Raw genomic sequence first — 57,671 nt, 5'->3', positions numbered from 1 at the left:
GAATAGCGGATTTCCTGGTTCGTCAGGTTGTCGCCGCGCAGGTACGCGAGCCAGTGCGTCGCGCCGACGCGGAACTTGTAGGTCAGCATCACGCCGAGCGACGTGTAGCCGTCCGTCGAGACGTCGTTGTCGGGCACGCGATGCTGCGACCACGCGTGCGTGACCTGCGCGCGTGCGCCGAACGGGCCATAGCCGTAGTCGGCCGCGAGCGTCGCGCGCAGCGGCGCGATGCGCGGCAGCGGCTGGCCCGTGTCGACGTTGCGCGCGTGCGTGTAGTCGGCCGTCAGTTCCAGGTCGACCGTATGGCCGCGCCGCGAGAACGCGCGCCATTTGCCGTCCAGCTCGATGCCGTAGAACTCGGCGCGCACGCCGCGATAGATCGCCTCGTTCAGCGCGCCGTCGGTGCCGGGCGCGACGGGCTCGTCGTCGCCGTTCACGACGCGGCCGGTGTTGTACTCGGTCAGGTAGTTCGAGAAGCGGTTGTAGAACACGCCGACGCTGCCGCGGTTCGGGCCGCTCGCATAGCGCAGCGACAGGTCGGTCGACACGGCCTTTTCCTTCGACGCGTTCGGGTTGCCGATCAGGAACTGGCCGGTCGCATCGTGCGGGCCGTTCGAATACAGCTCGTAGAAGGTCGGCGCGCGTTCGGTGTACGCGACGTTCGCCGCGACCGACCACACCGGCGTCAGCGAGAACAGCGCGCCGGCCGACAGGCTGCCCGCGTTGAAGTCGCGCGGCTGCGCGCCCGCGAATTTCTCGACGCCGGCCGGATCCGGGTCGACCTTCACATGCTCGAAGCGGCCGCCGACGCTCAGCTTCAGCGCGGGCACGACCTGCCATTCCTCGAGGCCGAACAGCGCGACGCTGTTCGTGCGCGTCGACGGCACGAGCAATTCGTCGCCGAGCGCGGAGAACGTGTTCTGGCCGAACTGCACGCCGATCGCGCCTTCGAACGGGCCGATCTTGCGATGCCGCGCCTCGATGCGCGCCTCGTAGCCGCGGTTGCGGAACGTGGTTGCCGTCTCGCCGTTGTCGACTTCCTTGTGGCGGTAGTCGGTGTACGCGAAGTCGAATTTCAGCTTCGTGAACGGCCCGCTCAGGTTGCGCACCTCGGACGCGAGCGCAAGGCGTTCCTGGCGCATCCGCAGCCGCACGTCGCTCTCCGCGACGGAGCCGTAGTTCGATTCGTAGCCGCTGTACGACAGGCCCGCGAAGCCGTCCGCCCACGTGTACGACGCGCCGACCGCGCCGCCGTGCACGCGGCCGTCGCTGTTCGGCACGCTGCCTTCCGGCTGCGGCGTGTCGGGGCCGTCGATCGCGCGTTGCGCGCTGCTGCGCGCGTAGCCGGGAATGCGCAGCTTGCTCGTTTCGCGGTCGAACGCGTCGACGTGGAACGCGAAGCGGCCGTTGCCGCCTTCGACCTGCGCGGCGCCCGCGCGCACGGAATTCGCGCCGCCGTAGCGCGCGTCGAGCGCACCCGTCACGCCTTCGATCGCTTCGCGCGGAATCCGGTTGTCGATCGTGTTGACGACGCCGCCCACCGCGTTGCCGCCGTACAGCAGCGCGGCCGGGCCGCGCACGATTTCGACGCGTTCGATCGACAGCGGATCCTGCGGCACCGCATGGTCGTACGACAGCGACGACGCGTCGTAGGACGCGACGCCGTTCTGCAGCAGCCGGATCCGGTCGCCGTCCATCCCGCGGATGATCGGACGGCCGACCATCGGCCCGTAGGTGGTGGTCGACACGCCGGGCAGGCCGTTGAGCGTTGCGCCGAGCGAATCGGCCTGGCGGCGCGTCAGCGCGTCGCCGGAAAGCTGGACGGTCGGTGCGATCAGTTCGGTATCGCCGAGCGGGTTCGCGGTCACGAAGATCGGTGCGAGCGGGGTGGCCGCAGGCGTGCCCGACGCGGCGGGCGCATCGGACTGCGCGTGCGCGACGGCGGCGAACAGCATCAGCGAAAGGGGCGAAAGCGGGCGAAGCGGTAGACGAGGGAGGTCGCGCATGGTCGGTGAATCGGTTGGAATCGGATCGGATAACGAGCGATGCGGGTCACGGCTGGATACGATATATTGTTGCGTCAACGACGCGTTTGACCCGTTGGAACATGGCTCGGCGAGGCTCGGCCACCCACGGTGGAACGGCGTCGGGCGGACGAGCACGCGAAATGATATGTTATATCATTTCAAATTCCAAGCCGGCTGGCGGGGTTTCGTCGGGTTTCTGTCGGATCGGTGAAATGGGAGGCGGGAGCGGAAACCGGCGACGGGACGCGTCGGCCGGCATTCGTCGGGCGCGTCGACCGCATGAAACGGTTCAGCCGGCTTCGGGCAACCTGCGCGACGAGACTGTGATAGATTTCCGTCGCGGCCAATTTGCCGCGAACGTTCTCAGGGCGGGGTGAAATTCCCCACCGGCGGTAATCGCGCGATTGCGCGTAGCCCGCGAGCGCTTGCCGGGGATGGTTGTCACGGCAAGGTCAGCAGACCCGGTGTGATTCCGGGGCCGACGGTTAAAGTCCGGATGAGAGAGAGCGGGGTTCGTTGCGTACGCAAGGTACGCGGCTTGTCCCTGTGCGCCCATTCAACTCACACAGGATCAGCCGATGACCCAGATTTCCCACGTTTCCCCAACTGTCGCTCCCCGTATCGCTTTTGTGCAGTCGTGCTGGCACAAGGAGATCGTCGACCAGTGCCGAATCGCGTTTGTCGATGCACTGGGCAACGCGAACATGAGCGAATCGGATTGCGATTTCTTCGAAGTGGCCGGCGCCTTCGAGATTCCGCTGCATGCCAAATTGCTCGCGAAAACCGGCAAATACGCGGCCATCGCCTGTGCCGGGCTGGTTGTCGATGGCGGCATCTATCGCCATGACTTCGTCGCGCAAACGGTGATTTCGGGCCTCATGCAGGTACAGCTCGAAACCGAGGTGGTGGTGTTGTCGGCGGTGCTGACGCCGCATCATTTCCATGGATCGGACGAGCACGTCAAGTTCTTCCACGAACACTTCCTCGTGAAAGGTGCGGAGCTCGCGCACGCATGCGTCGATACGATCGGCAAGGTTGCGGCGCTCAAGGCGGAATCCGCGGCCACTGCGATGAAGCAGGCCGCCTGACGCTTGAGCCGCGCGATTTGGCGCGCGACACACGCTGTTCAGGGCGGGCCGCCGCGCGACGGACGACGTCGCGTGGCGGCGTTGCGGTCAGGTTCGCGTCACGGCGCGAAGAACACGTCCGTGCGGTTCGTCAGGTTGCCCGCGCTGGTCTGGACGAAGAATGGATGGAACGACGACGACGGGCCGACGTCGAGGCCCTGATAGTCGCCGATGAAGAAGCCTTCCGCGTTCGGCGCGAGCTTCATGTCGAACGGGCCGCCAACGCGCCGCTCGGCGACGAACGTGGTGCCGCCGTCGAGCGAGATCTTGCGCCAGAAGCCCGTCGGCAGCGTCGTCGTGTTCCCGGCCAGCAGGTCGCGGAAATCGTAGTGGGTGACCATCACGGCGCTTGCGTTGTCGACACGCACCGACGGATTGAAGGCCGGCCGGCCGGTCGGCGTGTTGACCTGCAGCGGCGCGCTCCAGGATGCGCCGCCGTCCTTCGACGTCGATAGCGCGATCTCGTCGTACTTGCCGCCGTTGAAGCGGCTGTCCTGCCACGCGACGTAAAGCTGGCCCGACGCGGGATCGATCGCGGGCTCGGGAATGATGTCGCCGGTGCGCACGGGTTCGCCGGTGTTCGGGTCCGTCACGCCGACCGTCTGCAATCCTGCGATCACCTGCGGCTTCGTCCACGTCGCGCCGTCGTCGGTCGACTTGATGAACGCGACCTTGCCGGCGGCCTTGCTGAACGGCGGCTGGATCAGGTTGAAGAAATCGTAGAGCGTGCCGCTCTTCGGATCGACGACGATCTGGTTGCCGATCGTCTGCTGGCGCGACGGCACGTGGACGATGACCTTCGCCTTGCTCCACGTCTTGCCGCCGTCGGTCGTCTTCGAGAACAGCGTCGGCCCGCGGAATGCCTGCGTGTGCAGGTTCGCGTACGGGTTGCCGTTCGGCAGTTCGAGGCGGTCCCATACCGCGTATGCGGTGCCGGCCTTCACCGGATTCGCCGTCACCGATTCCTTGTCGTTGAAGAACTGCGTCGTCGGTTCGTTGTTCGCGATCAGCAATGCGGGACTGCTCCACGTCTGCCCGCCGTCGGTCGATATCGATGCCGCAACCGCGTTGCTGTTGTTCGACTGGTTGAACGTGATCGCGACCGAGTACGCGGTGCCGTCCGGCCCGATCGATACCCACGGGTCCGACGCGCGTTCGTACGACAGCCCGCCCGGCGCGCACGCGCTGAACGGCTGCGTCGTCCGCGCCCAGGTGGCGCCGCCGTCGAACGTGTAGCCCGCGACATGGCCATGCGCGCCGCCGTTCGACCAGCGGTCCTGCTGCCACACGCCGATCATGTTTTGCGGGTTGGCCGGATTGACCGCGAGCCACGGTTCGACCTCCGCATTCACGTAGACGGTGCCGGGCCCGCCGATGGTGCAGGCGGCGTATGGACTGGGGCCGGACACGAGCACGGGATCCGCGTGCACGGGGGCACAGGCCAGTGCCATCGCGGCGGGCAGGCAGGTGAAAAGCGGGTGGGACACGATAGTGCGTCGCATGAACTGCTCCTCGTTGGCGTGCGGCCGCGATGGTGCGGTGGAACGAGGCAGCGCGACCCGATGCGCGCCGATACAGGCCGTGCGGGTCGTCGTGCCGTGGCATGGCGACGCGCAGGATGCATGCCGCCGGGACGTGTCGTTCAGGATGCCGCTTCAGCCATCGCGATCCGCGTGCGCTGGATACCGCCAGCACTTCGGTCAAGACTCCTATTCGTTTTTATTGCTTGTGACGGATGTGTCGTTGATGCCGCCCAGCCAGGAGGCCGGTTCGGGCAGGCGAAGAATGCGTAGAAGTGGATTGCAATGTAGTTGATCCGGGTGCGGCGCGGCAGGCAATTTTTTGTAACAGCGCGTAGCCGGAAAGCGTTGCCGAACACGCGCAAAATCGCGGGAAAAATTTGCCGCGGCGAGCAGCGGAAATCGAAACGGAAAGATGAATCGCTATCGTTTCCGTGCGACGTGCGTTGCCGTGCGTCGCTCAGCGTTCCGCCGGAAACCGCTCCTGCAACGCGTGCAGCCAGCGTGCGACGACATCGAGTTCGTCGTCGGAAAACCCGTCGCACAGCTTCTCGTTCAATTCGCGCAGCAGTACGCGCGCATGCTTGAGCGCCGCCCGGCCCGCGTCGGTCAGGAACAGGCGCGTCGCGCGGCCGTCGTCCGAATCGGCGTGGCGCGCGATCAGTCCGGCTTTCGCCATCCGGTCGGCGAGGCCGGTCATCGCGGATGGTGCGAGCTGCAGCGCCGCGCCGACTTCGCCGATCAGCGCGCCGTCCTGCTTGTCGAGAAAGAACAGCACGCCGGCTTGCGCGGCGCTCGCGCGCGAGTCGGTTTCCGCCTTGCGGTCGATCCAGCGCTGCACGCGCCGCTGGCCGAGGTTCAACAGGAAAAACAGTCGTCGTTGTTCGCTCAAGCTGAGTTCCCGACAGCAATGGAAAGGGACGGACGGCCCGCGTGGCGCGGCGTGTCGAGCGCCTGCGCGAGCCAGTCGGCGACGCCCGGCCACAGCACCGAGCCGGGCCGGCTGCGGAAGAAGCCCATGTGCCCGACCGGGCCGCTGCCCGCCGCGTGCGGATCGACCTGGCGGCGCTCGACCGCCGCGCCGGTCAGGTAGCTTACCAGCAGGTCGATCGCGGCGGGCGTCGCCCACGGATCGTCGTCGAAGCCCAGCGCGAGGATCGGCAGCCGCTGTTTCGCGTAGCGTTCGGCGGCGCCGAGTGCCGGATCGTCGAAGAAGTAATGCGGCAGCGTCGTCCAGCGGCTCCATTCACGGAACACGCCGGCCGGCAGGTCCTCGCCGAGCCCGAGCCGCTTGCCGGGCACGTAGCCGAGCAGCGCGGACATCAGCGGGCCGAGCACGCGCAGGATCAGGCGCACCTTCACGCGTTCGGCCGCGCTCGCGATCAGCCGTGTGGTGCCCGCGTGCGCCGCGACGAGCACGGCCGCGCGCAGGTGCACCGTGCCGGCGGACAGCCCGATCGCATGCCCGCCGACGCTGTGGCCGACCGCCAGCAGCGGCAACCCGTCGTACGCCTGCCGCGCCCATGCGGTCGCGGCGCCGACGTCGAGCTCCATCCAGTCGCGCATGCTGGCCTGCAGCCCGCTCAGGCGCGCGGGCCGCGACGCGTCGATGCCGCGATAGTTGTAGGTCAGCGCCGCGAAGCCGCGCCCGGTCAGGAAACGTGCGAAACCCGCGTACAGCCGCTCCGGCACCGCCGTCGCCGGATGGATCAGCACCAGCGCGCGCGGTTCGGCGTCGGGCGTCCAGAACGTGCCGCGCAGCGGATAGCCGTCGATGGCGGAGAACTCGATGGGTTGAGCGGTCATGGCCGTCCTCGTTCCGGGAGTTATTTCGTATGCGAAATATAGTCTGAAATGTATTTCGCGTGCGAAATATCTGTCGAAGGATCATTCGAGGGCGGCGTTTCGGGCAGGCATGCGCGGTGCTTCAATTCATAAAAGTTTTGCATCTTTTCATAGAAGAATATTGCGTTTGTCTCATGAAGCGCGTCGACGTATCTTCATCGGTTCCATCCGTTCCGCCGGCCATCGCGCACGGCGGACAACGAGGCGCCGCCATCGCGCGGCAGCCTGCCAACCATCCGGGAGATCACGTTGCTGAGCCGAATCGTCACGGCGCTCTTGCTGGCGCTTGCCGCGCAGCCGGGCATCGCAAAAGACACCGTCACGCTGCGCGTCGGTGAACAGAATTACTTCAACATCCAGGCGTCGATGGAGGCGTCCGGCGTGCTGAAGGACCTGCCTTACACGATCGAATGGAAGCACTTCCAGGCCGCCGCGCCTGTCGCCGAGAGCCTGAACGGCAACGCGATCGACGTCGGCTTCCTCGGCGATTCCGCGCTGCTCACGCTGGCCGCGCGCGGCGCGCCGGTGAAGGTCGTCGCGGTGTCGCGGCAGAGCCTCGACGGCGTCGCGATCCTCGTGCCGAAGCATTCGCCGGTGCACAGCGTGGCCGACCTGCAGGGCAAGACCGTCGCCGTGTGGCGTGGCGCATGGAGCCAGCAGCTCGTGCTGCGCGCGCTCGAACACGCGGGCCTGCGCGCGGATTCGGTGAAGTACGCGTACCTGATGCCGATCGACGCGACCAACGCGCTCGCGAACGGCTCGGTCGACGCCGTGTCGCTGTGGGAGCCGTTCGTCAGCACGCTGGCGCTGCGGCAGGGCGCGCGGCCCATCACCACCGCGCAGGGGCTGATGCCCGCGCTGAGCTTCGTCGCCGCGAACGAGCAGGCCGCGTCGGGCAAGCGCGCGGAGATCAGCGATTTCCTGCGGCGCGTCGTTGCCGCGCGCCAATGGGTCGACAGCCATCCGCGCGAGTATGCGGACCTGTGGTCGAAGCGCGCGAAGCTCGAACCCGATGTCGCGTACCGCTGGCTCAACAATGCGAAGCAGCGCGTGGGCCCGGTCGACGACACGGCCGCGAAGGACGCGCAGAACACGGCCGACTTCCTGCACAAGGCCGGTGTGATTCCGGCCGCATACGACACATCGAAGCTGCTTGACCGTTCGTATGCGGGTGCCTTCGCGGCGCCCTCGCAAAAGACGGCCGCCGCGCAGTAATCGCACCGTCACATCCCCGATTCCCGATCGAGAACCAGAAGGACTTCCCGACATGCCAGTCGACATCATCGGCATGATCACCGCGACGCCCGGCGCGGAGGTCGACGTACCGGGCGGCGCGGCCGTCCAGCCCGACTACGTGCGCCGCTTCGCGCAGGCGCACGAGGCCGCCGGCTTCGACCAGATCCTGGTCGGCCATTTCAGCAACGCGGCGGACGGCTTCATCGTCGCATCGTTCGCGGCCGCCGCGACCGAACGCATCCGCATCCTGCTCGCGCACCGGCCGGGCGTGATCGTGCCGTCGGCCGCGGCCAGGCAGATCGCGACGCTCGACGTGTTCAGCGGTGGCCGGCTCGCGCTGAACGTCGTGTCCGGCGGCGACGATGCGGACTTGCAGCGCGACGGCGATTTCGTGTCGCACGATGCACGCTATCGCCGCACCGGCGAGTATCTCGACGTGCTGAAACGGATCTGGCTGGCCGATGCGCCGGTCGACCACGACGGCGAGTTCTATCGGCTGCGCGGCGCGTCGCCACTCGTGAGGGGCGCGCAGCGGCCGCACGTGCCGGTCTATTTCGGCGGGTCGTCGCCGGCCGCGCTCGCGGTCGCGGGGCAGCACGCGGATGTCTACATGACGTGGGGCGAGCCGCTCGCATCGGTGCGCGAGCAGATCGCGCGCGTGCATGCCGCCGCCGCGCCGTTCGGTCGTGTGCCGCGCATCAGCGTGTCGTTTCGGCCGATCGTTGCCGATACCGAGGCCGCCGCGTGGGAGAAGGCCGAGGCGATCCGCGAGCGCGTGCGCGCCACGCGGCTCGCGAGCGGCCAGCCGATCGCGGGGCATGCGCCGCAGAACGCGGGCTCGCAGCGGCTGATGGCGGCCGCCACGCAGGGCGATGTGCTCGACGAGCGCTTGTGGATGGGTGTCGCGAACCTGACCGGCGCGCGCTGGAATTCGACGGCGCTGGTCGGCACGCCCGAACAGGTCGCGCGGGCGCTCGGCGCGTATTACCGGCTCGGCGTGTCGACGTTCCTGATTCGCGGGTTCGATCCGCTCGACGATGCGCTGGCCTACGGGCGCGACCTGATTCCGGCGATTCATGCGCAGGTCGCGGAGCTTGACCGGCATCAGGCGGCGGCAACGGCGTAGGCGCGGCTCTGCGTCGAACGGTACGGCTTCGACTCGCCCCGGCATTTCCGTTGTGGAATGCCGGGGCGATGTCACTCGGGCATCGATGCATCGACGCATCGACACCTTCAGAACGACGGCAACCCCGGTGGATTGGTCTCCGCCCGCGCGATCGCTTCGCTCTGCAATCCCCATCGTGACAGCGCCTGCCCGTAGCGGCCGTTGCCGATCAGTGCATTCGTCGCGAGCGTCAGCGCGGGGGCGAGCCCGCTGCCGCGACGCGTCGCGATCGCGACGTCGGCATTGTTCGGCCAGCCCGCATTGACGACGCCCACACGGCGGATCTTGCCGCTGCGCGCGGCCTCGTACGCGAGCGACGCGTTCGGGTTCAGCTCCGCATCGGCGCGGCCCGACAGCAGTGCGACGCGCGCGGTCGCATCGTCGTCGAAATAGAGCAGCTCGGCCGGCTTCAGCCCCTGCGCGACGTTGCGCCGGCTCCATTCGAGCAGGATGCGCTCCTGGCTCGTGCCGGCACCGGTGATGATTCGCAAGCCCGCGATGTCCTTCGGCTCGGCGATCTTGGCGATCGGGCTGCCGGTGCGTACATAGAAGCCGTGCAGCCCGAGCCGGTAGGTCGTGAAATCGTATTTCTCCTTGCGCTTCTCGGTCACGCCGACGTTCGAGATCACCGCGTCGTACTTGCCGGATGTCAGCCCGAGCGGCCAGTCGGCCCATGCGATCGGCACCAGCGCGAGCGTGCGGCCGAGCGCGTCGGCGACGAGCTGCGCATAGTCGGGATCGGCGCCGACCACGGTGCGCGCGTCGGTCGCGTAGGTCGACACGGGCGGCGCGTGCGGCGAAATCGCGACCGTGAACGCGCCGTCGCGTACCCAGCGGTAGCCGGCTGCCGCACGGATCGCCGCGTCGTCGCGCTCCGCGCGAAGGCGGCCGGCCTGGCGCGGGTCGAGGTCGGCGGTTGCGGCCGCCGCGTGTGCGATGCGCCATGGCAGGCTGCCGGATGCCGCGATCAGCGCGGCGGTCATGAATTGACGTCGATCGATCATCGTGTGGCGCCCCGGTTATCGGCAGGGATTCGCATCACAGCACCCGCGACAGGAACGCGCGCGTGCGCGGATGCGACGGCGCGTCGAGCACGGCGGCCGGCGGCCCGGCTTCGACGATGCGCCCGCGCTCCATGAACAGCACGTTGTCCGCGACTTCGCGCGCGAAGCCGATCTCGTGCGTGACGATCACGAGTGTCGTGCCCGAGCGCGCGAGTTCCTTGATCACGTCGAGCACCTCGTTGACGAGTTCCGGGTCGAGCGCGGACGTCGGTTCGTCGAACAGCAGCACCTTCGGACGCAATGCAAGCGCCCGCGCGATCGCGACGCGCTGCTGCTGGCCGCCGGACAACTGGCGCGGGTACGCATCGGCTTTATCCGCAAGACCGACGCGCGCGAGCAGCATGCGTGCGGTGCGCTCGGCGGCGTCGCGCGTGACGCCTGCGACGGAGACCGGCGCCTCGATCAGGTTTTCGAGCACCGTCAGGTGCGGGAACAGGTTGAAGTTCTGGAACACCATCCCGACGGCCGTGCGCCGCTTCAGCACGTCGCGCTCCTTCAGTTCGTAGAGCACGTCGCCGTCGCGCCGGTAGCCGATCAGTTCGCCGTCGATGTCGATGAAGCCGTCGTCGACGCGTTCCAGATGGTTGATCGTGCGCAGCAGCGTCGATTTGCCCGAGCCCGACGGCCCGACGATCACGGTCACGCTGCCGCGCGGCGCGACGAACGACACGTTGTCGAGCACGCGCTGCATGCCGAACTGCTTCGATACGCCGTGCACGGCCACTTCGCCGCCGGCGCGCGGCACGGCGGCGGCAACGGTTTCGGTATCGCTTTCGGCCCGCACGTTCGACGCCGCATTGCGCGACGTGGCGCGCCGCCACAGCACGCCGATGCGTGCGAGCGCGAACGTGAGCACCGACGGCGGCGGATTGCGCAGCGCACCGCGCGCATAGTGCCGCTCGACCTGCACCTGGATCGCCGACAGCACGGTCAGGATGATCAGGTACCAGACGGTCGCGACCATCAGCAGCGGAATCACTTCGAGATTGCGGCGGTAGATCACCTGCACCGTGTAGAACAGCTCCGGCATCGCGAGCACGTACACCATCGACGTGCCTTTCGCGAGCGTGATCAGGTCGTTGAACGCGGTCGGCAGGATCGCGCGCATCGCCTGCGGCAGCACGATCCGCGCGGTCTGTCGGCCACGCGGCAGCCCGAGCGCCGCAGCCGCTTCGAGCTGCCCCTGGTCGACCGCGAGAATGCCGCCGCGGATCACCTCCGCGGCAAACGCCGCGTGATTCAGCGTGAGGCCGAGCACGGCCGCGAGGAACGGGCTGATCAGGTCGGTCGTCGGCGCTTCGAACCACACGATGTCGGTGAACGGCACGCCGAGCCGCACATGTTCGTACAGGTAGCCGAGGTTGTTCAGGATCAGCAGCAGCACGATCAGCGGAATCGAGCGGAACAGCCACACGAAGGTCCACGCGCTCGCGGAAAGCAGGCGCGAACGCGACAGCCGGGCCAAGGCGACGAACGCGCCGAGCACGAAACCGAACACCGCGCCGAGCAGCGTCAGCACCAGCGTGCGCGCGAGCCCCGACAGCACCGGCGGCGACAGGAACCATTCGGCGAACACCGGCCAGCCCCATTGCGGGTTGCCGAGGATCGAATGCAGCGCGATCGCGATCAGCACGACGGCGAGCACGGTGCCGGCCGTGCGCGCCCGGTGGCGCGCGGGCACGATCCGGAACCGCGTGCCGGGCGCGCGCGCGCCGGGGGAAGAGAGCGGCGGCAGCGCGCCGCCGAGGTGGGTCGTGTCGCTCATGTCGTTGGAAGTCCTCGAATCGGTCGGGAACGCCGCGCACGGGCGGCGCGGTGCGTCGGCCCGTGGCCGGGCCGCGGTGGGTCAGGCGTGCGCTTCGGCTGCCGTTTCCTGCGCAGCGCCGGGCGCCGCATGGCGGCTTGCCTTGCGCGGCAGGCCGAGGTGGTCGCGCAGCGTCGCGCCGGGCAGGTCGCGGCTGTAGCGGCCGCGTGCCTCGAGCACCGGAATCACGAGTTCGACGAAATCGTCGACGCCTTGCGCCTGCACCGGAAAACCGAGGATGAAGCCGTCGCCGGCGCCCGCGTCGTGCCAGCGGATCAGCTCGTCGGCGACATGCTCGGCCGTGCCGATGAAGTTCGGGCGCGGCGTCGCGACCGCGAGCGCCGTCTCGCGCAGCGACAGTCCTTTCTGTTTCGCGTCGGCCTTGATGCGGTCGGTGGTCGAGCGGAAGCTGTTGCGGCCGAGCTCGCCGAGTTCCGGGAACGGCGCGTCGAGCGCGTACTGCGTGAAATCGTGGTGATCGAAATAGCGGCCGAGATACGCGAGCGCCTCGTCGATCGTCAGCAGGTCGCGGATCGCCTGGTATTTGTCTTCGGCCTCGGCGGCCGTGCGGCCGACGATCGGCCCGACGCCGGGGAAGATCTTCACGTCGTCGGCATGACGCCCGTGCTCGACTGCGCTTTGCTTCACGCGCCGCGTGAACGCGGCCGTCTCGTCGAGCGACGGCGAATGCGTGAACACCGCGTCCGCGTATTTACCGGCGAGCCCGATGCCGGTGTCGGACGAGCCGGCCTGGAAGATCACCGGCTGCCCCTGCGGCGAGCGCTGGATGTTCAGCGGGCCCGCGACCTGGAAGAAGCGGCCGTGGTGATCGAGCGTATGGAGCTTGTCGCGATCGAAGAAGCGGCCGGTCGCGCGGTCGCGCACGAACGCGTCGTCGTCCCAGCTATCCCACAGGCCCTGCACGACGTCGAGGTATTCGTCGGCGATCTCGTAGCGCAGCTCGTGATCCGGATGCGCCTTGCCGAAGTTCTTCGCGGTGCCTTCGAGCGGTGTCGTCACGACGTTCCAGCCCGCGCGCCCGCCACTGATCGCGTCGAGCGACGCGAGCTGGCGCGCGACCGTGAACGGCTCGCTGTACGACGTCGAGATCGTGCCCGCGAGCCCGATCTTCTTCGTCGCGACCGCGAGCGCCGACAGCACGGTCAGCGGCTCGAAGCGGTTCAGGAAGTGCGGAATCGACTTCTCATTGATGTAGAGGCCGTCCGCGACGAACGCGAACGCGATGCCGGCCGCTTCCGCCTTGCGCGCGATGCCGATCGCGAAGTCGAGGTTGATGCTCGCGTCCGGCGGGTTGCTCGGGTGCCGCCATGCGTTCATGTGGCTGCCTGCGCCTTGCAGCATCAGGCCGAAGGGGATCGATCGTCGGGTCGTCATGGGAGCGTCACGCGTTCTGGTCAGGGGAGAGGGAGCGGTCGGCCGCGAGGGCCGCCTGCAACGGCGTGGCCGACAGCGCGCCGCCGAGCCATTCGGCCGACGCGAGCCGCGCCGCGTAGTCGGTCACCGGCGAATCGATCACGAATGCATCGACGTCGAGCCGCCGGCTCAGCGCATCGAGCGCGCGGTGCACGCGCTCGGGCGTATCGGCCAGCACCGTCGGGCGCAGTTCGTCGATCCGGTAGTCGGATGCGCCGCTTTGCCGCGCGAATTCGGCGGCCGCCTGCGCGCTCGCGAGGTTGAAGCTCTGGCCGCCCGCGAATTGGAGCTTGAAGATCTTCAGCGCTCCGATCAGTTGCTCGGCCTCGTCGCGCGTCGGCGCGGCCACCGCGTACAGCGCGACGAGCGGCCGCGTGCCGCCCGCGCTACGGTACGCGTCGAGCGAGCGTTCGAGATTCACGTCGTCGCCGTTGAAATGCCCCGCGTAGCAGAAGCGCCAGCCGTTGCGCGCGGCGAGCGCGCCGCTGTCCGGCGAGCCGCCGAGCAGGATGCGTTCGGGCGGCTGCGGCGGCACCGGCATCGCGACCGCGCCGGCGAGCGGATGATCTTCGGCGACGCCCCAGCCGAGAAACGCGTCGAGCTCCGCGAGCTGGCCTGCGAAGTCGGGCTTGCGTGCCTTGTCGTGGAACCACTGCAGCGCGCGCGTGGTCAGCGGCAGCCCGCCGGGCGCCTTGCCGATACCCAGATCGACGCGGCCCGGCGCGAGTGCCGCCAGCAGCTTGAACGATTCGGCGACCTTGAACGGGCTGTAGTGCTGCAGCATCACGCCGCCCGAGCCGACGCGGATGCGCGACGTGTGCGCGAGCAGGTGCGCGACGACGATCTCCGGCGCCGAGCTCGCGAAGCCCGGTGTGCCGTGATGCTCGGCGACCCAGAAGCGCTCGTAGCCGAGCTGTTCGGCGCGTTGCGCGAGGGTCGTGGTGAAGCGCAGTGCGTCGGCGGCGTTCGCGCCGTCGGCGATCGGACTCTTGTCCAGCAACGAAAGCGAATAAGACATGGTGAGCGGCGTTCCTGCGTATGGCGTGGATGGACGGGGCGCGCGCGTGGCGCTCAGCTCTTCGGCAGCCCCGGAGGATTCGTGCGCGACTGGTCGATCGCTTCGGACGCGAGGTTCCAGCGATCGAGCACCTGCTGGTAGCGGCCGTTCTTGATCAGCCCGTTCAGCGCGACGGTCAGCGGATCGGCGAGCCCGCTGCCGCGACGCGTCGCGATCGCGATGTCGGCCGTGCGCGGCCAGCCGCCGCTGATCGCGCCGACGAGCCGCGTCTTGCCTTGCTGCGCGCTTTGATACGCGAGCACCGAGTTCACGCTGAACACGGCATCGGCGCGGCCCGACTGCACGGCGACGATGCGCATCGCCTGATCGTCGTAGTACTGGATCTGCACGGGCTTCAGCCCGTGCGCGACGTTCTCGCGATCCCACGCGAGCAGGATCTTTTCCTGGTTGGTGCCGGCGTCGGTCACGACGCGCAGCCCCGCTACGTCCTTCGGCTCGCGGATCGCCTGGATCTTGCTGTCGTTGCGTACGTAGAAGCCGACCAGATCGTGGCGGTACGACGAGAAATCGAACTTCTGCTTGCGCTCCTCGGTGACGGTCACGTTCGAGATCACTGCGTCGACTTTCCCCGATTCGAGCGCGAGCGGCCAGTCGGCCCACGCGAGTGCGACGATCTTCAGCTTGCGGCCGAGGCTGTCGGACACGAGCTGGCCGACGTCGGCGTCGAAGCCGACCACCGTGCGCGCGTCGGTCGCATACGAGCTGATCGGCGGCAGGCTCGGCGCGATGCCGATCGTCAGCGTGCCGGGCTCGGCGAACTTGAACGACGCGGGCACCGCGCGTTCGACGGCCGCGTCGGCAGTGCTGCGCGGGCGGCCGCGCTGCTCGGGGCTCAGGTCGAACGTCGCGGCGGCCGCGGCGAATGCGCTCAGGCCGATCAGCGCGGCGGCCAGCGTGCGGACGGCACGGGAAGAAAGCGGTACGGCTCGTTGCATGAAGACGTCCTGTCGTGGAAAGTGGAATCGGGCGAAAGCGGGGCAGCCGCGCGCTCAGCGCGGCAAGACGGGTTCGGGCACGGGCGCCCACAGGTCGGCGAGCGTCGACGTGCGCGACGGATCGGCGAGATCCTTGCCGAACGGCAGGTGGAAGTACGCTTCGGGGGCGATCGACGAATCGAACAGCCGCGTATAGCCGGTGCGGTCGTACAGCGCCCACGCTTCGGGCTGGCGAAAGCCGGTGGTCAGGTAGAGGCGCCGATAGCCCTGCTGTGCGGCGCGCAGTTCGAGCGCGTCGACGATGAGCCGCGCGAGCCCCTGGCGGCGCAGGTCCGTGCGGGTCCAGATGCGTTTGAGTTCGGCGGTCTGCGCGTCGTAGCGCTTGAACGCGCCGCCGCCGATCGTTTCGCCGTCGCGCAGCAGCAGCACGAAGGCGCCTTCGGGCGGCGCGAACAGTTCGGCCGGGTAGCGCGCGAGTTCGTCGCGCGCGGACGCGCGGCTATCGGGGCGGTACGCGTCGTAACGGGTCGAATACTCGTCGATCAGCGCGTCGATCAGCGGCTGCGCGCGAGCGTCGAGCGGCGTCGTGTCGATGAGGCGGTCGGTCGTGGCCATGGGCATCGCGAAGGGCGCGCGATGCGGACGTTCCTGTCGGGGCGCGGGCACGCGGCCCGTCCGGTCTGTTCCGTTATCGCGGCGCGGTTGTCGTGATGACGGCGGCCGGTGCGCATCCTGCGATGCACGGGGCGGGCCGCCGCCGTTTCGAACACGTTAGCGGCGCGGCCGGCAAAGGCGAACGAAGCAATTTCGATAAGGATTTCGCGGCAGGCGTCAGAAGGCTTGCAGCGGGCGTGGGGTGGGGATGGCGGGGAGCGTGCGCACGCGTCGGAGCCGGTGCTTGGCGCATGCGCGATGCCGACATGCGAGCGCTTATGCCGCTCGGACTTCGGCGAGTAGATCGGGGTGACGATCCAGGATCTTCAGCAATTTCACGAGGGCAAGCGGCGGATTCGTCTTGCCTGTCTCGTAACGGGAGAACGCGTTGACGCCGCCGCCGAAGAGCTCGGCCGCCTCGCGCTGATCCAGCCTCAGCTTCTTGCGCACCTTCGCGATGTACTTCGGGTCGACGATGGTTGCGTTCACCTGCTTGTTGAACTCGGCGATCGCTTCGCCGAGACGGGTCGCCTCGTCGAGATCCAGTACCGATTCCCCGCAGGCCGGGCAGAAATCGCCGGTGATATCGCGGACGACAGTCGACCGGCCCTTGTAGGTATAAGGGATGTCTCGCGTGTCGCGGACCAGCTTGGCCGCACCGCATGCAGGACACTTCATTTTCATCGCTCCTTGAAAGACACGATCAGCACCTCGTCGATCACCGTCAGTTTCAGGTACACGTCGCCACGCACCGTCAACGGCCGGTAGACGTCCTGCCAGATCGTGTGGTCGGCGTACGTCGTCATGCTCTTGTGGAAGTCGAGGTCGGTCAGCGACATCACGACATCGAGCGCCTCCCTTTCCGTGAAACCCAGTTGCCGGGCGCCGAATACCGCGCTCGTGGTCAACCGGACCTTGCCGGATTCGACCAGCGCCTTGACGAGGGGCAGCTTGCAATGAGGCCTTCTCTTTTCCATTGATGATCATAACCAAGTGGGTTAATTTGTCAAGTTGGTTAATGACGCACGTATGCCGTCCGCCATGAATGGCAGACTGCACGGAAAAGAGATGAATCTGGAACTAGCCTATTGGCCAACGCTCGGCGGAGCCGACAACTCCGCCAGCTGGAACAGGCAATCGCCGCGCCGCACTTGCGCGGGCACGCGCTTGCACACCACTTCGCCGTCGCCCTTGAACCGGTGCAGCATCGGTTCGCGCAACGGCGTATCGGGGAAATGCACCCACGCGGCCGGCTGTCCGGCCTTCACCTGGTCGCCGAGTTCGACGAGCGGCTCGTACAGCCCGCGCTCGTACGCATAAACGAAATGGCGGTCGCCGTCGACGCGCATGAAGCGGGTGACGGTCGGCGGCGCGTCGGGCACGAGCGCGCCGCGCAGCAGGCCGATATAGCCGAGGTAGTGCAGCAGCCCGTGGCGGCCGAGCCGGATCAGCGACGGATCGGCCATGCCCGCGCCACCGAGTTCGGTCACGATCGAGATCGCGCCTTGCCGGCGCGCGGCCGACGCCGAATGCACCGGGTTCGGCGCGTGCAGCAGCGCATTCGGCAAGCCGAACGCGACCAGCAGCCCGTTGAGCTTCGCGGCTTCGTCGGCGTCGAGCGGATCGATCGCGAGCATGTTGCCGCCCTGGTACAGCAGCGAACTGCCACCGGAATGCAGGTCGACCAGGTACTGCGCACGCGACAGCAGCGCATGCTCGATGTAGTGGGCAATCATCTGCGTCGGCGTGCCGGTCGGCTCGCCGGGAAAGCTGCGGTTCAGGTTGCCCTCGTCGAGCGGCGACACGCGCAGGCCCGCGTCTGCTGCGGGGAAATTCGCCATCGGCAGCAGGATCAGTTGCCCGCTGACCATCTCGGGCTCGATCTCGCGCATCAACTGCGACACGATGATCTGGCCTTCGTATTCGTCGCCGTGGTTGCCGGCCATCACGAGCGCGACCGGGCCGTCGCCGTTGCGGATCGACGCGATCGGGATCGGCAGCCACCCGTACGCCGAGCGGTGTACGGAATGCGGCAGCCGCAGGTAACCCGCGTGCTTGCCTTGCGCGTCGAGATCGATTTCGCAGTGGATGGGGTTTCGCTGTGAGGAAGGGGCGGTCATGGCGGCATCGTTCGATGAACGGAATCTGCCATCTTATCGGGAAACGACCGCCGCGCGGCGCGCGGGGAGCGTGCAACGCCGAACGTCGTCAACCGGCACGCGCGCGGATGCGCATGGAGCGAGCCGGCTTGCCGATACGCCGATACGCCGACTCGCCAACTCGCCAACTCGCCAACTCGCCAACTCGCCAACTCGCCAACTCGCCGACTCGCCAACTCGCGAGACCACACGCGATGTTGCATCGATGAACGCATGCCGGCGCGCGGGCTGGCCGCACTCGTGCATCCGGTTTCGCGCCGATCCCTTGTCGCGACAGGGCCGGCGCGCGCGGCCGGCTCAGCGGCCCGATGTTTCAGCTTCGATACGACCTTCTTCCCACAGTGCCCAGAAACGGCTGCCGGCGCGATACGGATTCGCACGCCGCGCGCCGTGATCGGTGACGCCCTGGCGAAACGCGCCGTACAACGTCAACGGCGGATTGTCGACGCATGCGGCTTCACGCGAGGCCGGCATGCGGCGCTCGGAAACGAGCCGCCGGATCAGCGATGCGCCGTCGATCACGGCCTGTTCGTCGATGGTTGCGCTGCGGCTGAGGACTTCGACGGTATTCATGTTGGGTCTCCCGGACAACCTGTTTCCCTGTCAGGGAGCAATAAGAGTGCCAGCCTCGAAAAGCCTTGCGCTGCATCGATCGTGCAGGCTTCTGCGGTCAATGTGACGGGTGGCGAACGCCGATGTTACGGAACACGTCACGTGACACGCGAGCGCACGGCGGGACGTGCGACCACGCAAAGATCGTTTCGGAACTGAATCGTCGGGAGGATGCGGCCGGTAGTGGAAACGAGGATGAGCGGGCCGCGCGCGTCGCCGGGTCAGTTCGCGGTGGCCGGTGCCACGCGGTGGCTGCCGCTCGAATAGAAGCGGTAGATGCCCTTGCCGTCCGACTTAGCGTCGTACAGCGCGCTGTCGGCCTGACGGATCAGTTCGTCGGGGGAGCCGTGCCCGTCGTCGAGCGCGATGCCGATGCTGATTCCGAGGCTGACGCTCTCGCCGATCGACAGCGTGTACGGTGCCGAGATCTGCCGGATGATCCGCGCGGCGAGGATCGAACACGCGTGCATCGTCGTGTCGTCGATCACGACGACGAATTCGTCGCCGCCGATGCGCGCCGCAAGCTCGCCGGGCGGCAGCGTCTTGCCGAGCCGCGCGGCGACCTGCGTGAGCACCTCGTCGCCGGACTGGTGGCCGAAGTGGTCGTTGATCGCCTTGAAGCCGTCGAGGTCGAGATACATGACGGCGAGCGAGGGGCCCGGCAGGCGCGGCCGGTGCGCGAGCATCCGCTTGAGCTGGGCATGCAGTTCGTGGCGGTTCGGCAAACCCGTCAGCGCGTCGTGCCGCGCGAGATGCCGGATGTGCTGCTCGGTCTGTCGGCGCGTGGTGACGTCCTCGACGATGATCACTGCATTGCCGTCCGGCACGCGGTGGCGCGTCAGTTCGAGCTGGCGGCCGTCGGCGAGCACGATGTCGAACGGCTCGGGCTCGTCACGGGTCAGCCAGACATCGCACTGCGCGGCGAGACCGGCGTCGCCGGAATCGGACCTGGCGTTCGCGCCGAGCGCCGCGACGACGTCGGCGAGCGCCGTATCGAGCATGATCTCGCGCGGCGAGCCGAACAGCTGCGCGGTGCGGCGGTTCGCGACGGTCACGCGGGTCTCGCTGTCGATCATGCACAGGCCGTGCGGCATGTAGGTGAGGGCGGCGTCGAAGCGCGCGACGAGTTCGGCGTTGCGCTGGCGCGCGGCGATCAGTGCGACGAGCACGCGGTAATGGCGCTGGACGACCGTGCGCATGGCCGCGAGATAGATCGCGAGCGGCGGCAGCAGCAGCCACGCGCCCGGCCGGTCGGCCAGCAATGCGCCGAGGCCGATCGGCAGCACGCCGAGCGTGACCTGCGTCATCGCGAGCCGCGGCAGCGCCGAATTGCGCGATGCGATCCCGCCGAACACGCCGCCCGCGACCATCACCGACAGCGTGCCGAGCTCGACGTCGACGGCATCCACGCAGCCCATCACGCCGAGGCCGAGCACGAAGCACGCGGCGAGCGACACGGGCGCATAGCGCCTCGCCCAGTATTCGGCGCGATCGTCGCCGGCGTCGCGGCGCACCGTGTAGGCCCGCGCGATCGCGAGCCGGGTGACGAGCAGGCCGACGTCGACGATCAGCCACACGAGGCACCAGAGTTGTTGCAGCCGGATCAGTGCGACGGCCGCGACGAAGCCGCTCGCGAGCCCGGACATCGCCATCGGGCGGATATCCTCGAACAGCGTGACCAGCATCGACGGGCGCAACGCCGCCGTGACACGGTGGTTGCCGGAGGAGGGAGTGGCGAGAACGGAGTCCAGGAGAGATGCCCTGACTGCCATGGATTTTGACCTCGACACGATATCGCGATGACTGGCAGCGCCCGCACGGTACGTAGCGGAAGCGCCGGCAAGCCGGATACGCGCGACATTACCATGAATCACGGGCGGCGCGGGGTGCCCGGGCGCATGACAGCGGGAGTCCATCGACACGGGATATCGCGCCGGCCGCTAGTCGTAAACCACGCCTGCGAAATTGTTGCGCATTCGACGGCGCGGAGGCAGCATCGTTGCGAACGGAACAATGTGCGGCGGCCGACCGGAGACCGGCCGCGATGCGTGGGCACTTGCCCGTCGGCAGATGTCGATGCCGGCCGAAGCCGGTGCGACGGGAGGCAAACGCGCGCAAATCGCCGACGCATTGCGCGCCGCGACCGTCCACCGCAGCCCGTATGAATCGCGTTATAAGAAATTCAATAAGTATTTCATGCGAGAAATACTATAGGCGATATATCAAAAACAATGCCAGAATGCGCGCCGCTCCGAACGCCGCGACACCCGATCGCCGTCCGAGCCGCATCAGGAGGTTCCCCCAATGAAAAACCACGGCCTGTCACGGCGGGGTTTTCTGAAAGCCAGTGTGCTGGCGGGCGTCGCAGTGTATGTCGCGCCCCTGGGCAGCCGCGCATTCGCGGCGCTCTTCGAAGAAAAACTCCTCACCCCCGTCAAATGGGATAGCGTCACCGGCATCCCCCAATTCCGCATCGACGGCATCGCGAAGGTCACGGGCTCGAAAGTGTTCGCCCGCGACGTCCGCGCGGCCGACATGCCGCACTGGCCGCAGCAGCAGTCGCATGCGCTGATCCTGCGCGTCACGCAGGCCGACCGCACCTACGAAGGCTTCGACCTGTCGCTGCTCGGCGACGACCTGAAACCGGACCGCGTGGTCACGGCCGACGATCTCGCGCGCGACGGCGTCGCGTTCCCGGCGTTCTACGGCGACGACATGCTGTTGCCGGCCGGCAAGACGCCCGCATATCTCGGCCATGCGGTCGCGATCCTGATCTATCACGACTTCGCGCGCTTCCGCTTCGCGAAGAACACGCTCAAGTTCCGCGACGACGTGATCCGCTACGGCGCGGTCACGGGCCCGCTCGAGCGCGATCCGTGGGGCACGTTCCGCTATGTGCGCGTGGGCGGCAAGACGGCCTATGACGACGACGTCTATTCGAGCCTGAAGGATGCGCCGATCTTCCCGAGCATGATGCGCAAGCACCTGCCGGTATGGCCGGACGGCAAGGAGCACGGCAAGCTCGACGAGCAGGGCATGTTCCTCGCCGGGCAGATCGCCAGCGAGCTCGATCATCCGTCCGCCGACTGGCTCGTGTTCGATCGCGAGTACAACACGCAGTCGGTCGATACGGCCGCGCTCGAACCCGACAACGCGAACTGCTGGTACGACGCCGCGACGCAGTCGCTGCACCTCGTCGTGCCGACGCAGTCGCCGCTCGAAGTGGCGGAGAACGCCGCCGCGATGGTCGCGAAATGCCGCTTCCCGGTGAAGAAGCTGTTCGTGCATCCGTGCTACACGGTCGGCTACGGTTCGAAGGATCACTTCAACGTGCCGTTCTACGGGCTCGTCTGCGCGCTGTACGCGGACGGCCGCCCGGTGCGTTTCGCGAACGACCGCTACGAGCAGTTCCAGACCTCGCTGAAGCGTCACGCGTTCAAGATGCACTACCGGATCGCGGTCGACCGCAACACGGGCCTGCTGCAGTCGTTCAAGGGCGACTTCGAGGCGAACGGCGGCGGGCGCATGAACTTCTCGCCGTCGGTCGCGATGGTCGGCGCGACGGCCGCGCAATCGATCTACTACTTCCCGAAGAGCGACCTCGCGGCCGTGGCGATCGCGTCGCGCGCGATCGATGCCGGTTCCGCGCGCGGCTACGGCACGCTGCAGAGCATGGCCGCGACCGAGATGGCGGTCGACGAGATCGCCGCGCAACTGAACATCGACCCGATCGATTTCCGGCTGCGCAATGCGCTGCGCTCGGGGATGAAGAACACGCAGGGTGCGATTCCCGCCGGCGCGCTGCGCGTCGACGAAGTGCTGGAGCGCGCGAAGCAGCATCCGCTGTGGACGCGCCGCGCCGCGCGCAAGGCCGAATTCGAGGCCGCGAACCCGGGCAAGCGCTACGGCGTCGGCTTTGCCTGCGTGCAGAAGGATTTCGGCACGGGTGCGGAAGCATCGTTCGCGAAGGTCGAGTTCGACGAGCACGGCAAGGTGTCGCTGCAGCACACGGCTGCCGAGATCGGCACGGGGATGTCGACGTCGCAGGCCATTGCGGTCGCGAAGTGGCTCGGCCGTCCGGCGACCGAAGTTCGGGTTGCCCTGACCGAATGGCCGGACCTGCCGATCGAGACGAGCGGCGATCCGTACCTGATGTCGCAGGCCGATCAGGATCGGCTGAGCGCGAATCCGCGCTGGTCGCCGAACTATGCGTCGCCGTCGAGCGCGACGAATTCGGCGTACTACTTCACGCACAGCACGCGCGAAGCCGCGCGCGCGGTGTTCCGCTACGGGCTGTGGCCGGCCGCGATGTCGATCTGGACGCGCGGCCTCGGCGGCGGCCAGGCCGCGCCGTACGCGATCCGCATCGACGACGCGCGCTGGGTCGACGGCAAGCTGACCGCCGACGGCCTCGAACCGCTGACGTTCGAACAGCTCGCGAAGCAGGCGCATGCGCTCGGCCTGCCGACCGGCGCCGTCGTGCACGTGTTCAACCGCTGGCAATGGACCGACGCCGAGTTCGAAGTGGGCGGCACGGTCGAACGCCTGCCGATCGACGGGCTGTCGCTGCGCGTCGGCGCGCCGAAGACGGGCGACAAGACGGGCGACGACAACGGCCCGGTGCCGGGCACCGCTGCGCCGGCTGGTGCGACGACGATGCGCGGCACGCTGCCGCCGACCGCGAACGGCTACCGCGTGCTGGACCGCAAGCGCGTGTTCATCCCGCCGACGAGCCGCAACAACGCGGCCGTCACGTACTACACGGCCGTCGGCACGCTCGTCGAGCTGGCCGTGCACGAAGCGACCGGCAAGGTCGAACTGCTCACGCACCACTCGATCATGGAATGCGGCAACCAGATTTCGCCGCAGCTCGTGTCGGGCCAATTGCAGGGCGGCCTCGCGATGGGCATCGGCCATGCGCTGCATGAATACCTGCCGCTCTACGAGGACGGCCCTGGCAACGGCACGTGGAACTTCAACCGCTACCCGTTGCCGCGCGCGTCCGACGTCGCCGTGTGGTCGCAGACGGGCGACATCCTGCCGCCGCTGTCCGAGACCGATCCGCCGAAGGGCGTCGCCGAAGTGGTGATGATCCCCGTCGTCGGCGCGATCGTGAACGGCATCGCGCACGCGATCGGCCATCGTTTCACCGACCTGCCGGTGACCCCGCAAAAGATTCAGGAGGTGCTCGCATGACGACCGCCCAAACCGCGGCTTCGGCCGCGAGCGCCAGCGCGGCTGCGACCGGCGCTTCCGCGCCGACCGCGGCTTCGGCCGCACCGGCGTCCGCCCCGGCGGCAGCCTCGGCCACTGCGCCGGCCGCCGTCGAGCGTCCGCTCGTCCGGTTCCAGCAGAAGCCGCTGTCGGTCAAGATCAACGGCAAGTCCGTCGGCCCGATGCAGGTGCCCGAAGGGCTGATGATGATCGAGTTCCTGCACGAGTACGTGGGCCTCACCGGTTCGCGGCTCGGCTGCGGGCAGGGCATCTGCCATGCATGCGTCGTGATCGTCGACAAGCCGGACGGCACGAGCGAGGAAATGCGCACCTGCATTACCGGCGCGCACTTCTTCCACGGCCGTTCGATCCGCACGATCGAAGGCCACGCGAAGCGCAACGACGCGGGCGAAGTGGTCGAGCTGTCGCCGATCCAGCAGAAGTTCCTCGAGCACTTCAGCTTCCAGTGCGGCTACTGCACGCCGGGCTTCGTCAACGCGGCGACCGTGCTGATCGAGCGCCTGACGCGCGAGCCGGTCGCGAAGGCCGACGTCGAACGCACGATCACCGAGGCGCTCGACGCGCATCTCTGCCGCTGCACGGGCTACGTCCGCTACTACGAAGCCGTGAAGGACGTGGTGCTGACGACGCCGGGACTCGTGAAGGACGCCGCATGAAACGCACATTCGCCCATCGTGTCGCGCGGGCCGCGGGCCTGCCCGCGCTCGCGGCGGCCTGCGCGCTGCTGCTCGCCGCCTGCGGCGGTCATGACGCACCGGCCTCGAACGCAGCATCCGGCGCGCCCGGTGCCGATCAGGTCGCGCGCGGCCGTTATCTCGTCAAGGCCGCCGACTGCGCGGCATGCCACACCGCGAAGGACGGCGCGCCGTTCGCCGGCGGCGCGAAGCTCGATTCGTCGTACGGCACGTTCTACGGCTCGAACATCACGCCCGACAAGGGTCGCGGGATCGGCAGCTGGAGCGCGGACGACTTCTACGCCGCGCTGCACGACGGCAAGGCTCGGGCCAAGCGGCTGTATCCGTCGATGCCGTACACGTCGTACCGGCAGCTCACGCGTGCCGATACCGACGCGATGTACGCGTACCTGATGACGGTCAAGCCGGTCGCGCAGGAAAACCGCGCGCACGAGTTGAAGTTCCCGTACAACCTGCGCTTCGGCATGGCCGTGTGGGATCTGTTCTTCCTGAAGGACAGCCTGCCGGACGCGTCGGCCGGGCAATCCGCCGACTGGCAGCGCGGCCGTTATCTGGCGAACGCGCTCGGCCACTGCGCGGAATGCCACACGCCGCGCACGTTCACGGGCCAGCTCGACAGCGCAAAGCCGCTCGCGGGCGCCGCGCTCGGCCGCGTGGCCGCGCCGGACATCACGCCGGCCGGCCTCGCCGCGCGCGGCTGGACGGGCACCGACCTGCAGACGTTCTTCGGCGTCGGCATCGCGCCGCAAGGCTCGGCGTTCGGCGAGATGTATCCGGTCGTGCACCTGAGCACGCAAACCCTGACGAAGGACGACCTGCGCGCGCTGTCCGTGTACCTGCTCGGCGATACGCCGCCCGCGCCGCAACCGGTGAAGCCGGTGTCGGCCGACGCCGCGCAACTCGCGGCCGGCCGCTCGGTGTATCTGGCGGTGTGCGCGGGCTGTCACGGCTTCGACGGCGAAGGCAAGCCGCACGTCGCGGTGCCGATGAACGGCAACTCGACGGTGCGCCAGGGCGATCCGCGCAACCTGCTGGTCGCGATGCTCGACGGCATCGAAGAGCAGAAGTTTGCCGGTTTCGAAAACCTGCAGCCGATGCCGGGTTTCGCGCACACGCTGAGCGACGACGAACTCGCCCAGCTCGCGAACTACCTGCGCGCGACGTGGGGCGGCCAGCCCGCGAGCGTCACGCCGGCCGACGTGAAGGCGATGCGTTAAGTGTTGTCGCACGGCGAAGCGTCGCGCGCGATATAGCCGGTTTCCGGTGATCGCGCGCGATGTGTCGCCCGACTTCTTGCGGGGGCTCTTCAGTAGCCGCCGCCACCTCCGCCACCACCTCCGCCTCCGCCGCCTCCCGACCCGCCGCCGCCGTACCGGCTCATGCCGGGCCCTTGCGAAGTACCGCTGCCCGACTGCGTACATCCCGCCGACAGTACAAGCATGAGCGCCGCGATCAGCGCCGCGGCCAACGTTGCCGATTTCATTGCAATCTCCTTGCAGCGCGCAGGCCGCAGGACAGGCCGGTTCGCGTGAACCGCACGTCTGCGCGATGAAGAAACGGATCGGGCGGGCCGCTTATTCCATGCTTTTTGCGTATCGTCGCGCACGATGGTGCCGGATCGGATCCGCCGCGCGGTGCCTTGATACACTCCAGCACGCCGCCATTCCGATTCCGAATACAAAAACCATGAGTGCCACTCTCGAGCGCCCTGCGCGCAAACCGTTGCGTGCGTCCGGCCGTGCCGTGTTCGGCTGCCTGTCATTTGCCGTCGGCGGCCCGCTGGTCGCGTCGCTCGTCTGGCCGGCCGTGATGCTGATCGCGTGGACGTTGATCGACGGTCCGTCATGGGACGAACTGAAAACCAGCGCCGGCATGGTGCCGCTGATCTTCTTTGCGTCGTTCCTGTTCGGCTACTTCCTGCCCGCGATGGTGACCGGCGGCATCATGGGGGCGCTCGGCACGCGCATCCGGCGCCGCTGGTTCGTGTTGCTGGGCGTGATCGTGGGCGCCGGCACGATGGTCGGTTACGTGCTGCTCCAGACCTGGCTGATCAAGGCGGACAAGGTGGGTGATATCAACGCGATCGCCACGCTCGATGCGATCGTCACGTCGGCCGTGATGTCGCACTGGCTGCATCGGCGGCTCGAACGCCGGCGATAAGCAAATGGTGCCGCGCATGAACCCCGCGAGCCGAATGGCACCGCCCGGTCGAGACTGCGGCCTGCTACGCGGTCCCATGCTTTCCTTTACCAGGATGCCGCTGTCGCGGCGATGTCCGCTCAACGATAGACGAGATCGGCGCGGCGGTTTTGCGCCCACGAATCCTCGTCGTGGCCGAGCGCGACCGGCTTTTCCTTGCCGAGACTGACCGCTTCGAGTTGCGTGCCCGGCACGCCGAGCGTTTCGAGTGCGCTCAACACGGCTTGCGAACGGCGTTGGCCGAGCGCGAGGTTGTATTCGGACGTGCCGCGTTCGTCGGTGTTGCCCTGGATCAGCACGCGCCGCGACGGATGGCTGCGCAGGTAGCCGGCGTGCGCCTGCAGCAGCGACTCGTATTCGGGCTTCACGGAGTACGCGTCGAAATCGAAATAGATGCTGCGCTTCGCGAGCGGGCTGTTCGGATTGTCGAGATCGTCGGCCGTCACGGTTGCGACGGCTTCGCTGGAGGGCGTCGGCTCCATGCCGGCATTCTCGGGTGTCTTCGCCGCGTGATGGCAACCGGCCAGCAGTGCGACGGCTGCCAGGACCGCAAATCGGTTCGTTTTGCTCATCGTTCGTCTCCAGCGGTTGACTGCGTTGGAAGCGTGGTGCGTGCCATCTGCACGTACGTATCCGGTTGCAACGGCGCGAAAGGTCCGGCTTCGTCGACGTGATGCATGCCCGTAAGCCGGTGGTGCGCCATAGGAAAGCGTGTTGCGCCCGGAACGCCGAATTTCGGCGTCGCTGCAAACAGATTAGGAAAAATGTCGAAACGTCACCAGTTTCTCCGCATTTTTTGCGCGGACGCGACAGTTCGGAAGGCATTCTTGCTCCCGCCGTCGGCACGCGGCACGCAATGACACAGCGAAAAGGCCGCGCACGCGCGCAGCCTTTTCATCAAGGGGGCACGACGATCACGCGGCGCTTGAAACGCGTGCCGTATGCGGCCGGCGGGGCGGTGAAGCGCCGAAGCGCCGCATCGTCAGAACTTGTGCCGCAGCCCCAGTGCGACGACGACCTGGTTGCTGTTCGCCGAAGGCGTCAGCGTCCAGACGGTCGCGTTGAATGCGGGATGGCCGTTGCCGCCGCTCACGCTCTGGTAGACGCCTTCGAAATACGCGTCCGTGCGTTTCGACAGCGCATAGTCGGCCTGCGCGACGACCTGGTTCCACTTCGGGCGCGTCTGGCCCGTGCGCGTGTCGAAGCGGCCCATCGTGTACATGTATGCGGCGGCGAGGCTCAATGCGCGCGTGACGAAGTAGCGCCCGTCGACCGTGAAGTTGTCGAACACGAGCGATTCGCCCTTCAGCGGCGCGATATTGCCACCCTGGAGCACGCCCGTCACGCCGTCGGTGGTCGAGTGCGACCACGCGGTGCCGACCGAATGCGGCCCGAATGCGTAACGGCCGGCCACGGCCCAGATCTGCTGGTTGCCGCCCGTGATCGTCGCCGAGCCGTCGACCGTGCTCAGCGCGCCGTCCGGGTTCGGCGAATGGCGGTCGCGGCTGATCTTCAGGTAGCCGGCGCCGAGTTTCAGCGGACCGTTCGCATACGACAGCCCCGCGCTCCATGCCGCGTTGTTGGCGAACTGGCCTGCTGCGTTCGAGAAACCGTACATCGCGCCGAACGTCAGCCCGTGGACCGTCGGGCTCGTGTACTTCACCGCGTTGTTGATGCGCAGGTTGCGATTCGAATCGTCGTTGTCGTACGGATGGACCGCGAGGTTGCCGCCCCAGCCGGGGCCGGACGCACCGAGCGGCGTCACGAAGTCGAGGATCAGGTCGTACTGGCGACCGAACGTCAGCGTGCCGGCCGCCTTCGAGCTCACGCCGATCCATGCCTGGCGGCCGAACAGGTCGACGCCTTTCTGCGACAGCTTGCCGGTGGTGCCCGAGAAGCCGTTTTCGAGCGTGAAGACCGCGGCCATCCCGCCGCCGAGATCCTCGCGGCCGCGCAGCCCCCAGCGCGACGCGTTCAGCGCGCCGCTCGTCATCGCGACGCTGCCGCTGCCGGGCGAGCCGGCGCCCTGTGTGCGCTGGTTGGTCGAGTAGGTGATCGACGTGTCGATCAGGCCGTACAGCGTCACGCTGCTCTGTGCGTGCGCGGCGGCCGGCACGAAGCCGGTCAGGCATGCGGCAATGACGGTCCCCGCGACGCGCGCGCTGGCATGCTTGTTCATCTGGTAGGAATGCATAGGAATTTTTATCGTTGGCCCGGCCCGGTGGCCGGCGGGTCGCGCCGGCGTGCTGGCCGACGGATCGAGCGGCCATTATTGGAGATCGTGCGACGGTCGATTAAGGCGTTGCACAGGAAAGGTCCTCTGCGGAATCGAGCAGAATCGCGGCGTGTCGGTGTCGGTGTCGGTGCCGGTGTCGGTGCCGGGGGCGGCGTTGGGGATTCAGTCGGAAGCGGGGCGCGTGTGGTGCAGGAGGGTGTGGATCAGGCCGTGGCGCTCGGGCGATTGCAGCGGAGCATCGCCCGACAGATCACCGATGGCACATCAGCCCTTGGTGGACTCGCCCGCCCGTCGCTGCAGACGATAAGCCAGTTGCGCACGGGTAATGCCGAGCGTGCGCGCCGCTGACGACAGGTTGCCGTTGGCGCGCTGCACAGCCTCTTCCAGCAGTTGCTGCTCCAGCGCAGGCAACGACGTGCCGCTGCCTCGCACGTGCTGGCTCCAGCCGTCGACCAGGTCCAGCAGCGTCTCGGGATAGGGCGCGGGCGTGTCGCCGTGTTGTTCCGAGGCCAGCGTGGCGACCTCGCCGGCGATGGCCAGGGACAGCACTTCCTGGTTGAGCGTCTCGCCGCTGATGAACATGTGCGACAGGTCCACCAGCCCCGCTTGCGCGAGGATCACACCGCGTTCCACCAAATTCTGCAGTTCGCGGATGTTGCCGGGGAAGCTGTAGTTGAGCAGTGCCTTGATCGCGCGCGGGCTGAACCCGCGCACGGCCAGCCCGTGCTTGTGCGCGTAGCTCTTGACGAAGTGGCTCATCAGCAGCGGGATGTCGTCGCGGCGCTCGCGCAGCGGCGGCAGGTGGATCGGAAACACGTTGAGCCGGAAGAACAGGTCCTGGCGGAAGCGCCCCTCGCGCACGGCTTGCTGCAGGTCTTCGTTGGTTGCGGCCACCACGCGCGTGTTGACCCGCTGTGTGCGAGTGGAGCCGACGCGCTCGAATTCGCCTTCTTGCAGCGCGCGCAGCAGCTTGCCCTGGGCGACGAGGCTCAGCGTGCCGATTTCGTCGAGGAACAGCGTGCCCTCATGGGCGAGCTCGAAGCGCCCTGCGCGCGAGTGTGTGGCACCCGTATAGGCGCCGCGTTCGACACCGAACAGCTCGGCCTCTACCAGCGTTTCCGGAATGGCGGCACAGTTGATGGCGATGAATGGCTTGTCCAGACGCCGGCTGATCTGATGCAGCATGCGCGCAAAGCGCTCCTTCCCGACACCGGATTCGCCGGTGAAAAGCACGGTGGCATCGGTCGGCGCCACCCGCTGGAGCAGATGGCACGCCGCGTTGAACGACGATGAGGCACCCACCAGCGCCGCTCCGGGAACGTCCTCGCTGTCGCGCTCTTCCGACGTGGCGGCTGCGCCGCCTGGCTCCGCTTCGCCGGGCCGCGATGTCGGTCTGGGCACGCTGGCGGTCAGCATGCCCGAGTCGACGAAATCCTGCGCGTTCAGGTAGCGCAGGTCTTCGCTGGCGTCGTCCCACAGCTCGGCCGACTTGCCGATCACCCGGCAGACTGCCGCGCCCATCGAGCGGCATTCCACCTCGCGAAAGATCACCAGGTGTCCGAGCAGCGTGCTGACGTAGCCGATTGCATAGCCGAGCTGCAGCCAACAGGCCGGCGAGGTGCCTACACCGTAGGCGTCGAGGTGCTCGTCGTCCTCGCTGGAGTTGTGCCACAGGAATTCGCCCTGGTAACGGCCGCTCTCGGGCTCGTAGCTGAAGTTGACGGGCACCACCTTGACCACGCCTTCGAGCGTATGGAGCCGTGTGCCGGCGATGAAGATGGCCGAGGGTTCGGCGTCCGGCCATCGCTCGCGCACCAGCCTTGCATCGTTCGCGCCCGACACGTAGCCCGAGCGGGTGAGCAGCCCACGTGCCTTGTCGATACCCAGGCTGTCGATCAGCTCGCGCCGCAATGTGCCCATCGCCCGGCTGTGCAGCAACAGCATGCGCTGGTCGTTCAGCCAGATGCGTCCATCGCCGGGCGAGAAGTACAGGCATTCACTGATGTCGGCCAGCGTGGGCTGCGAGTCGGCACTCCAGCGGTCGGTGCCGGCCGGGCTGAGCACCTTGCCGGTGGTGCGGGCCACTTCGGCAAGGGAGATGCGGGACAGCTGTGCCATGGAGGTTCCGGGTGGGTTCTTCAAATGAATATATCAGGTGGCCTGATAATGTATCGTTTTCATCAAATCCGCAACTGCGGTCCGGGCGAGGGCATTGTTGCGCCGCGGCAGATGGACGCGTGATCGGCGAGCAATGCGATACCGGTCAAGGCACACGCGATTTGTTGCCGGACGGCAAACGCGTGCGTGGTCGTCAGTGGCACGGCGCTTGCGAATCAGGGTGCCGACAGCCGGCTCGAGACGAGCAGCCGGACACGATCCCACTCACAGGAGACACGATCGATGAATGCCCCCGAAGCCACGCGCTTTCTGGATTCCGCCCAATGGGACGGCCTGCTGTTCCAGGGTAATTGGGTGCCGCCGCTGCACCAGCAATCGGTTGACGTTATCGAACCGGCAACCGGTCAGCGACTGACGCGTGTCGGCGTTGCCGACGCCGATGACGTGGCTGCCGCCGTGCAGGCCGCCTGCGTCGCCCAGCGGGCCTGGGTGTCGATGGCGCCGCGCGAGCGCGCCGAGGTGTTCCGCCGCGCCGCTGCGCTGTTTGCGCAGCACCTGGATGAATTGGCGCTGGCCGTCGCACGCGAGACCGGCGGGGTGCTGTTCAAGGGCCAACACGAAGTACGCGAAGCGGTCACGCTGTGTCACCTGGCTGCGGGCATGCCGCTGGACGCGCAGGGCCACGTGCTGGCGAGTCCCGCAGGCCGCCTCAGCTATGCGCGTCGCGCGCCGTTCGGCGTGGTGGGCGTGATCTCGCCGTTCAATTTCCCGTTGATCCTGACGCTGCGTTCGGTGGCGCCCGCGCTGGCAGCCGGCAACGCCGTGGTGGTCAAGCCGGATCTGCGCACGCCGGTGTCGGGCGGATTTCTGATCGCCCGCATCTTCGAGGAGGCCGGCTTGCCGGCGGGGCTGCTCCACGTGCTGCCCGGCGGGGCCGAAGCGGGCGAGGCCCTGGTGGTGCATCCGCAGGTACCGATGATTGCCTTTACCGGCTCGCCCGGTGTCGGTCGCCGCATCGGCGCGCTGGCGGGACAGCACCTGAAGAAAGTCTCGCTCGAACTGGGCGGCGCAAACGCGTTGATCATCCTCGACGATGCAGACCTCGATCTTGCGGTCAGCAACGCCGCGTGGGGGGCCTGGTTGCACCAAGGGCAGATCTGCATGGCATCCAACCGCATCCTGGTGCATGCGTCGCTGGCCGCGGAGCTGACGGCACGACTGGTCGACAAGGCCCGGCATCTGCCGGTGGGCGACGGCGCCAGCGGACAGGTCGCGCTGGGGCCGCTGATCGACCAGAAGCAGTTGCAACGCGTGCACGCCATGGTGCAAGACAGCGTCGCAGCAGGTGCCCAATTGCTCGCAGGCGGCACGTACGAGCAACTCTTCTACCGGCCGACCGTGCTCGGCGGCGTACGCCCGGGCATGCGCGTATTCGACGACGAAGTGTTCGGGCCCGTGGCCAACATCATCACCTTCCAGAGTGACGACGAAGCGGTGGAACTGGCCAACAACAGCCAGGGCGGATTGTCCGCCGGGGTGCTCTCGGCCTCGGTCGGGCGCGCCATGGCACTGGGCCAGCGCTTGCGCGTCGGCATGGTCCATATCAACGACCAGACCGTCAACGACGACTGCGTGAACCCGTTCGGCGGCCCCGGCATCGCAGGCAACGGCACCAGCGTGGGCGGTCCGGCGGACTGGGAGGAATACACCCAATGGCAGTGGACGACCGTCAAGGAGCGAGCGCCCCGGTACCCGTTCTGAACCAGGGGTGCCGGCCAACCCGGCACCCGGAAAAATAGAAATCGACAGGAGACAACCATGCAACTGAGCAACAAGACCATCGTGGTGACCGGCGCGTCATCGGGCATCGGTGCGGAGACCGCACGCCTGCTGCGCTTTCATGGCGCACGCGTGATCGGCGTGGATCGCAACGCGCCGGGCATTACCCTGGACGGCTACGTCCAGGCCGACCTGTCCACGGTCGAAGGGATCGACCACGCCGTGGCGCAACTGCCGCCGCAGGTCGACGCGCTGTGCAACATTGCCGGCGTGCCGGGCACCGCGCCACTGGATCTGGTTGCGCGCGTCAACTATCTCGGCTTGCGGCATCTGACCGAAAGCCTGCTGCCGCGCATGGGGGAGGGCAGTGCCATCGTCAACGTCGCATCCGTCCTGGGTGCGGAATGGCCGCAGCGCATTCACCTGCACAAGGCGCTGGCCGAGGTCGGCGGTTTCGATGCGGGCGCCGCGTGGCTGAACGCGCATCCCGTGCCGCAGGCCACCTGCTACCAGTACTTCAAGGAAGCACTGATCGTGTGGACGCTGACGCAGGCGCAGAAGCTGTTCCTGCAACACGGCGTGCGCATGAACTGCGTGGCGCCCGGACCGGTGTTCACGCCCATCCTGGGCGACTTCGTCACCATGCTCGGCACCGAGCGCGTGGAGAAGGACGCGCACCGCATGAAGCGGCCCGCCTATCCGGACGAGGTCGCTCCGGTGATCGCGCTGCTATGCGCCGACGAGACCCGCTGGGTTAATGGCGTGAACGTGCCCGTCGATGGCGGGCTCGCTTCCACCTACTACTGACGCGACAACCCATCCGAGGTCAGGTGGCCGCGAGGCTGCCTCCCATCGCTCGCCCGGCCGGTGTTCCCGGCTGCGCGACGCGAGGGCCTCGCTTTGCCTGTCATCTGCCAAGGAGACGCAAGATGCAACACGCAACACACGACACCGGCTACGAGCGCAAGACGCTGGTGTTGATGGGACTCGGCTTCGGCCTCGTCGGGCTCGACCGCTGGATCATCGCGCCGCTGTTTCCGCACATCATGCAAGACCTCGGGTTGAACTATCAGCAACTCGGCAACCTGATCGGCATCCTCAGCCTCACCTGGGGCGCGTGGGCGATCGCGATGGGGCGATTGTCCGACCGCATCGGCCGCAAGCGGATTCTCGTCGTGACCATGGTGGCGTTCTCGGTGCTGTCCGGCCTGTCTGGTTTGGTCACCGGCTTCGTCAGCCTGCTGGCCATCCGCGCCGCGATGGGCGTGGCGGAAGGCGCGTTTACGCCCGCCAGCGTGGCCGCCACCGGTGAGGCGTCGTTGCCGGCGCGCCGCGGCTTCAACCAGGGGCTGCAACTGAGCATGTTCTCGCTGCTCGGGCTGGGCTTCGCTCCCATCATCGCGACGCAGTTGCTGCAGGTGCTGCCGTCGTGGCACTGGGTGTTCATGGTCTCGTGTATTCCCGGCCTGGTGACGGCGGTGCTGATTGCGCGCACGTTGCGCAGCGACACGCCGGAAACCGCGCGAGTCGCGAGCCCGGTCGCGGCGTCGCCGCGCTGGCGTGGCCTGTTCCGCTCCCGCAACGTGGTGCTCGCGACGCTGGCGGTGCTGTGTGCGATGGCGGGCATCTTTGTCATCAGCGCCATGGTGCCGATCTACCTGGAGCACGTGCTCAAGCTGGGCACGCAGCAGATGGGCTTCGTGGTGTCGGCCATCGGCCTGGGCGGCTTTGTCGGTTCGTTCGGCCTCTCGGCGTTGTCGGACCGTATCGGTCGACGTCCGGTCGCCATTGGCGCGTTCATCGGCTCCGCCGTGCTGCTGTATGCCTTTGCACGGACCGGAGCCAATCCACACATGCTGTTCGTGCTGTTGTTCGGCCTGTCGATGTGTGCGCTCGGGCTGCTCGGCTTGCTGTCGGGGCCGATCGCCACGGAAGCCGCGCCAGCCGGGCTCATTGCGTCATCGGTCGGTTTCGTGTCGGGCGCGGGCGAGATCTTCGGCGGCGGGCTGGCCCCCGTGCTGGCCGGCTACGTCGCCGAGCACTTCGGTCTGGCGTACACGCTGCACGTCGCACTGGGCGGGTTCATTTGCGGCGCCGTCGTGTCGCTCTTCCTGCTCGAGACCGCACCATCGCGCCAGCCTCGGGCCGACATGAAGACCGTGGCCGTGGAGCTCGACAGGTCGTAACCGACTCCCTCGCTTCTCGCACACCACAACACCCAGGTTTCGATCGAGTGGCTGCCCCGTGCCAATGCGGGGCAGGCCGGGGACGCCTGCGCGCCGTTCGGTCGGACCATACAGGAGACACCGCATGTTCATTCACCGCATCAAGTCCATCAAAACCGCACTGCTGGCGGCCGGCCTTTCCGTCACCGCATCGTTCGCATGGGGCTTCGATCAACCCTCCGTCAACATGGGGGCCACCAGCTTCTTCGATGGCGCACCGTTGCCGGGCGGGCCGGGCTTCTATTTCATCGAATATCTCACCCAGTATTCGGCCAACAAGCTGATGGATAACGGCGGCAATCAGGCCGCGTTTCCGGCCAAGCAGAAGATCGATCTGACGGTCCCGGTCAGCCAGTTGATCTTCTTGCCGGAAGGGGCGAAGTGGGGCAACAAGCAACTCGGCTTCCAACTGCTGTTGCCGTGGGTGGCGGCGGCGCGCGTCGACGACGGGATGAACAACGCGGTGCTCAAGGGGGCCCGTGGCATTGGCGACCTGACCTTTGGCGTGTCGCTGCAGTTCGATCCGATCATGGGGAAACAAGGACCGCTGTTCTCGCAGCGCTTCGAGCTGCAGGTGATCGCACCCACCGGCCGCTACGACCGCAACGCCGCGGTCAGCCCCGGCAGCAACTTCTGGTCGTTCGACCCGTATTGGGCGGTCACCTTCTGGGCGACGCCGAAGCTCAGTTTCAGCGGCCGCTTCAACTACCTGTGGAATGCACGGAACGGCAATCCGAATGTCGCCTTCGGCAATGACGCGACTTCCACCCAGGCGGGGCAGGCATTGCACGGCAATTTCGCCGTCGAGTACGAGATCAAGCAGGGATTGGCGGCAGGTCTGAGCGGCTACTGGCTCAAGCAGATCAGCGACAGCAAGGTGAACGGCGCGAACGTGCCGGGACGGCGCGAGCAGGTGGTGGGGCTCGGCCCGGCAGCCATGGTGGCGTTGTCGCCCAAGGACTTCCTGTTCTTCAACTACTACAAGGAGTTTGCCGTACGCAACCGCGCCCAGGGCGACAAGTTCCAGATCCGCTACGACCACCATTTCTGATTCCGGCGAATCTTCCTGCACGGGCGCGCCGCTCGCGCCTGGTGTTTCGGCTTCGTCGAACATCTTTTCGCAAACGCTTCAGCGGCCTGTATTCTTCGAATTCATTCGGCGTCAAGGCGACGACGGTTTTGGCGAACGCAATGTCCAGGCATTGTTCGCGTCGCTCGACCGCGACCGGATCGCGCGCGGCCCGCTGCGAACCGGGCGTTGATGGCGAGGGCCGAGAGGGTCAGCGTCGCGGCCGGCTTCAACTCGCACAATGCGACTGCGACGAAGTAGACAAAAAATAATCGGGCGGTCCGGGCCGTTCAGCCAACGGCGCCCGTCATCCAGGAGACGCATGAATGAAGATCGTCAAGACTTTGCTGTTCGCCTTGTTATGGATGGCCGCTCAGGGCGCGTACGCGGAGAAGACCCCGGATATGGCCATCCATGTCGAGGTACACCAGATCCCATCGCTGACGCTCAGCGACAGCCAGATGCTGACCGGGGATGGAAACGGCAAGCCCGTGACGGTGGGCGGCATCCTGAGGCTCGCGAAGCACCCGGGGAAACAGCCGGTGGTGGTGCTGATTCATGGTTCGAGTGGCATGGGCGCGAACATCGAAATGTGGGAGCGCACGTTCAATCAGAACGGCATCGGGACGTTCGCGATCGATGGCTTCACGGGCCGCGGGATCAGGTCCACCAGCCAGGACCAGTCGCAACTTGGCCGGCTCAATCTCACCCTCGATGCTTATCGGGCGTTGAACATTCTTGCGCATGACCCCCGCATCGATCCGGACAAGATCATGCTGATGGGGTTTTCGAGGGGCGGGCAGGCAACGCTTTATGCGGCCATGACGCGACTCAACCGCCTGTGGAATACGTCAGGCGTTCGCTTCCGCGCCTATATGCCTTTTTATCCCGACTGCATGACGCGTTATCGCGACGACACCGAGGTTGATGGCCCGATCCGCGAATTCCACGGCGCCGACGACGATTACGATCCTGCGGCGGCCTGTACTGCATACATCGAGCGGCTGCAGCAGGCAGGAAAAGACGTCGCGATGACCGTCTACCCGCACGCATCGCATGGGTTCGATATGCCGTACGCGATGCCGACAGTTGCCGTAAAGGGCGCGCAGACCGTACGCGCGTGCCGGATCGTTGAAGACGCGAACGGTAAACTGATCAACGAGGCGACCGGCGCTCCCTTTTCCTTTCATGACGATTGCGTCGAGACCGATCCCCACGTCGGCGGTAACGCGCAAGCGCGCGACGCGGCGATCGCGGACGTGATCGCCTACCTGAAGACATTGCTTGGCAGCTAGGCGCCGCACGTGCAGCGCCGGGCATTCGTTGCACAGGCGGCCGCGGCGGCGTCAGTCGCGGCCGGCCTCGCGACCAGGTGCGCCTCCAGCTCGTCGATCATGCACGACAGTGCCGGCTGATCGACGTGCAGGCGTTCGGATGCCCGCGCGACATGGCGTTCGTCGGCCACGGCCAGGAAACAGCGGAGATGGCGAAGCACCATTGCGTACCGATCCTGTTTCAGGCTGTCGCGGCCCGATGGTCGAGCCGGGAACCAGGCGACGGGGAGTCGTTGGCAACGGCCGTCATCGCACGGCTTCCCCGGCCGCCTTCATCGCGTCTTCCGCCGAGCGTGCCACTACGACCTTGCCGGTCATTCCGCCGTTTTCCACCAGCCGATGTGCGTCGCGCAGGCGGGCGGCGTCGAGCGGATATAGCACGCGGCTGACGGTCGAGCGCAGTACGCCGGCATCGCGGCTTTCCCGCATGACTTCATTCGCCGTGTGATCCAGCGCGCCGACATGGCGGCGTGGCAGGAATTCGTAGTGATGCGAAACGTCTCATGCCAGTGCCCTTGGTGAAGCACTGTCGCGGCAGGCCGTCGGTATTTTCGTCAGCCCGGCGCCGCCCGGGCTGCGCAGGTCGCAATATCACGCGAAAGCTGATCCACCCTGACAGTGCGAATCGTTCACTGACGCCGCCGCCGGGTGGGTCAGTTGCGCTCCTGCTCCAGCCAGCGTCTTTGCGACGCGTAAAGATGTGTCCGCATGGCTGCCTGTGCCATCAGCACTTCGCCATTCTCGAGCGCATGAAGGATCGACTCATGCTCCTCGAATGCTTTGGCCCACGTTTGCCCGCTCTCGGCCCGTGCGCTGACGCGTGACGAGATCGGGCTGTGGCGTCCATCGAAGAGCTCGCCCACCAGTCGGACCAGAACGGAATTGCCCGTTATCGCGGCAATTGCCACGTGAAGTTCGCGATCGTGCTGAAGCGGGGAGCGGCCGTCCGCAATCGCGGATCGCATCGCTGCCACGGCGCGACGCACGGGTGCCAGCAGTTCAGGCGTCGCGCGGGCGCAGGCCAACTCGATCACGCTGCCTTCCAGCGCCGCACGGGCATTCATCAGTTCGATCGGGTTTTCGCCAAGCGATGTCGCCGGCGCGGCAGGGGCCTTTGGGGTAGCACACACGAACACGCCGGCCCCCATCCGCACTTCGACGATGCCTTCGATCTCCAGGGCAATGAGCGCCTCCCGAACGGACGGCCGTGAGACCCCCAGCTGTTGCGCGAGATCGCGCTCGGGCGGCAGGCGTTCTCCGTCGGCAAAGCGCCCCTCCTCGATCAGCGAGCGAATCTGGTCGGCGATGCGCTGATAGAGACGGCGGGTATCCACCTGATTGAACTGGCCCGGCAATGCTCCCCCTCGCGGCGCACCGCGCTTGTGTGTTCCGGAGCAATGAGTCTACTGCACCTTGGGTGGCCTGACCAATTTGTCAGGCGTTCGGGCGACTCGCACCGGAGCGGGTCGCACTTTGCCTTGAATTGGCCTTACCAAAATGTTGTGAATCTGCATCATCCGATGCTCTGCGTGTACAGGCTAATCGCCTTGCAGGCCGTGCGAATTGGGCTTGCAGGGGATTTCTCGACGGCGTCGCGATCTAGGTGTTTTCCATGGATTCAGGGGAATTGGCTTGACCACAAAAGGTCAGGCCAATAGTCTTCGGCTGGTCAGGCCAATTTATGTCAGAACCGTCCTCTTTTCATACGTTATCGAGATCCCGATGAGAACAGTCATTTGCGAAGAACCCGGCCGCCTCGTTGTTGCCGAGCGTCCGATGCCGGCCGCGGGGCCCGACGATGTGCTGATTCGCGTGAAGCGGGTCGGCGTATGCGGTACCGACATGCACATCTTTACCGGCAACCAGCCGTACCTCGCGTATCCGCGCGTGATGGGGCACGAACTGGCCGGCATCGTCGAGAGCGCCCCGGCGGGCGCGCGCGTCAAGGCGGGCGACCAGGTCTACGTGATGCCGTACCTGTCATGCGGCACGTGTGTCGCGTGCCGTGCCGGCAAGACGAACTGCTGCACGCGAATCCAGGTGCTGGGCGTGCACGCGGACGGCGGCATGGTCGAATACCTCGCCGTCCCGCAGGCATTCGTGTTCGACGCGAACGGCGTCACGCTCGATCAGGCCGCGATGATCGAATTCCTCGCGATCGGCGCACACGCGGTGGCGCGTGCCGACGTCCGCTCCGGGCAGCGCGTGCTGGTCGTCGGCGCCGGTCCGATCGGCATGGCCGCGTTGATTTTCGCGACGCTGCGCGGCGCGCAGGTCAGCGTGCTCGACGGTCGCGCAGACCGGCTCGCGGTTTGCGCGACGGCGCTGGGTGCGCACGCCACCGTGCGGCTCGATACGACGGGGGAGGGGGCGGATGTGCAGCGTCTCGCAGCGCTCACCGACGATGAGTTTTTCGACGTCGTGTTCGATGCGACCGGCAATCTCGCAGCGATGGAGCGCGGCCTCGACTTCGTCGCGCACGGGGGCAAGTACGTGCTGATCTCGCTCGTGAAAGGTCGCATTTCGTTCTCGGACCCGGAATTCCACAAGCGCGAAACGACGCTGCTCGCGAGCCGCAACGCGACGCCGACGGACTTCGAAACGGTGCTCGCCGCGATGCGTGCCGGCCAGGTGCCGACCGATTCGCTGAAGACGCACGCGCTGAGCCTGGCCGATCTGCCTGACCGCTTCGCGGAGCTGCTCGAACCGGACGCCGGCGTGATCAAGGCGCTCGTCGAATGCTGAGCGCGGACGGCAAACCGATGGCCAATCCAATCCTGCAATTCGGTACCAGCCGCTTCCTGCAGGCGCATGTCGACCTGTTCACGTCGGAAGCGCTGGCCGTCGGCCGCGCGCTCGGTGCGGTGACGGTCGTGCAGACGACGTCGAGCGCCGAGAGTCGCGCGCGCATCGATGCGCTGCGCGCGGCCGGGCGCTATCCGGTGAGAATCCGCGGCAGGCGGAACGGCGCGACGATCGACCGGCAGGTCGACTGCGTGGCGATCACGGAAGCGCTGCATGCGAGCGAGGAGTGGGCGCTGTTGCGAGAGCGTGTGGCGCACGACGTCCGGGTGATCGTATCGAACACCGGCGACAGCGGCTATGCGCTGTTCGACGACGACGGTGCGGACCTGCTCGACGGGCGCCGCACGCCGCGCGGCTTCGCGGCGAAACTTGCGGTGCTCCTGCACGAGCGCTTCCGGGCAGGCGGCGCGCCCGTCACGCTGCTGCCGTGCGAACTCGTCGCCCGCAACGGCGACACGCTGCGCGACCTGGTGGTCGGCGTCGCACGGGGCTGGCACGCGGACGCGGCATTCGTCGATTACCTGATCGGCGGTTGCGTGTGGGTCAATTCCCTCGTCGACCGCATCGTGTCGGAGCCGATCCATCCGGTCGGTGCGGTTGCCGAGCCGTATGCGCTGTGGGCCGTCCAGCGCACCGCCGGGATGACGCTGCCGTGCGAACACGCGGACATCGTCGTGACCGACGATCTCGAGCGCTACGAGCGGCTGAAACTGCTGCTGCTCAATCTTGGACACACGATGCTCGCGCAGCAATGGCTCGCGCTCGGCAGTGCGGCGGACATGACGGTCGGTGCGGCGATGGACGATCCTGCCTACCGCGAACCGCTCGAAGCGGTGTGGAACGAAGAGGTGATGCCGGTGTTCGTCGCGCTCGGCGAGCGCGACGCGGCGCTCTCGTATCTGGACGAGGTTCGCGACCGGTTCGCGAATCCATTCCTCGCGCACCGGCTGGCCGACATTGCCGGCAATCACGACATGAAGAAGATGCGACGCCTGCGCCCGGTGCTCGACATGGCGCGCGCGCTGAAGTTGCCGATCGGGCAGCCGCGCCTGATCGCGGCGCTTGGATAACCGGCCGCAGTGGTTCGGGCTCGTTGCAGGAGCGTCCGGGCGCGGTGCCGAGACGAGATGAAACGACAAGGAGACAAACAGCGATGACGACACGCATTATCGATGTGCAGGTACGCGACATCCGCTTCCCGACGTCGAAGAGCATGGACGGCTCCGACGCGATGAACGGAAATTCGGACTACTCGGCAACCTATGTGACGCTCGTCACCGATGCGCGGAACGGCATCGACGGGCACGGCCTGACCTTCACGATCGGCCGCGGCAACGAACTGTGCGTCGATGCGGTGAAGTCGCTCGCGAAGCTGTTCGTGATCGGCCGCTCGCTCGAGGAGATCACGGCAGACTTCGGCGCGTACTGGCATGAGATGGTCGCGGGCGATTGCCAGCTTCGTTGGGTCGGCCCCGAGAAGGGCGTGGTGCATCTCGCGACGGCCGCGCTGATCAATGCGATCTGGGACCTCTGGGCGAAAACGGCCGGCAAACCGGTCTGGAAGCTCCTTGTCGACATGACGCCGGAACAACTCGTGAGTTGCGTCGACTTCACGTACATCGACGACGTGCTGACCCGCGAGGAAGCCGTCGCGATGCTGCGCCGGGCGGCGCCGGGCAAGGCGCTGCGCGAACGGGAGATGCGCGAGCACGGCTACCCGGGTTACACGACCGCGGCCGGCTGGCTCGGCTACCCGGAGGACAAGATGCGCATGCTTGCGCGCGAGGCGGTCGCGGACGGGTGGACGCACCTGAAGCAGAAGGTCGGCGCGGATCTCGAGCAGGACGTGCGGCGCGCGCGGATCCTGCGCGAGGAGCTCGGCTGGGAGCGCAAGCTGATGATGGATGCGAACCAGAACTGGGGCGTCGACGAGGCCGTCGCGAACATGCGCGTGCTCGCGCAGTTCGATCCGTGGTGGATCGAAGAACCGACCAGCCCGGACGACATTCTCGGTCACGCGGCGATCCGGCAGCGAATCGGGCCGATCGGCGTCGCGACCGGCGAGCACGCGCACAACCGCGTGATGTTCAAGCAGTTCTTCCAGGCGGGCGCGCTCGACTTCTGCCAACTCGATCCCGCGCGGCTCGGCGGGTTGAACGAAGTGCTTGCCGTCGTCCTGATGGCCGCGAAGTTCGGTGTGCCGGTGTGCCCGCACGGCGGGGGCGTCGGCCTGTGCCAGTACTCGCAGAACATCGTGCTGTTCGACTACATCGCGGTGTCGGGTTCGCTGGATCGGCGCGTGCTCGAATACGTCGATCACCTGCACGAGCATTTCGAGGCGCCGATCGTGATTCGCCGCGGGCGCTACATGCCGCAGGAGGCGTCCGGTTACGGCGTCACGATGAAGGCGGCGTCGCTCGACGCATTTGCCTACCCGAACGGGCCCGAATGGCGGGCGTGAGCGATCGGCCCCACGACGAGAACAATCCCGGAGACAACGATGAACCATGATCCGCAACAATCGCAGCACCTCGCCGGCGCGGTCAGGAAGGCCGCGATCCGGCTCCTGCCGTTCCTGACGCTGATGTACGCGTTGGCGTTCATCGACCGCGCGAACGTCGGTTTCGCAAAGATCGCCTATCAGGCCGATACAGGCCTGAGCGACGCGGCATTCGCATTCGGCGCCGGTATCTTCTTCATCGGCTACGCGTTGTTCGAGGTGCCGAGCAACCTCATCATGAACCGCATCGGCGCCCGCGTATGGATGAGCCGAATCATGGTGACGTGGGGCTTCGTGTCGGCATCGATGATGTTTGCCCACACGCCGACGCAGTTCTACTGGATCCGTTTCCTGCTCGGTGCGGCGGAGGCCGGATTCTTTCCCGGGATCATCCTGTACCTGACCTACTGGTTTCCGGCGAAGGGGCGCGCCCGTGCGCTCGGGCTCTTCTACTTCGGCGTGCCGATCGCGATGCTGATCGGCAACCCGCTGTCGGGCTTCCTGTTGCAGATGCATGACATGTTCGGCTTGCGGAACTGGCAATGGATGTATCTGGTCGAGGGCCTGATGGCGACCGTGGTCGGCGTGATCGCGTTCTTCTACCTGACGAGCCGGCCGAAAGACGCGCGCTGGCTGACCGAGAACGAGAAGCGGGCGCTGAGCGACGCACTCGACGCCGAGGAGCGCGCGAAGCCCCGGCATCTGTCGACGACCGTGTTCGGCGTGCTGAAGGACCGCCGCGTGCTGACGTTCATTGCCGCGTACTTCTGCATCCAGATCGGCAATGCGCCGCTCGCGTTCTACCTGCCGTCGAAATTCGCCGCGACGATGGGCTCCCAGATCAATGGAAAAATCGGTCTGCTGCTGATGATTCCCTGGTTGTGCACGATCGCCGCGATGATCGTCGCGACCCGCTTCGCGGATCGTCGCGACAATCATCAGCAGGTCGCGGCCGGCATGCTGACGGTCGGGATTCTCGCGTTCGCGTCGCTGTCCGTGATCAATACCCCGGTGCTGACCTTGCTCGCATTCTGCATCGCGATTCCCGGTCTTGTCGCGTGCCAGCCGGTGTTCTGGTGCCTGCCGACACGCTATCTTGGCGGGACGGGCGCGGCGAGCGGCATCGCGTTCATCGTGTCGATCGGCAATCTCGGCGGCTTCGTGTCGCCGCAGATCAAGGCGTTCGCGGACGCGGCGTCGCACGATGCGCGCGCCGGCTTCGTGGTCGTCGCCGCGTTGTGCTTCGTCAGCGTGCTGCTGCTGCGTTCGCTGCGCGGTATGGGGCACGCGGCGGCCGAAGGCACGCACGGCGGTGCACAGGTCGGCACGCATCGATGAAGCGTCCGCCAGTGCGCCACCTAACGACCCATCCAGGATCATCATCATGACTACCTCCGCCACCGAACAGGTCGCGATCCGACTGCATCCGAATGACGATGTCGTGATCGCGACGCGCCAGCTCGTATCCGGCGCCCGGATCGCATCCGAGGCGCTCGTCGTCGCCGGCCTGATTCCGCCCGGTCACAAGATCGCGACGCGCGACATCGCGAAAGGCGAGCCGATCAGGCGCTACAACCAGATCATCGGCGTCGCGCGCGAAGCGATCGTGCGCGGCCAGCACGTGCACATGCACAATCTCGGCATGGCCGAGTTCGCGCGCGAGCATGACTTCGGCATGGCCGCGAGTCCGACGCTGTTCGACGAAACACCGGCGACCTTCATGGGCATTCGCCGGGCTGACGGACGGATCGCGACGCGCAATTACATCGGCATACTGACGAGCGTAAATTGTTCCGCGACGGTAGCCCGCGCGATCGCCGACCATTTCCGGCGCGATGTGCACCCGCAGGCACTGGCCGATTATCCGAACATCGACGGGGTGATCGCGCTCACGCACGGGCTCGGCTGCGGAATCGACTCGCGGGGCGAGGGGATCGCGATTCTGCGCCGAACGCTGGCTGGCTACGCCGTGCATCCGAACTTCCATTCGGTGCTGTTCATCGGCCTCGGGTGCGAGACCAATCAGATCGGCGATGTGCTTCGCGAAGGCGGACACACGGATGCCGCACGCTTGCGGCATTTCACGATTCAGGAAAGCGGAGGCACGCGCAAGACGATCGAACGCGGCATTGCGATGGTCACGGACATGCTCGCGGATGCGAACCGCACGGCGCGCGTTGCGGTGCCGGCATCGCATCTCGTGGTGGGGCTGCAGTGCGGCGGCTCCGACGGATATTCGGGCATCTCCGCGAATCCTGCGCTGGGTGCGGCGGTCGACCGCCTGGTACGCCAGGGCGGCACCGCGATACTCTCCGAGACGCCGGAGGTCTACGGCGCCGAGCATCTGCTTACCCGGCGCGCCGTCAGCCGGGAGGTCGGGGAGAAACTGCTCGCGCGAATCGCGTGGTGGGAAGGCTATTGCGCGCGCAACGGCGCCGCGCTGGACAATAATCCGTCGGCCGGCAACAAGGCGGGCGGACTCACGACGATCCTCGAGAAATCGCTGGGCGCGATCGCGAAAGCGGGCACGACGAACCTCGTCGACGTGTTCGAGTACGCGCAGCGGATCGATACGCACGGCCTCGTCTTCATGGATTCGCCGGGCTACGACCCGATGTCCGCGACCGGGCAGGTCGCGTCGGGCGCGAACCTGATCTGCTTCACGACGGGTCGCGGATCCGCATACGGCTGCGCGCCGGCGCCGTCGCTGAAGCTTGCGACGAATACGGCGCTGTGGGAGCGTCAGGAAGAGGACATCGACATCAATTGCGGCGGCGTGATCGACGGCACGACGACGGTCGGCGGGCTAGGCGACGACATTTTCAGAAGCATGCTCGACTGCGCATCGGGCGCGTATTCGAAAAGTGAGTTGCTCGGTTATGGGCAGAACGAGTTCGTGCCTTGGCAGGTCGGCGTGGTGACGTAACACGAGGCGCTCAACCTGGCGCATGCTCGATCCCGGCCGTTCGGCTGGGCGCCATGGGTTGAGCTTGCCGTCTGCGACGTCCTGAATGACCCAGCTCGCGCATCGTCAGTGTCACCAATCGAGCTGGCTGCATGGTCGGCCCCCGTGCTTGCTCAACGAGCCGTCCAGCATGCCAGCAGTCAAAAACACGACATTAGGATATGGCTGCCACAACACATGTCAAAGCCATTCTCAAATGTCCGCGTCTCGGCTAAGTTGAAATGTCCGGGTTTACGGGCTTGAGGTTTGTTTCTCTTGGGTTACAGATCACGCAGTGTCGAAGAGCGGATCCTGAACGAGCAGGGTGCTTACGCTTGCGTCACTGCCCCTTGCAGACCGGCGGCCAGATTTGCGCGCGGGCTGTTGGACCTGTCTGCGTTCGGCAAGATCCACGATCACTTTCTCGACATCGGCCTGCGTGAACTCACGCTGCTTCTTTTTGTTCGGCTGAGTGGTGTTGCGGTTCGTCTTGGTCGAGTCGCCTCGATGCGTTCGAGACGGTGCCTTACCGATTCGGCTGTTATCGCGTTGCGCCTGAAGCGCTTGCGCGATCTGCAGCACATGACTCAGGCGCTTGTGTTCGACGATGGCACCTTGATCGATTTCGGCCAGCCGGTCGTACTGCCTGCAGGGCAACACGCGGCCCTCTGCTCGGAGTTCGATGCGCTCATCCGGGTACTCCCAAACCTCGATCGTTCGATCAATCAGTTGCCGATTCTCCGGTGTATCGTCCAGCAAATACATCACTCGGTCGTACTGCACCGTGAGCGACTTCGTCACTTTCCGCGGCTCGCGCCACGTCAGCACCAAGTCAAGATTCTCATCGGCGCGCAGCGGTCGGTGCGCATTGAACTCGCTCTTCGGTGGCTTCGCAAAACGTGCGTTGTAAGCGGCCATGAAGGAGGGCGCGTAAGCGTTGGCATCGGCCACCGTGTTGATCCCGCGCAGTCGCATCTCCTTGACCAAGCGATCCTGAAGCGTCAGATGTGCTCGCTCGACTCGCCCCTTGGCCGGACTGCTGTTTGCGCAAAACGCGTCGATGTTCAGCTCGTACATCGCGCGACCGAAGTGCGTCACCCGATTACCAGTCTTGCCTGGCGTTACGTTGCGGAACACACTGTACTTGTCGCTATAGAACGCCCCCGGCTTGCCGTGGCGCTCGATGTACGCCCGCGTCGCCTCGAAGTAGCTGAAGGTCGATTCGGTTCGCGTGAAATGCAGCATCATCAGCCGGCTCGTCGCGTCGTCCACATACACCAGCAGCGTGCAGGCCGGCGCCCGTTCCTCGAACCACCGATGATCGCTGCCGTCGATCTGGATCAGTTCACCCAGACATGCCCGGCGTGCACGCGGCTGGTAGACCTTCGGCGGCCGCTGCCGGCGCGGCACCCACAAGCCAGCCTCCGTCATCAGCTTCCTGACCGTTTCCTTGGCCAGCCGGATGTCGTGGCATTCCCAGAGCTTCTCGCAGGCCAGCGTCGGGCCGAAGTCCGCGTAGCGATCCCGAATGATCGACAGCGCCCGATCAGCCGTCATGCTATCCAATCGGTTGTTGCTGGGCTTCGCGCGCCGTTGCGACACGAGACCTTGCGGCCCGTGCTCACGCAATCGGCCGACCAGTCGCCGGATCTGCCGTGTCGTCAGTTCGAGTCGCTCGGCCGCGCGCCACGGCTGAAGCTTGCCGTCTGCGACGTCCTGGATGACCTTAAACCTGTCCAGCTCGTGCATCGTCATCGTGATCCGTTCCGTTGCAGCCATCGAAGCCTCCAGCGCTGGATTCCCAGCGGCCGATCAGCTTACGATGGGTCGAAAAGCGGACATTTGAACTTGGCTAGAAGCGGACATTACAACTTAGCCGCTACAACACATGTCAAAGCCATTCTCAAATGTCCGCGTCTCGGCTAAGTTGAAATGTCCGGGTTTACGGGCTTGAGGTTTGTTTCTCTTGGGTTACAGATCACGCAGTGTCGAAGAGCGGATCCTGAACGAGCAGGGTGCTTACGCTTGCGTCACTGCCCCTTGCAGACCGGCGGCCAGATTTGCGCGCGGGCTGTTGGACCTGTCTGCGTTCGGCAAGATCCACGATCACTTTCTCGACATCGGCCTGCGTGAACTCACGCTGCTTCTTTTTGTTCGGCTGAGTGGTGTTGCGGTTCGTCTTGGTCGAGTCGCCTCGATGCGTTCGAGACGGTGCCTTACCGATTCGGCTGTTATCGCGTTGCGCCTGAAGCGCTTGCGCGATCTGCAGCACATGACTCAGGCGCTTGTGTTCGACGATGGCACCTTGATCGATTTCGGCCAGCCGGTCGTACTGCCTGCAGGGCAACACGCGGCCCTCTGCTCGGAGTTCGATGCGCTCATCCGGGTACTCCCAAACCTCGATCGTTCGATCAATCAGTTGCCGATTCTCCGGTGTATCGTCCAGCAAATACATCACTCGGTCGTACTGCACCGTGAGCGACTTCGTCACTTTCCGCGGCTCGCGCCACGTCAGCACCAAGTCAAGATTCTCATCGGCGCGCAGCGGTCGGTGCGCATTGAACTCGCTCTTCGGTGGCTTCGCAAAACGTGCGTTGTAAGCGGCCATGAAGGAGGGCGCGTAAGCGTTGGCATCGGCCACCGTGTTGATCCCGCGCAGTCGCATCTCCTTGACCAAGCGATCCTGAAGCGTCAGATGTGCTCGCTCGACTCGCCCCTTGGCCGGACTGCTGTTTGCGCAAAACGCGTCGATGTTCAGCTCGTACATCGCGCGACCGAAGTGCGTCACCCGATTACCAGTCTTGCCTGGCGTTACGTTGCGGAACACACTGTACTTGTCGCTATAGAACGCCCCCGGCTTGCCGTGGCGCTCGATGTACGCCCGCGTCGCCTCGAAGTAGCTGAAGGTCGATTCGGTTCGCGTGAAATGCAGCATCATCAGCCGGCTCGTCGCGTCGTCCACATACACCAGCAGCGTGCAGGCCGGCGCCCGTTCCTCGAACCACCGATGATCGCTGCCGTCGATCTGGATCAGTTCACCCAGACATGCCCGGCGTGCACGCGGCTGGTAGACCTTCGGCGGCCGCTGCCGGCGCGGCACCCACAAGCCAGCCTCCGTCATCAGCTTCCTGACCGTTTCCTTGGCCAGCCGGATGTCGTGGCATTCCCAGAGCTTCTCGCAGGCCAGCGTCGGGCCGAAGTCCGCGTAGCGATCCCGAATGATCGACAGCGCCCGATCAGCCGTCATGCTATCCAATCGGTTGTTGCTGGGCTTCGCGCGCCGTTGCGACACGAGACCTTGCGGCCCGTGCTCACGCAATCGGCCGACCAGTCGCCGGATCTGCCGTGTCGTCAGTTCGAGTCGCTCGGCCGCGCGCCACGGCTGAAGCTTGCCGTCTGCGACGTCCTGGATGACCTTAAACCTGTCCAGCTCGTGCATCGTCATCGTGATCCGTTCCGTTGCAGCCATCGAAGCCTCCAGCGCTGGATTCCCAGCGGCCGATCAGCTTACGATGGGTCGAAAAGCGGACATTTGAACTTGGCTAGAAGCGGACATTACAACTTAGCCGCTACAACACAAACTATCGATAATTCACGTTATGTAAAATACGATTACGCCGAGTGTTCTTTCTCGACGAACTCGTTGTCCACGAGTTGCCGGACGCCATCCGTCCGCATTAGCACGAGATCGGCCTGCGCTGGTGAAGCGACTTCGAGGCGGGCTATCTCTGAAAACGCTGCAAATACTTCAACCTTTGTCCGTGGGCAGCGATGACTTCGGGCGGATCGGATATAACCTCCACGCCAATGGTCGCAGGACCGCAATGCAGGCAACGAGGCATCGGTGTGCCCGCGGGGATAACGCCATTCCCCCCCGGATTCGAATCTCTCATTCGGACGTTATACATCGCGAAATCACTAAAATCCGGATTCTCCCCCGCCTGGATCTGCGCGCTCAACGCATCGCCCAGCACGCGAACGTCGCCATGCTTCCCGGGCACGCCGTATTTTCTGGTGTGACTCGCACAAGGCTTGCCGCCTGGTGTCGTGCAATATTTCCGTATCAGATCGTTCCGATCAAGCAATTCCTGTAGCGCACGGTGGCTAGAGACAGGAAACATGTCTGCGGAAATTGTTTCGCGTTGGTTCTGCCCATAGAAAATCTCTAGCGTGGGTTTGAATACCACCACCGTCAGGCATGGCCCCATCGTCGATTTACCGGTCTTGAACGTGGTCCCATCCCTTCCATCGTAAAGCGTAATATTGCGCTCCCCTTCATTGGCTGCTTCGTGGGCAAGGTCAAATGCGTGATGTCCTGCGGCTACGGCGAGTTGCGCAGGATCTCGGATATCGGCGAGTTCGGACGGAAGATGGAGTTTGAGAGCCTTTGGCTTCAAAGCTGATTCTGTCTCGTCGTCAGGCTCCGGGACGCGGTCATCACGTGCGTCGTGCAACCCCAGGACATCGACCCTCACCACAGGATTGGCAACATACGCATAGAGATTGATGCCACCTGACTGCCCGACAGGATCCGATTGAAGGTAACGGCACAGCTCGGGGCTGTAGGAGCGGAACCGGTTGTAGTGCAGCCCCGTCACCGTGTCAAAGTAGTGTCCGGGAAACCGCAGGTTGTAGTCGACCAGGTTTCCCTCGGCCACCCGGATCGCCCCATACGGGTCGACGTCGGCAGCGATCCAGACCGTCGATCCCTCTCTGTCTTCGATCCATTGCGGCAGCCCCACCTGATTACAGCAGACCAGATACGTTTGCCCGTCAGCCGCGGAGGCATCGACAGATGGATAGTCGACAAAGAGGAACGGCACCAACGATGATTCGTTTGAGTAGACATAGAGCCGCAACCGTCCGTCGATCCTCACTTCTGCCGCAAGCCTGTCTCCATCCCAGTAGTAGTCGGTCCTATTCCCGCTATACGCCTGATAGATACGTCGACATAAACCGTCATACTCGGCAGTCCACGCTTCATGCCGATCACTCCAGTCAACTTTGACGAGAAGGTCCTTGCTGTTGTACTGGTAGATCGTGCGCACACCATCCGCACGCATGAATTCGGATAGATGGTTTCGTCGGTTATAGCTGAATGTGCCCAGACACGAACTCGCTAGACGGTTACCTTCAGCGTATCGCATCCATGCTGCCGCCGCCGTCGATGTCAGATTGCCGGCGCGGTCATACTCGAATTTCCTGATGGGCCATCCGTTGCGACTTTCTCCGATCAGTCGATGAGCCGCGTCGTACTCGTACTCTTCCGAGTCACCAGCGGTGCGCGTAGTCCGGCGTAGTTCTCCCGTTTCACTGTATTCGTACCGGGTGAAACGAAGCGGCGTTTCACGCGTGCGGCTCCATGAGATCTGTCCGACGCATCGTTTCGCACGATCGAAGCCACTCAATATGGCCGTGCCATTGGCCGCGTCGATCAGCACCCTTCCGTCCCCGCTGCGCTGCAACTGATGGCAGCCCCCTTCGGGTGTATGAATTCGCGTCGCGGAATGATCCACGACTTCGTAATGCACCGTGAAGCGTCCAAAGTATGTCGTGCTCGCAAGGCGCCCGACGGAATACACATGTTCTACTCCCAGACCGTTCCGTTTGTCCGCGGTGCGGCGATCCGCATGATCATATGCCAGCGTGACATCGTGCCCGTCGGTCGATGCCTTGATCGTATTCCCTCTTGCGTCGTAGTCGTAGACGTGGATCTCGCCACTGGCAAGTCTTCGTCTACGGTATCGACCATTGGTTCCAGCATCGAAACTCAACAGCAGGTTGCCTCCTCCATCACGTTTTTCGACCAACAGGTTAGCGGCATCGTACGCATACGTTTCTCGCACCACGCCGTTTCGCCTGACGCCTGTGATCCGCCCCTTGTGGTCGTACGTGTATGAACTCTCGTTGCCGTTCGCGTCGACGATTGCGTCGATCTGCTGCCTCGACGTTTGACGGAAGCGAATTGTATTGCCCAACGGATCGGTTTCGGCCACACGCAGGTTCCATGACGCAATGTCGTAGCGATAGATGTGCCCGTCGCTATCACATCGCTCGATCACATTACCATTCGCGTCACACCGGAAACGTTCCGTGCATCCGCATTCATCGGTACGCTCGATGACGCGTCCCGCCGCATCGCGCTGTTCGATCGCGTCTCCGCTCAGTGAAGGCGGAAGCGAAAAAATCACGTCTGAAAGTTGTTCTATTGAAGGGGGAACGAGCACCCTGGGGGCTAGTTCGGACAACACAATCTCGCCCCACTGTAACCCCAGGTGGGTGTCAGGCAAAGCACGAGGAATGCGATCAGGCACAACCGACGCTTCGTCTTTCGGTGGCCAGCACTTCCCCCATCGGTCTACACGGTGCGAGTTGCGCCCGCGGGCGTCGTATATCCACCGTGTGACACGTCCGCCCGAATCGACTTCGCTTACGATGCGACCGTCCGCGCCGAGCAGGTACTCGACCACGCCGCCATATGGGTCGATGACGCGTGTGATTGTGCCGGCTTCGTTGTAGAGAACTGTCCATCTGCCACCGTCGCTTTCGGTGATGAATGTGCGCCCCGGATGATACTGGAGCCGCACGCGCAACAAGCCGTCCTGTCCCTCGCTTTTCGTGCAGCGCCCATGAACGTCGTAGCGATAGAAGAACGCGTATCCGTTCGCGTCTGTAAGGCGGACAACTCGGCGCTGCATATCATATTCGCAAGCCGACACGGCATCGAGCGCATTGCGATAGCTGGCCAGACAGCCTTTCACATCGTATCCGTACCGGGCAATTCGGTTGACTTGGCCGTCGACGTCCGTGAGTACGACTTCGGTGATCCGACCGCGAGGTTCATACACAAATGCGACGACGCGCCGGATACTGTCGCTTGTGTCCGCTTGCGTAATTTTGCTGATGCCCCCATGGGTGGTCCACTGCAAGACGCTACGTGCCCCATCTCGGACATGAACCTTGCAGCGGGCGGACCGAGCCTTTGCCGAGGCACGCTCGAACTCCAGTTCACCCTCCACATCATGTCGGACGACAAAGCGCTGGCCATCAAGCTGCTCCATCTCGTAGCCCCGACAACAGCCACCATATGTGCCGTCCGCCCTTCTGCCGAACGTGTATTCCGTACCGCGAGGATCGATATACACGGCGCGCGTCCTCAACAGCAGCAACTCATGCTGCCATGCATGCCGGAATCCGTATCCCAGTACGCCGTCCCGTTCGTGCCAGCCGCTGCTGTAGTGACGCCCCCATTTGAACGGCACCACCTCGTCGGTCTCATAGTCTGTGAAATCGTTCTCGACCGCTCCGGTGACCGCGCTAACCGGCTCGCCAAACATCTCACAGGCCAGTTTCTGCGCCCACTTCGGCAACTTCGGCCGTACCTTCTTCCCGATCCCGTGCTTCGCCCCGTGCCACATCATTTGCGAGTCCGGTAGCGGAAACCCGCCGATCAGCACCGTCGGATCGCCCATGAGCAGCGTGCCCATACTCGGCTCGATACCGGGATCCTTGCCCATCAGATTGCTGAGCATCATGAATGCGAGATCGGCCGCAGTCTGCGCAGCAGTCATCGCGGCCGCCAAGGCTTCGTGATGTTTGACGTCACTGGCAGCGGTTGCCATCCCTGACGCCGGCCCAATCGCCGCGTTGCCAACCGACCATGCCTTCCCTGCCCCTCCCAACAACTTCGCTCGTCCGCTTACCTGAGCCGCCTCGCTCGCCACTTCCTCGCTTTTCTCGGCCGCACTCGCTGCTTCACCGCCCGATTTCCCGACATGACCCATCGGATTGCAATGCCGCGTGATGTCGATTCCCATGCGCGCCGCGCGCATTCCGCCGATGAACGTATTGCTCGAGCCCGTCTGGATATCGAAGTAAGGTGTCAGCCCGCCACAAGTAGGCGCGAAGCCGATGTCCAGCACCCGGGCGGCCGGGATACCGCCGATCAACACGCTCAGGCAACCGGCGCCAATCGTCATGCCGGAACTCGGCAAAGGGAAACCGTTACTGGGCGGATGACCATGCGCATGCGGTGTGCCGAGATGAGGAACGCCGATGGTAGCTGCCGGCATCCCCGGCACCTTGTCGAGCAGCGGAATCTCCGAGATACCGGTGTTGAGCAACTGCGACGGCATGCCTTGCAATGACGCAAGCGAATTCACCGCTTCGCTGACATGGTGGAGCGCGCTCCCCTTCGACGAGAACGTTTCCTTGAACGGATCGATCGTCGACTTGACCGTACCGAGCAGCGCATCGCACGCGGTGTCCGCTTTGACTTGCGATTGCGTCGTGTGACGCTCGGACGAATCGGATGCACGTGTAAAACGGGGCTCGGACTCACTCATTGCCGTGCCTGTTCGTATCCGGCCATCGGATCATGCGTAGCGGCTGTCGCGACTCCCCGCAAGCGCGCCATATAAAGCGGATCCTTTTCCAGCTCATACGCCCTCGCCTCGGTTTTCAGGCCGGCATTGCCATAAAGCGACACGAGCCGATCCAGAATGCTGATGCGTTGTCGTTCGCAGCCGAATTGCTCGCACAGCCCCTTCGCTGCAATCCAGCTTTTCGCGGCTTCCGCCGCCTGGCCACATGCCAGCAACGCGATGCCACCCTTCTCCATCGCCTCGATCTTCGTATGCACGAGCATCAGCCTTCCGGCGGCACCGCTCGCCAGATCGAAATAAGTCGCCGCCTTTGCATGTTCACCGAGCGTGTTGCAGCAGCTGCCCGTCGCCATCAGCGCATTGACCACGACCAGCAGATTCCGGCCATCGAGCGCCGCCGGCAGCGCGCGCACGTACCAGTCCTTCGCATCGCGCGGCGATCCGTGGCGCAATGCCACGTCGCCCAGGCCGTGCAACGCGATCGCGCAACCCGTCGGATCCTTCCGCTCCGCATGAAACGCAAAGAGCGCGTAGTACTTGCGCTGCGCATCGGGCAGCCTGCCGTGTGCAAGGTCGATTCCGGCGATCTGCATCAAGGCCCCCATGCGTTGCTCGATCGGATGCGCCGCATCGTTTGCGATGTCGACCAGATTTCGGGTCGCCTTTTCCGACGAGAAATCGACGGGAAGAATCAACACATGTTCTGCTTTTTTCTCGCGAGCGAGCGGAATCAGGCAAGGTTGCTTCCGGTCGTCGCGGATGCAGAACCGATGCCCTTCCATCCAGTCTTCAAAGCCGTTCAGTGCCAGACATTGCAGAACGATCTTTGCGAAGCCGCCGAAGTCGCCCATCGGCGAAGGCAACCATGCCCAAACGACTTTCACACCTTCCGGCACCAGCGTGTGCACATGAGCGATAGCGTCACGCAATCGCTGCGCAGGCGAGCGCCTCTGATCGGTACAAGTCAGAGGCAACGGCAACCAGCCTTCTTCACCGCGCTCGACGCGTGCATTGCTTTCGTCGTCGATCTGACGAGCAAGCACCTCCATGCATGTCTGCAGATACGCGTCGACCGAGTCGCACGGAAACGGAAAGATCAGGAAAATCGCGTCGCCGACACGCTCGTCGAGCGATTGCATCATCTTCAGCACGGGCACGATGTCGTTGTCGGTTGCTTCGAGTAGCAACGTGGGATCGTCAGGCTGATCGATGAACGCCTCAAGCGACGATTCGATGGCGGCGAATTCGCGGTGCATGTCGTCGGGCCGCCGTTTCAGTTCAAGCGAACGTATCGGCTGCGCACCACGGTGTCCGCTTCGGTCCGGATGTCTACGCCGCCTCGGCCACCTTCCAGTTCGAGTGTCTGCGCACTCAGTCTCAGCTTGCCGGCGACTTCGATGTTCACGTTCCGGTTCAGCAACGTCACGACCGGTCCGTCCGGCGATGCGCGCACCTGCAACAGCGGAGTGCCCGCCGCATCAGCTATCTGCACGCATTTGTCGGCTTCGAGCGAAAGCGCCAACACAGGTTCGACAACCGGCTCGACCGGCTCGCCATTTCCCTTCCGCTTCAGCATTCCGGCGATCAGAGGTTCGGGCCAGTTCACAGGCGATTGCAGCAGCACACGATCCCCGATACCGGGTTTCACGCCGTCCACGCATTCGAGCCAGCGTTCGCACGAAGTCTCATCCTGGGACGACCACTTCACGCGAATCAGCCCCATCGCGTCGGGATGATGCGTATCGGTCACCTCGCCGATCATCGTCGACGATTCGCGGTGTTTGGCAGGCGGCGTGCGATCCGGCGTCGCGTCGTTGGCGAACAGCCGACGCAACGCCTCGACCGTTTCCGCTTCGAGCGCGTCGTCGATCATCATCTGATCCGATTCGTTTTCCATCGAATGTCTCCCATGCTTCGAATTCAATCGAGCAACCGGCAGGCACCGGCCGCAATCAATTGATGTGAGCGATCGTCCCCTGGATCGTCACGCCTGAGCCGTCGAGCGTGATCGAGCCTCCACCGGTTGCCAGAACAATCTTTGTCGCGTTGACATTGACGTTGCAGCTGTCCTGACCGTTATCGATATTTACCGTCGGCGCCTGAAGATTGGCCGTCGACTTGCCGGAAAGATTGAGATCGTTCTCGCCATAAATCTTCACGCCTTGTGCATAGCCAGCAACGCTTACGCCCTTGCCGTATCCGACGATGGCCACCCCACCACCCTGGCCATTGATCCCGACGCCGGTATCGCCAGCGGTTCCGCCGATGGAAACGCCGACGTTGTCCTTATTGATCGACACGCCACTTTTTCCTGCACCCATGTCGATGTAGTTTCCAGCGACCAATGAAGCGACTTTGTTAACGTCCACGGAATGGTTTCCGGTATTGACCTTTGTCATATACGACCCTGTGCCGACGACATGCGTGCTGTCTCCCTCGACGAAGACGTCATGGGTACCGGTAACGACCGCCAGGTTGTGATTCCCCTTTGTCACCGTATGCGAGCTGTTGCCGTCAACCGTCACGCTGCGATTCCTCCCCACCCCATGCGTCTCATCCACTCCGATCTGCGCAACCCGATTCTTCCCGACATTCACCGTCTCGTTCTGCCCCACACTCCGTTGCCGGTTGTTCTTCACCTGCATCGTCTCGTCGTTCCCGACCGTATGCGTATGGTTGTTCCCCACCGACAGTGTGTGATCGGCCTCCGTCTCCGCATCGAAATTGCGTTCCGCGTGCATCCACAGCTGCTCGGCGCCCTTCTTGTCCTCGAACCGGAATGCATTCGCATGCTCGGTGGTCCCGCCCGGCGACGACCGCGACAGCAAGCCGCTCTGCGTCGCACTCCCCGGGAGCCCCCAAGGCGGCATCTTCTCGCCGTTATAAACTCGCCCGGTCACGATCGGCTCATCCGGATCGCCGTTGAGAAAATCGACCACGACCTCGTCGCCCACACGCGGAATCTGCACGCCCCCGAACCCACCCCCGGCCCAGGGACTCGACACCCGCACCCAGCACGACGAATCCTGGTTGCTCTGCCCGTACCGATCCCAGCGAAACTGCAGCTTCACGCGCCCGTACTGATCGGTCCAGATTTCCTCACCCGGCGGCCCGACCACAGTGGCCGTCTGCGGCCCGTTCGTACGCGGCCGCGGTGTTTCGCGCGGTGACCGGTAAGGCAGGCTCGACGGCTGCACGAGCATCATCGTCTGGTGCACGACGGCCTCTGCGCCTTGATCGCTCGCATACGCGTTCTCCTGGAATCGGTACTGGCACAGCACGATCAGGTACTCGCGGTTCTGGTCGGCACGCGGGCAATGCGCGAGCGTGAACAGATAACCGGGCGCGGCGCCGCGCACGTCCGTATCGGCGCTCGCGCGCTCATGCTCGGCCTGCTGTTCCTCGAGCCGCACGCGGCTGTAGTGGGCGCCGGGCGCGTCGTCGCGATAGCCGCCCGGCCATTCGAACGACGCGAAGCCGTCGTGATC

43 protein-coding genes, 1 pseudogene and 1 riboswitch (2 of these 45 only partly in view) are annotated in these 57,671 nt (G+C 65.5%); of the genes and pseudogenes, 17 read left to right on the top strand and 27 right to left on the bottom strand.

Annotated features, from left to right (window positions below; all coding sequences use genetic code 11):
- Positions 1-2,006 carry the 5' portion of a TonB-dependent receptor gene (locus tag R9B84_RS27170; RefSeq protein ID WP_423763084.1) on the bottom strand. Its footprint begins 73 nt before the window's first position, so the window shows 2,006 of its 2,079 coding nt (coding positions 1-2,006); the start codon lies at positions 2,004-2,006; its stop codon lies off the left edge, out of view.
- Between the two features lie 376 nt (positions 2,007-2,382).
- Positions 2,383-2,539, top strand: a riboswitch (FMN riboswitch).
- A gap of 66 nt (positions 2,540-2,605) precedes the next feature.
- Here R9B84_RS27170 and R9B84_RS27165 point away from each other — a divergent pair.
- On the top strand, positions 2,606-3,115 hold the full coding sequence (locus R9B84_RS27165; protein ID WP_423763083.1) for a 6,7-dimethyl-8-ribityllumazine synthase: 510 nt from the start codon (positions 2,606-2,608) through the stop codon (positions 3,113-3,115).
- Between the two features lie 98 nt (positions 3,116-3,213).
- On the opposite strand, the gene R9B84_RS27160 is transcribed toward R9B84_RS27165, so the two are convergent.
- The 3 genes from R9B84_RS27160 to R9B84_RS27150 all read right to left on the bottom strand — a co-directional run bounded on the left by R9B84_RS27160 (position 3,214) and on the right by R9B84_RS27150 (position 6,480).
- Entirely contained in the window at positions 3,214-4,656 is a 1,443-nt protein-coding gene (locus tag R9B84_RS27160) for a sialidase family protein (RefSeq protein WP_423763082.1), read from the bottom strand.
- Positions 4,657-5,134: 478 nt separating this feature from the next.
- Positions 5,135-5,566, bottom strand: coding sequence for a MarR family winged helix-turn-helix transcriptional regulator (locus R9B84_RS27155; protein ID WP_423763081.1), 432 nt, complete (start codon positions 5,564-5,566; stop codon positions 5,135-5,137).
- Positions 5,563-6,480, bottom strand: coding sequence for a serine aminopeptidase domain-containing protein (locus R9B84_RS27150; RefSeq protein ID WP_423763080.1), 918 nt, complete (start codon positions 6,478-6,480; stop codon positions 5,563-5,565). Before R9B84_RS27150 ends, R9B84_RS27155 begins: the two co-directional genes overlap by 4 nt.
- A 288-nt stretch (positions 6,481-6,768) precedes the next feature.
- Between R9B84_RS27150 and R9B84_RS27145 the strand changes: the two genes are divergently transcribed.
- The gene (locus R9B84_RS27145) at positions 6,769-7,734 is read left to right on the top strand and encodes an ABC transporter substrate-binding protein (RefSeq protein WP_423763079.1); all 966 of its coding nucleotides are present in this window, start codon (positions 6,769-6,771) and stop codon (positions 7,732-7,734) included.
- Between the two features lie 52 nt (positions 7,735-7,786).
- On the top strand, positions 7,787-8,881 hold the full coding sequence (locus tag R9B84_RS27140) for an LLM class flavin-dependent oxidoreductase (RefSeq protein ID WP_423763078.1): 1,095 nt from the start codon (positions 7,787-7,789) through the stop codon (positions 8,879-8,881).
- A gap of 107 nt (positions 8,882-8,988) precedes the next feature.
- Here the strand turns inward: R9B84_RS27140 and R9B84_RS27135 are convergent, their stop codons facing one another.
- The 11 genes from R9B84_RS27135 to R9B84_RS27085 form a co-directional block, all read right to left on the bottom strand.
- Positions 8,989-9,924: an ABC transporter substrate-binding protein gene (locus R9B84_RS27135; protein ID WP_423763077.1), complete on the bottom strand. Its 936-nt coding sequence runs from the start codon at positions 9,922-9,924 to the stop codon at positions 8,989-8,991.
- Positions 9,925-9,958: 34 nt separating this feature from the next.
- Positions 9,959-11,749, bottom strand: coding sequence for an amino acid ABC transporter permease/ATP-binding protein (locus tag R9B84_RS27130; RefSeq protein WP_423763076.1), 1,791 nt, complete (start codon positions 11,747-11,749; stop codon positions 9,959-9,961).
- An 81-nt stretch (positions 11,750-11,830) separates the two neighbouring features.
- Positions 11,831-13,183, bottom strand: coding sequence for an LLM class flavin-dependent oxidoreductase (locus tag R9B84_RS27125; protein ID WP_423763075.1), 1,353 nt, complete (start codon positions 13,181-13,183; stop codon positions 11,831-11,833).
- A gap of 7 nt (positions 13,184-13,190) precedes the next feature.
- Positions 13,191-14,240, bottom strand: coding sequence for an LLM class flavin-dependent oxidoreductase (locus tag R9B84_RS27120; RefSeq protein ID WP_423763074.1), 1,050 nt, complete (start codon positions 14,238-14,240; stop codon positions 13,191-13,193).
- A gap of 53 nt (positions 14,241-14,293) precedes the next feature.
- Positions 14,294-15,235: an ABC transporter substrate-binding protein gene (locus tag R9B84_RS27115; protein ID WP_423763073.1), complete on the bottom strand. Its 942-nt coding sequence runs from the start codon at positions 15,233-15,235 to the stop codon at positions 14,294-14,296.
- Positions 15,236-15,289: 54 nt separating this feature from the next.
- Positions 15,290-15,850 carry a GNAT family N-acetyltransferase gene (locus R9B84_RS27110; protein WP_423763072.1) on the bottom strand — a complete coding sequence of 187 codons (561 nt, stop codon included), beginning with the start codon at positions 15,848-15,850 and terminating at the stop codon, positions 15,290-15,292.
- A 315-nt stretch (positions 15,851-16,165) separates the two neighbouring features.
- Positions 16,166-16,567 carry a type II toxin-antitoxin system MqsA family antitoxin gene (locus R9B84_RS27105; RefSeq protein WP_047903228.1) on the bottom strand — a complete coding sequence of 134 codons (402 nt, stop codon included), beginning with the start codon at positions 16,565-16,567 and terminating at the stop codon, positions 16,166-16,168.
- Between the two features lie 2 nt (positions 16,568-16,569).
- Complete coding sequence (locus tag R9B84_RS27100) at positions 16,570-16,866, bottom strand: type II toxin-antitoxin system MqsR family toxin (RefSeq protein WP_096474328.1); 297 nt, start codon at positions 16,864-16,866, stop codon at positions 16,570-16,572.
- A gap of 108 nt (positions 16,867-16,974) precedes the next feature.
- Positions 16,975-18,009 (bottom strand): succinylglutamate desuccinylase/aspartoacylase family protein, encoded by a 1,035-nt coding sequence (locus R9B84_RS27095; protein ID WP_423763071.1) that lies wholly within the window; start codon positions 18,007-18,009, stop codon positions 16,975-16,977.
- Positions 18,010-18,345: 336 nt separating this feature from the next.
- Entirely contained in the window at positions 18,346-18,621 is a 276-nt protein-coding gene (locus R9B84_RS27090) for a hypothetical protein (protein ID WP_423763070.1), read from the bottom strand.
- A gap of 260 nt (positions 18,622-18,881) precedes the next feature.
- The gene (locus R9B84_RS27085) at positions 18,882-20,432 is read right to left on the bottom strand and encodes a diguanylate cyclase domain-containing protein (RefSeq protein WP_423763069.1); all 1,551 of its coding nucleotides are present in this window, start codon (positions 20,430-20,432) and stop codon (positions 18,882-18,884) included.
- 532 nt (positions 20,433-20,964) lie between these two features.
- On the opposite strand from R9B84_RS27085, the gene R9B84_RS27080 reads away from it, so the two are divergent.
- The 4 genes from R9B84_RS27080 (at position 20,965) to R9B84_RS27065 (ending at position 26,750) form a co-directional block, all read left to right on the top strand.
- Positions 20,965-23,856, top strand: coding sequence for a xanthine dehydrogenase family protein molybdopterin-binding subunit (locus R9B84_RS27080; protein ID WP_423763068.1), 2,892 nt, complete (start codon positions 20,965-20,967; stop codon positions 23,854-23,856).
- Complete coding sequence (locus tag R9B84_RS27075; RefSeq protein WP_423763067.1) at positions 23,853-24,551, top strand: (2Fe-2S)-binding protein; 699 nt, start codon at positions 23,853-23,855, stop codon at positions 24,549-24,551. Before R9B84_RS27080 ends, R9B84_RS27075 begins: the two co-directional genes overlap by 4 nt.
- Positions 24,548-25,807 (top strand): c-type cytochrome, encoded by a 1,260-nt coding sequence (locus tag R9B84_RS27070; protein ID WP_423763066.1) that lies wholly within the window; start codon positions 24,548-24,550, stop codon positions 25,805-25,807. The genes R9B84_RS27075 and R9B84_RS27070 overlap by 4 nt, the downstream gene beginning before the upstream one ends.
- A 469-nt stretch (positions 25,808-26,276) precedes the next feature.
- Positions 26,277-26,750, top strand: a complete 474-nt coding sequence (locus R9B84_RS27065) for a hypothetical protein (protein ID WP_423763065.1) — start codon at positions 26,277-26,279, stop codon at positions 26,748-26,750.
- A 119-nt stretch (positions 26,751-26,869) separates the two neighbouring features.
- Here the strand turns inward: R9B84_RS27065 and pal are convergent, their stop codons facing one another.
- The 3 genes and pseudogenes from pal to R9B84_RS27050 all read right to left on the bottom strand — a co-directional run.
- The gene (gene pal, locus R9B84_RS27060) at positions 26,870-27,361 is read right to left on the bottom strand and encodes a peptidoglycan-associated lipoprotein Pal (RefSeq protein WP_047903237.1); all 492 of its coding nucleotides are present in this window, start codon (positions 27,359-27,361) and stop codon (positions 26,870-26,872) included.
- A gap of 410 nt (positions 27,362-27,771) precedes the next feature.
- Positions 27,772-28,983 (bottom strand): porin, encoded by a 1,212-nt coding sequence (locus R9B84_RS27055; protein ID WP_423763064.1) that lies wholly within the window; start codon positions 28,981-28,983, stop codon positions 27,772-27,774.
- Positions 28,984-29,373: 390 nt separating this feature from the next.
- Positions 29,374-31,143, bottom strand: a pseudogene (locus R9B84_RS27050) (sigma 54-interacting transcriptional regulator); the annotation flags it as partial.
- 282 nt (positions 31,144-31,425) lie between these two features.
- On the opposite strand from R9B84_RS27050, the gene R9B84_RS27045 reads away from it, so the two are divergent.
- The 5 genes from R9B84_RS27045 to R9B84_RS27025 all read left to right on the top strand — a co-directional run bounded on the left by R9B84_RS27045 (position 31,426) and on the right by R9B84_RS27025 (position 37,511).
- Positions 31,426-32,904: a benzaldehyde dehydrogenase gene (locus R9B84_RS27045; RefSeq protein WP_423763063.1), complete on the top strand. Its 1,479-nt coding sequence runs from the start codon at positions 31,426-31,428 to the stop codon at positions 32,902-32,904.
- A 57-nt stretch (positions 32,905-32,961) separates the two neighbouring features.
- Positions 32,962-33,729 carry a coniferyl-alcohol dehydrogenase gene (locus R9B84_RS27040; protein WP_423763062.1) on the top strand — a complete coding sequence of 256 codons (768 nt, stop codon included), beginning with the start codon at positions 32,962-32,964 and terminating at the stop codon, positions 33,727-33,729.
- Between the two features lie 122 nt (positions 33,730-33,851).
- Positions 33,852-35,108 (top strand): MFS transporter, encoded by a 1,257-nt coding sequence (locus R9B84_RS27035; RefSeq protein WP_423763061.1) that lies wholly within the window; start codon positions 33,852-33,854, stop codon positions 35,106-35,108.
- Between the two features lie 124 nt (positions 35,109-35,232).
- Complete coding sequence (locus R9B84_RS27030) at positions 35,233-36,198, top strand: SphA family protein (RefSeq protein WP_423763060.1); 966 nt, start codon at positions 35,233-35,235, stop codon at positions 36,196-36,198.
- A 344-nt stretch (positions 36,199-36,542) separates the two neighbouring features.
- A complete protein-coding gene (locus R9B84_RS27025) occupies positions 36,543-37,511 on the top strand; it encodes a dienelactone hydrolase family protein (protein ID WP_423763059.1) in 969 nt (322 codons plus the stop codon).
- Here R9B84_RS27025 and R9B84_RS27020 read toward each other — a convergent pair.
- From R9B84_RS27020 to R9B84_RS27010, 3 genes are all read right to left on the bottom strand, one after another.
- On the bottom strand, positions 37,508-37,714 hold the full coding sequence (locus tag R9B84_RS27020) for a helix-turn-helix domain-containing protein (protein WP_423763058.1): 207 nt from the start codon (positions 37,712-37,714) through the stop codon (positions 37,508-37,510). The two genes, R9B84_RS27025 and R9B84_RS27020, sit on opposite strands and share 4 nt — an antisense overlap.
- Before the next feature lie 82 nt (positions 37,715-37,796).
- Positions 37,797-37,979, bottom strand: a complete 183-nt coding sequence (locus tag R9B84_RS27015) for a zinc-binding dehydrogenase (RefSeq protein ID WP_423763057.1) — start codon at positions 37,977-37,979, stop codon at positions 37,797-37,799.
- A gap of 224 nt (positions 37,980-38,203) precedes the next feature.
- On the bottom strand, positions 38,204-38,905 hold the full coding sequence (locus R9B84_RS27010; RefSeq protein WP_423763056.1) for a FadR/GntR family transcriptional regulator: 702 nt from the start codon (positions 38,903-38,905) through the stop codon (positions 38,204-38,206).
- Between the two features lie 367 nt (positions 38,906-39,272).
- On the opposite strand from R9B84_RS27010, the gene R9B84_RS27005 reads away from it, so the two are divergent.
- From R9B84_RS27005 to R9B84_RS26985, 5 genes are all read left to right on the top strand, one after another.
- Positions 39,273-40,295, top strand: a complete 1,023-nt coding sequence (locus R9B84_RS27005) for a zinc-binding alcohol dehydrogenase family protein (RefSeq protein WP_423763055.1) — start codon at positions 39,273-39,275, stop codon at positions 40,293-40,295.
- A 17-nt stretch (positions 40,296-40,312) separates the two neighbouring features.
- The gene (locus R9B84_RS27000) at positions 40,313-41,425 is read left to right on the top strand and encodes a mannitol dehydrogenase family protein (RefSeq protein ID WP_423763054.1); all 1,113 of its coding nucleotides are present in this window, start codon (positions 40,313-40,315) and stop codon (positions 41,423-41,425) included.
- Between the two features lie 83 nt (positions 41,426-41,508).
- Positions 41,509-42,816, top strand: coding sequence for an enolase C-terminal domain-like protein (locus R9B84_RS26995; protein ID WP_423763053.1), 1,308 nt, complete (start codon positions 41,509-41,511; stop codon positions 42,814-42,816).
- A 39-nt stretch (positions 42,817-42,855) separates the two neighbouring features.
- Entirely contained in the window at positions 42,856-44,193 is a 1,338-nt protein-coding gene (locus tag R9B84_RS26990) for an MFS transporter (protein WP_423763052.1), read from the top strand.
- 46 nt (positions 44,194-44,239) lie between these two features.
- Positions 44,240-45,781: a UxaA family hydrolase gene (locus R9B84_RS26985; protein ID WP_423763051.1), complete on the top strand. Its 1,542-nt coding sequence runs from the start codon at positions 44,240-44,242 to the stop codon at positions 45,779-45,781.
- 306 nt (positions 45,782-46,087) lie between these two features.
- Here the strand turns inward: R9B84_RS26985 and R9B84_RS26980 are convergent, their stop codons facing one another.
- The 6 genes from R9B84_RS26980 to tssI all read right to left on the bottom strand — a co-directional run.
- Positions 46,088-47,578, bottom strand: a complete 1,491-nt coding sequence (locus R9B84_RS26980; RefSeq protein WP_423759991.1) for an ISNCY family transposase — start codon at positions 47,576-47,578, stop codon at positions 46,088-46,090.
- A gap of 199 nt (positions 47,579-47,777) precedes the next feature.
- Entirely contained in the window at positions 47,778-49,268 is a 1,491-nt protein-coding gene (locus tag R9B84_RS26975) for an ISNCY family transposase (protein ID WP_423759991.1), read from the bottom strand.
- Between the two features lie 253 nt (positions 49,269-49,521).
- Positions 49,522-54,144: an RHS repeat-associated core domain-containing protein gene (locus R9B84_RS26970; RefSeq protein ID WP_423763050.1), complete on the bottom strand. Its 4,623-nt coding sequence runs from the start codon at positions 54,142-54,144 to the stop codon at positions 49,522-49,524.
- On the bottom strand, positions 54,141-55,439 hold the full coding sequence (locus tag R9B84_RS26965; protein WP_423763049.1) for a hypothetical protein: 1,299 nt from the start codon (positions 55,437-55,439) through the stop codon (positions 54,141-54,143). The genes R9B84_RS26970 and R9B84_RS26965 overlap by 4 nt, the downstream gene beginning before the upstream one ends.
- Positions 55,440-55,456: 17 nt before the next feature.
- Positions 55,457-56,080: a hypothetical protein gene (locus R9B84_RS26960; RefSeq protein WP_423763048.1), complete on the bottom strand. Its 624-nt coding sequence runs from the start codon at positions 56,078-56,080 to the stop codon at positions 55,457-55,459.
- A gap of 55 nt (positions 56,081-56,135) precedes the next feature.
- Positions 56,136-57,671 carry the 3' portion of a type VI secretion system tip protein TssI/VgrG gene (gene tssI / locus R9B84_RS26955; protein WP_423763047.1) on the bottom strand. 738 nt of this gene lie beyond the right edge of the window, so 1,536 of the gene's 2,274 nt are visible here — the last part of the coding sequence; its start codon lies off the right edge, out of view; it ends in the stop codon at positions 56,136-56,138.

Source organism: Burkholderia sp. NLJ2 (assembly GCF_049487195.1).
Taxonomy (GTDB): domain Bacteria; phylum Pseudomonadota; class Gammaproteobacteria; order Burkholderiales; family Burkholderiaceae; genus Burkholderia; species Burkholderia pyrrocinia.
Note: the sequence above shows the minus strand (reverse complement) of the source record. Positions and strands in the feature narration are given on the sequence as shown.

Bases quoted from the DNA above. Each gene is read 5' to 3' on its own strand.
- R9B84_RS27165 (WP_423763083.1), top strand. From the start codon at position 2,606: ATGACCCAGATTTCCCACGTTTCCCCAACTGTCGCTCCCCGTATCGCT.
- R9B84_RS27160 (WP_423763082.1), bottom strand. From the start codon at position 4,656: ATGCGACGCACTATCGTGTCCCACCCGCTTTTCACCTGCCTGCCCGCC.
- R9B84_RS27150 (WP_423763080.1), bottom strand. From the start codon at position 6,480: ATGACCGCTCAACCCATCGAGTTCTCCGCCATCGACGGCTATCCGCTG.
- R9B84_RS27140 (WP_423763078.1), top strand. From the start codon at position 7,787: ATGCCAGTCGACATCATCGGCATGATCACCGCGACGCCCGGCGCGGAG.
- R9B84_RS27135 (WP_423763077.1), bottom strand. From the start codon at position 9,924: ATGATCGATCGACGTCAATTCATGACCGCCGCGCTGATCGCGGCATCC.
- R9B84_RS27130 (WP_423763076.1), bottom strand. From the start codon at position 11,749: ATGAGCGACACGACCCACCTCGGCGGCGCGCTGCCGCCGCTCTCTTCC.
- R9B84_RS27125 (WP_423763075.1), bottom strand. From the start codon at position 13,183: ATGACGACCCGACGATCGATCCCCTTCGGCCTGATGCTGCAAGGCGCA.
- R9B84_RS27120 (WP_423763074.1), bottom strand. From the start codon at position 14,240: ATGTCTTATTCGCTTTCGTTGCTGGACAAGAGTCCGATCGCCGACGGC.
- R9B84_RS27115 (WP_423763073.1), bottom strand. From the start codon at position 15,235: ATGCAACGAGCCGTACCGCTTTCTTCCCGTGCCGTCCGCACGCTGGCC.
- R9B84_RS27110 (WP_423763072.1), bottom strand. From the start codon at position 15,850: ATGGCCACGACCGACCGCCTCATCGACACGACGCCGCTCGACGCTCGC.
- R9B84_RS27105 (WP_047903228.1), bottom strand. From the start codon at position 16,567: ATGAAGTGTCCTGCATGCGGTGCGGCCAAGCTGGTCCGCGACACGCGA.
- R9B84_RS27100 (WP_096474328.1), bottom strand. From the start codon at position 16,866: ATGGAAAAGAGAAGGCCTCATTGCAAGCTGCCCCTCGTCAAGGCGCTG.
- R9B84_RS27095 (WP_423763071.1), bottom strand. From the start codon at position 18,009: ATGACCGCCCCTTCCTCACAGCGAAACCCCATCCACTGCGAAATCGAT.
- R9B84_RS27090 (WP_423763070.1), bottom strand. From the start codon at position 18,621: ATGAATACCGTCGAAGTCCTCAGCCGCAGCGCAACCATCGACGAACAG.
- R9B84_RS27085 (WP_423763069.1), bottom strand. From the start codon at position 20,432: ATGGCAGTCAGGGCATCTCTCCTGGACTCCGTTCTCGCCACTCCCTCC.
- R9B84_RS27080 (WP_423763068.1), top strand. From the start codon at position 20,965: ATGAAAAACCACGGCCTGTCACGGCGGGGTTTTCTGAAAGCCAGTGTG.
- R9B84_RS27075 (WP_423763067.1), top strand. From the start codon at position 23,853: ATGACGACCGCCCAAACCGCGGCTTCGGCCGCGAGCGCCAGCGCGGCT.
- R9B84_RS27070 (WP_423763066.1), top strand. From the start codon at position 24,548: ATGAAACGCACATTCGCCCATCGTGTCGCGCGGGCCGCGGGCCTGCCC.
- R9B84_RS27065 (WP_423763065.1), top strand. From the start codon at position 26,277: ATGAGTGCCACTCTCGAGCGCCCTGCGCGCAAACCGTTGCGTGCGTCC.
- pal (WP_047903237.1), bottom strand. From the start codon at position 27,361: ATGAGCAAAACGAACCGATTTGCGGTCCTGGCAGCCGTCGCACTGCTG.
- R9B84_RS27055 (WP_423763064.1), bottom strand. From the start codon at position 28,983: ATGCATTCCTACCAGATGAACAAGCATGCCAGCGCGCGCGTCGCGGGG.
- R9B84_RS27045 (WP_423763063.1), top strand. From the start codon at position 31,426: ATGAATGCCCCCGAAGCCACGCGCTTTCTGGATTCCGCCCAATGGGAC.
- R9B84_RS27040 (WP_423763062.1), top strand. From the start codon at position 32,962: ATGCAACTGAGCAACAAGACCATCGTGGTGACCGGCGCGTCATCGGGC.
- R9B84_RS27035 (WP_423763061.1), top strand. From the start codon at position 33,852: ATGCAACACGCAACACACGACACCGGCTACGAGCGCAAGACGCTGGTG.
- R9B84_RS27030 (WP_423763060.1), top strand. From the start codon at position 35,233: ATGTTCATTCACCGCATCAAGTCCATCAAAACCGCACTGCTGGCGGCC.
- R9B84_RS27025 (WP_423763059.1), top strand. From the start codon at position 36,543: ATGAAGATCGTCAAGACTTTGCTGTTCGCCTTGTTATGGATGGCCGCT.
- R9B84_RS27020 (WP_423763058.1), bottom strand. From the start codon at position 37,714: ATGGTGCTTCGCCATCTCCGCTGTTTCCTGGCCGTGGCCGACGAACGC.
- R9B84_RS27015 (WP_423763057.1), bottom strand. From the start codon at position 37,979: ATGCGGGAAAGCCGCGATGCCGGCGTACTGCGCTCGACCGTCAGCCGC.
- R9B84_RS27005 (WP_423763055.1), top strand. From the start codon at position 39,273: ATGAGAACAGTCATTTGCGAAGAACCCGGCCGCCTCGTTGTTGCCGAG.
- R9B84_RS27000 (WP_423763054.1), top strand. From the start codon at position 40,313: ATGGCCAATCCAATCCTGCAATTCGGTACCAGCCGCTTCCTGCAGGCG.
- R9B84_RS26995 (WP_423763053.1), top strand. From the start codon at position 41,509: ATGACGACACGCATTATCGATGTGCAGGTACGCGACATCCGCTTCCCG.
- R9B84_RS26990 (WP_423763052.1), top strand. From the start codon at position 42,856: ATGAACCATGATCCGCAACAATCGCAGCACCTCGCCGGCGCGGTCAGG.
- R9B84_RS26985 (WP_423763051.1), top strand. From the start codon at position 44,240: ATGACTACCTCCGCCACCGAACAGGTCGCGATCCGACTGCATCCGAAT.
- R9B84_RS26980 (WP_423759991.1), bottom strand. From the start codon at position 47,578: ATGGCTGCAACGGAACGGATCACGATGACGATGCACGAGCTGGACAGG.
- R9B84_RS26975 (WP_423759991.1), bottom strand. From the start codon at position 49,268: ATGGCTGCAACGGAACGGATCACGATGACGATGCACGAGCTGGACAGG.
- R9B84_RS26970 (WP_423763050.1), bottom strand. From the start codon at position 54,144: ATGAGTGAGTCCGAGCCCCGTTTTACACGTGCATCCGATTCGTCCGAG.
- R9B84_RS26965 (WP_423763049.1), bottom strand. From the start codon at position 55,439: ATGCACCGCGAATTCGCCGCCATCGAATCGTCGCTTGAGGCGTTCATC.
- R9B84_RS26960 (WP_423763048.1), bottom strand. From the start codon at position 56,080: ATGGAAAACGAATCGGATCAGATGATGATCGACGACGCGCTCGAAGCG.